Consider the following 57,671-nt stretch of genomic DNA (forward strand, 5'->3'; position numbering starts at 1 on the left):
TACCGCGAGCAGTTCCGCAACGGCGCGCGGGACCGCAGGGAGCTGCTCTACTCCCACGAGGCGTCGGGGCGCTACGTCTGCACTCGGGTCCTGACCCACCTCGAGCCTAGGCCGTTCATGAGCTGCGTAAACAGGTGGACCGTCGGGGAGAGGTACGGCTATATGTCAATGGTGGTTTAACAGCGGATCGGATCTCCGCCGTTAAACCCACACTTCGGCATGCCCGTTCGCCTCTGCGGAGCGCCAGGTCGCCATCGGGCGCCATGCGGCTCGAAAGGGCTTACGTCAACGGCGGTTTAACGGCGGATTCCGTCTCCGATGCACAAAAAGTGCCGACGTATGATGGTCGAGCGTCCTAGATAAGATCCGAGGGTGTCGGCTGGGAAGACCTCACTCCGCTGAACTGGCGATTCGCTTTGGCGGGCTTCGAGCCTGCTATCGAATGGGCTGGGAAGGCGTCAAACGTCGCGGGTTTTTGTGCAAAATCGCCCCGCTTACGTGCAAGGTCATTCAACGTGGTTTCCATCTGACTTCCGCCCACATGCGAGTTCGCGCGGGTGACGCCGTCTCGCCGCACGGCGGGTGGGGGAGGGAGTATACTGCTACAGCAGGCTAAAGCGGCTCGGCTTCCACGCAACGACGACGCGGTTCCTCCTGCGCGACGGCAGCCCTCGGCCTCACCTTATACACGAGAAGGAGAAGAACCATGCGCTACGTCCACTGCTTGAACAACATTTCCTCGCACGGCACCGATCTGCTCACCGACTCATACGAGCTCACCGACGACCCGGCGAAGGCGTCCGCCATCCTGGTGCGCAGCGCCGCCATGCACGACATGGAATTCGGCGAGGAGCTGCTGGCCATCGCGCGCGCGGGGGCGGGCGTGAACAACATCCCCCTCGACCGCTGCGCCGAGGAGGGCGTCGTCGTGTTCAACACGCCGGGCGCCAACGCCAACGCCGTGAAGGAGATCGTGCTGTGCGCGCTTCTGCTGGGAAGCCGCGGCATCGTTGACGGCATCGCATGGTGCCGCGAGCACGCCGACGACGAGAACATCGCCAAGGCGGTCGAGAAGGCGAAGAAGGCGTTCGCCGGGCGCGAGATACTGGGCAAGAAGCTGGGCGTCATCGGTCTGGGCGCCATCGGCGCCGAGGTGTCCAACGCGGCCGTCGGGCTGGGCATGGACGTGTACGGCTACGACCCCTACGTGTCGGTGGGCGCGGCCTGGCGCCTCTCGAGCGCCGTCCACCACGTCACGAACCTGGACGACCTGTTCCGCACCTGCGACTACCTCACCATCCACGTGCCGGCCGTCGAGGGCACCATCGGCATGATCGGCGGGCGCGCCTGCTCGCTCATGAAGGACGGCGCCGTGGTGCTGAACTTCTCGCGCGACACGCTCGTGGACAACGCCGCCATGGCCTCGGCGCTGGCGTCGGGCAAGGTGGGCACCTACATCACCGACTTCGCCACGCCCGAGGTCATGAAGATGGAGCACGCCATCGTGCTGCCGCACCTGGGCGCGTCGACCGCCGAGGCCGAGGACAACTGCGCCGCCATGGCCGCGCAGGAGATGATGGACTACCTGGAGAACGGCAACATCAGGAATTCCGTGAACTTCCCGGCGTGCGACATGGGGGCTTGCCCCGAGGGCATGAGCCGCGCCGCCGTCATGCACGAGAACATCCCGAGCATGATCAGCCGCGTCACCGACGTGTTCGGCGAGGAGGGCGTCAACATCGAGAACATGACCAACAAGTCCCGCGGAAACACCTCCTACACCATGCTCGACCTCGATCAGCCCGTCCCGGACACCGCTGTGGCGAAGCTTGAGGCCCTCGAAGGCGTCCGCCGCGTGAGGGTGGTGTGCTAGCGTTTCGGAAGGCGTCGGGTTGATCCGATGCCGGTTTTGATGGAAGGGAGAAGCATATGAACGGTATTGCAAAGAAAGCGGCGACGTTCGGATGCGCTGCGGTTTTGGCCGTCGCGCTCGCGGGCTGCTCCTCTGGCGGGGAGCAATCGCAGGGCGCGGGCGATCAGCCGGCGCAGGAGCAGAAGCAACCGCTCGATCTGACGGGTACGTGGAAGCAGGTCAACTCGAATTCCGAGGACAGCTACCAGGAAGCCGTCATCGAGGGGGACACCATCACTATCGACTGGGTCGGCGACGACGGCGACACGAAGTCGCTCTACTGGGCCGGGAGCTACGAGGCGCCGAAAGACGCTGCGGACAGCTACACATGGGACTCCGTGAACGACAAGGAGCAAACCGGCAAGGCGATGCTCGCATCGGGGGACGACACGAAGAAGTTCTCCTACGACAACGGCGTGCTCAGTTACGAAGCCTCCGCGTTGGGCACCACCACCACGGTGAAGCTGGAACGCTCGCAGGCGTAGTCTGGCAAACAAAAAAAGGCCAGCCGGTTTCGCCGGCTGGCCTGCAAGTTTTCGATGGTGGACCGTCGGGGACTCGAACCCCGGACCTTGGGATTAAGAGTCCCCTGCTCTACCAACTAAGCTAACGGTCCAAAGAAAAGATATGTCAAAGTGCTCAAAGCGCTGGGCTATCTTAAAGCATGCAACTTGCGATTGCAAGCCCTAATTTCAAAAAGCGCGCTGGGGTGGCTAATCGGACTCGAACCGACGACCTCCAGAGCCACAATCTGGCGTTCTAGCCAACTGAACTATAGCCACCAAGGCGCAAGGTGGAAGTATACGGATTTTCTCCGCCGAGCGCAAGAGGATTATGGACAAATTGTATCAGCCTTGAAGCAATTAGGCGTTGATCGGCCTATTTCGAGTAGTATAGACACCCGGAACGTCGTGTTTTCACGGTCGGACGCAGGATCGCGCTGCGGCCCCGTCCGCAGCGCGACGCAGGCCCCGGCGTCGCGCAAGCGAGCGCGATCGCCATCACCACCATCATCGAGGAGCGGCACCACGTGGAAAAGCAATCATCTGAAAAACGATTCGCCCTCTTGATCGACGCCGACAACGTGTCGGCGAAGTACATCAAGCCCATCACCGACGAGCTGTCGAAGTACGGCACCGTCACCTACAAGCGCATCTACGGCGACTGGACGCTCACGCTCCACGCCAAATGGAAGGACGCGCTGCTGGAGAACTCCATCACGCCCATCCAGCAGTTCGGCTACACCCAAGGCAAGAACGCCACCGACTCGGCCATGATCATCGACGCCATGGACATCTTGTACACGCGTTCGGTGGAGGGCTTCTGCATCGTGTCGAGCGACAGCGACTTCACACGCCTGGCCAGCCGCATCCGCGAGAGCGGCCTCACGGTCATCGGCATGGGCGAGAAGAAGACGCCCGTGCCGTTCAGGAAGGCGTGCGACATCTTCACCACGCTCGAGCTTTTGCTGGGCGAGTCCGGCTCGAAGACGGGCGCCCGCGTCAAGGGGCGCGGCGACCAGGTCGGCGCGGTCAGCGCCCAGACGGCCAGCACCACGAACATCGGCAAGGACGAGATCGAGCAGGCCGTGGTGAACATCATCACCGACAACCAGAACAACGGCAAGTCCACGGGCCTCGGCGAGGTGGGCAGCCGCCTGCTGAAGCGCTATCCGGACTTCGACGTGCGCAGCTACGGCACGAACCTGCTGTCGAAGCTGCTCGACGAGTTCCAAAGCGTCCAGATCACGAAGGACGGCAGCTCGGTCACGGTGGAGCTGGCCGGCGACGATCGCGAGCGCAAGAACGGCCGCGGCAAGGACGCCGCGCACGGCAGCGAGGCCGGGCGTGCGGACGCCCCGGTCGAGGAGCCGCAGGCGCCGAAGGGGGAGGCGTCCGACGCGCAGCCCGTCGAGGACGCGTCTGCGACGCCGGTCGACTCCGCGCCTTCCGACGTCGAGGCGACCGAATCCGAAAGCGCATCCGACAAGAAGGACGCTCCCGCCGCCGACGCGGAAGCGTCGGAGAAGAAGCCGCGCCGCTCGACGCGCATGGCCGCTCGCCGCGCCGCGCAGAAAGACTCCTCGAAGGCTTCTGCAGAGCAGGAGCCCGTCGCGAAGGAGGCCCCTGACGCTTCCGCCTCCGAGGAGCGGCAACCTGCCGCCGCGCAGGTCGAGCCCGCCGAGTCCGAGCCCGTCGAGGAGGCTCCCGTCGACAACCGGCCCGGCCGCGCCGCCCGCAAGCGCGCGGCGGCCGCCTGGGCCGACGCGCTGAAGAGCCGCAAGCCCGCCAAGGTCGCCTCGGTTGAGAAGGCGCCGGAGAAGCAGGAAAATCCCGCCGCCGACCAGGCTGCGGAAACGCCGGTCGAGCAGAAGCCCGCCGCGCCGGCGAAGCGCAAGCCGGCGGCCAAGACCGCGAAGGCCAAGGCCGCGCGGACCGCTCCGAAGGTGGCCGAGGCCCCTGCCGAGGAACCCGCGCAGGTCCCCGAGGCTCCGTCCGCTCCCGCGAAGGCGGCGGGGAAGGCGTCGTCGAAGCGCCCCTCCTCGAAGGCGGCTTCCAAGCCGTCATCCCCGAAGGCCTCGTCGAAGCAGTCCGCGGCAGCGTCGAAGGCCCCTTCGAAGGCGGAGCCCGCTTCGTCCGACCCCGAGGCGTTCATCCGCCAGACGGTGGCCGACGCTGAGCCCGACGGCATTGCGCTGGCCACGCTCGGCAAGCGCGTTCGCGGCAAGTTCCGCACGTTCAAGCTACGCGATTTGGGATACGCCCAGTTCCGCCCGTATCTGGCCGACATGGCGGGCATCGACGTGGAAGAGCGCGACGGCCAGTTCTACGCCCGCTTGTCCAAATAAGGGTTTCTCCGCGCCGCGCGCTGACGGAATCCTGAACTGCGCGAGCACCGTCGACGAAGCATCGGTGCTCGCGCGGCGCCCATCCGGGACGGTCCGCGCGCAGCGTCGAGGCTCGTCGCGGCGCTGCGAGGATGGGCCTCGGAAGGTCGCGTATCGTCGGCATATCGGCCTCGTCGGGGCTTCTCGGACGGTTTTCGACCTAACCTTTCGGTCTCGCGCGGCCGCGAAACCTTAACCGCTCGTTGACGGGCGGCAGGCGTCCGTCCTTCCATGGTATCCTGCCGTCGAGACACCCGTTCCATCGAGAAGGATGCATCCATGAAGAAGATACTCATGCTCGTCGCGGCCGTGGCGCTCGTCGCCGTCGGCGTCGTGGGCACGCTCGCGTTCCAGCGCGCCTTCGAGCCCAGCGTCAAGCTCACCACCACGTCCATCCAAGAGCAGCTGTCGAACTCGAGCGAGCTGGCCACCGCCAAGCTCGAGTACCGGGGCCTCGTGCGCTACGAGAACGGCGACATAGACTTCATCAACAAGAAGGGCTTCACCATGGTTTACGACGCCGAGGTGCGCGCGGGCGTCGACTTGGCGCAGGCGTCCGTCGACGTGAGCGGCCGCACCGTCACCGTGCGCCTGCCGCAGGCGCAGCTTCTGGGCATCGAGATCGACCCGAACTCCATCGAGTTCTACGATTCGGCGTTCGCGCTGTTCAACTGGGAGAACAAGCAGGACACGGCCGAGGCCCTCAAAACGGCCCAGACCGACGCCGAGGAGCGGGTCAACCAAACCGGCATGATCGAGCAGGCCAACGAGCAGGCGCGCACCCTCGTGGAGAACCTGCTGCACCCGTTCACCGTGGGCGACAACGCCTACACGCTGCAGATCGTGGACGCGTAAGGCGGCTCCAGGCGGTCGCTACGCCAGCTCGTCCTCGCTGAACGCGTCGCGGCCCAACCTGAAGTCCCGGCCCTCGCGCCGCCATGCGCGGTACTCCGCCGTTGCGGTGAACAGCACGTCGGACGACGAGTTCAGCGCCGTCTCGCACGAGTCCTGCACCACGCCGATGATGAAGCCGATGGCCACCACCTGCATGGCCACGTCGTTGCCGATGCCGAACAGCGAGCATGCCAGCGGTATGAGCAGGAGCGATCCCCCCGCCACCCCCGAGGCCCCGCACGCGGACGCGGCGGCGAGCGCGCTCAGAATCACGGCGGTTACCGGGTTCACCGCCACGCCGAGCGTGTGGGCGGCCGCCATGGCCATGACGGTGATGGTGACGGCCGCGCCCGCCATGTTGATGGTGGCGCCCAGCGGGATGGACACCGAGTAGTTGTCCTTGTCCAGGCCGAGCTTGCGGCAAAGCTCCATGTTCACGGGGATGTTCGCCGCAGAGCTGCGTGTGAAGAACGCCGTGATGCCGCTGTCCTTCAGGCAGCGCAGCACGAGCGGGTAGGGGTTCCTGCGCACGCTCGCGAACACGATGAGCGGGTTCGAGACGAACGCGATGAACAGCATGCAGCCCACGAGCACGAGGATGAGCCGACCGTACTCGGCGAAGATGTCCAGCCCGTTCTCGGACACGGTGGTGTACACGAGGCCCAGAACGCCGAAGGGAGCGAGCGCGATGACCCAGCGCACCACGGTGGACACCGCGTTCGACACGCTGGTGAACACGTCTTTCACGGTGCCGCTCGCCGCGCGCAGCGCGATGCCCAGCACCACGGCCCACACGAGTATGCCCAGATAGTTCGCGTTCGCGAGCGCGTCCACCGGATTCGCCACCATGTTCATGACCAACGTGCCCAGCACCTCGCCGATGCCCGAGGGCGAGCTTTGCTCGGCTGCGGGTGCCGCAAGCGTCAGCTCGGTGGGGAACAGGTAGCTGGCTACCACGGCCACGAGCGCCGCTACGAACGTGCTCACCACGTACAGCACCACGACGGTTTTCATGGATCCGGCGGCCTTCGCGTTCGTGAGCGCGCTGATGACGAGGAAGAACACCAAGACGGGCGCCACAGCCTTCAGCGCCGACACGAACAGCGTGCCCAGAAGGCCCACGACCTCTACTCCGGGCAGGGCGATGCCCAGCACCGCGCCCACGACGAGGCCCGCCACGATGCGCTTGATGAGGCTAATGTCGTTGTACTTGCGCGCAAGCGTCTTGAAGTTCACGTTCGCTCCTTGGTTTGGTTCCGTCCGGTTCGGGCGCCTATGATAGCAGAGCTTTCGGTCTCGGCCGCAAGCCGTCAACTTCTGCTATCATGTTCGCTGCGCGAAATCGGCGCACGGCGTGCGGGCGTGGCGGAATTGGCAGACGCGCCAGATTTAGGTTCTGGTACCGAAAGGTGTGAAGGTTCAAGTCCTTTCGCCCGCACCACATAGCGATTCTTCAAAGGACCCGGAAGGGTCCTTTGATATTTCAGTGCAACCCCTCTTTTGCGAGCCACCTCGCTTCGGTTTCACGCTTCGAGCGTGCTCAGGGCTCGGTACCGCTTGCATGATTGAAAGACGTTGGGTTTCTGCTTCCCGTATCGCTTCACGAATCGATCCCTGGTAAGAATTAGATGAATATGATATTGTTTCCAATATTAGAAATATATCTAATATTGGAGGAACCATGCTAGCTTTGTTCAAGAACCACAAGCCCCTTTTCGCAGCGGCCGTAACCCTGAACGTCCTTTTGTCGGCGCTCACCATCGGCGTGGCGTTCGTGCTCGAGCGCATACTGAACGCCGCGATAGGCGGCGATTGGGCGCTCTTCAACGAAATGATCGCGGTGACGATCGGGTACGTCGCCCTGGTGACGGTGGCGATGACCGCGAGCAGCCTTGCAGACAAGAAACTGACCGTGCGCACGGTTCAAGACGTCAGAGCCGGTTTGCATCGAGGCATCTTCTCTCGCGACACGGAGCGCTACCGGCAAACCAATACCGCCGATTACCTCTCGGCGCTCACGAACGACGTGAAGATCGTCGAGGAGAACGTCATCGTGCCGTTCCTGCAGGCGATTCAAAGCTTTCTCGTCTTCGCGATGGCCATGGTCGCTTTGTTCGTCTACAATCCCCTGATCGGTGGACTGATGATCGTGAGCCTGGCGGCGATGTACCTGCTGCCTTCGAGTCTGGGCAGGCCTCTCGGAGCGCGGCAAGACGCCTACTCGAAGGGTCTTTCCCTGTTCACTTCGAAACTCAAGGACCAATTCGCGGGCTACGAGGTCATCCGCTCGTTTCGCTTGTCCGATCGGACGAAGAAGGATTTCGCGCGCCAAAACGACGAGCTTGCTGATCGCAAGTACGAAGTGGAGCGCCTGGTGGCCTGCAGCGAGGGCCTTTCCCAGATGCTCGGCGTGGGCTCACAGCTCGGCATCATGCTGGTGACGGCCTATTTCGTGCTGCAAGGGCAGATGGCGGCGGGCGCGCTTTTGGCGATCCTCCAGCTTTCGGGCTGCCTTGTCCAGCCAGTCGCCGTCATCATGCAGAACGCCCCGAAGATCCAAGGAGCGAAGCCGGTGCTCGATCGCATACGCGAATTGAGCACCGACCAGCCTTCCGCGTTCCAGGGGTCCGTCGAGCCCGTTTTCGAGCATCGGATCGAATTCGAGGGCGTCGGGTTCGGCTATCTGCCCGGTCGTTCGGTGCTGGACGATTGCAACGTGGTGTTCGAGAAGGGGAAGAAGTACGCCCTCGTCGGAGGCAGCGGCTGCGGAAAGACCACTCTCATCAAGCTTTTGAGCGCCGGATACGGTTCCTATGCCGGATCCATCAGCGTCGACGGAAAAGAGCTGCGGTCGCTGGACGTCGACAAGCTGCTCGCCTTGGTGTCCGTCATCCATCAAGACGTGTACATGTTCGACGAAACGATCAAGGAGAACATCGACCTCCATCGCGACTACCGCGAAGACGAGTGGGAGAGGGCTTTGAGCATCAGCGGGGTCGACCGCTTTCTCGCCCAAACCGAGAGCGGCCTTGAGACTCGTGTCGGCGAGAACGGCATCGGCCTTTCGGGCGGCCAGCGCCAGCGAGTCGCGGTTGCGCGGGCGCTTATAGAACGCAAGCCGATCCTCGTTCTCGACGAAGGCACGAGCGCCGTCGACTCTCGCACCGCCTACGACATCGAAACGGCCTTGCTGGGCATAGACGATTTGAGCATCATCACCATCACGCATAATCTGGCGCCGGATCTTTTGAGGCGCTACGATGCTGTGTTATATATGGAGCAGGGGAGGATCGAAGAGGTCGGAAGCTATGATCTCCTTATCGAGAAACAGGGCGGTTTCGCATCTTTCCAGCATATCGAGGGCGCGTAAAAAAGGCGAGACCGCGAGCGTCTGAGCCCAAGGGGCAACCGCGCGAAGGCGCTTGCGAACCGAGCGCGTGCAAAGGAGAAGGAAACCCGGCATGGACTATCGCGTGAACCCCAACTTCGAAACGCTGTTCCTTCTTGCGAACAAGGACTGGGACGTACAGGATGAGAAGCGGGCAATCGAGGCGTTGGACGGCTTCGGGGTCGAGGGCGCCGCGTTCTACCGTGCGAACTTTCAGGTGATCGAGCGGTATTACGCAGCGTTCCAAAAGAAGATCGTCCCGTCGGCCGGGGTGAAGTTGTTTGACGGCTGCGACGAAACGACGCTGCTCTTGTACGCAGCTGTTTTCCTGCGCCATCCCGAATGGCTCGATCCCGCCGACGAGATAGATGACGAAACGGCATCCCAGACGGTCAGGGACGTTCTCAGCGAAGAAGATGGGCACGACGGGAAGAGCATCGTCGATATGCTGGAATCCGGAGATTTCTCCGACCGGGCGAAGTGGCAGATCATGGCGCTGCTCCAGCAGCCGAAACAGCGCATCGAGCTGGTAGCCCAAGCGGTGCAGGACAACCTCCCCGCCTTCGAGCACGCCTATGCGAAAGTCAAACCCGAAGCGGACATCCTTTTGGACCGGTTCGATATGCGTTCGAAGGAAGAGCAGCCGACAAGCTTCATGAAGCTGTCGCGGAAGATCGATGCGGAAACCGAGATAGTGCCGACTCTGGCCGAGCCGCTCGTCGTCTTCATTGCGGAGAGGACGTGCCTCTACGGCTTGCTCGTCGACCGCCTGACGAACGAGGAGGAGCCGGGTTTCACGAAGGCCGAGCTGCTGATCGGGGCAAAGGCGTTGAGCGATTCGAGCAAGATATCGATCCTCCTAGCGCTCAAGGAGGGGAGCCTTTACAACCTCGAGATTGCCGAGCGAGTCGCGCTGACCCCTGCCACGACCTCCCACCACATGAACAACCTGCTCGCCGCGGGCTTCGTTGATATCGAGAAACGCGACGGAAAAGTGTATTACCATCTTGCGAAAGACGGAATAGGGAGATTTCTCGAAGGCGCGAGCGATTTGCTGGTTCATTAGGCCGTTCGTCCGATGCGATCCGTTGAAGTTGTCCACGCTCGCATCCGGGGTGTTTGAGCGCATGCTGCCTTTCGCGCGCCGCGCGCTGTGCAAAATGCGCGTCCTTGCCTGATTCTCGCCTCGTTCAAGGCGCATTGCGCTAAACTGGACGGCGGATCAGAGGGGGGAGCCCGCATGCAGACGAGACCGGAAAAGCTTTCGAAGGAAGACCTGGCGCAGATAGCCGGCTTGGATTCGGCCAAGCTCGACATGCTGGCCGCGTGGGCGAACAAGAAGCTCACCTGCTCCCATTGCAAGCGCTGCACGCTGCGCTGCGAGGTGCTGAAAGAGCCGGCGCTCGACATGGGCCTCGTGGAGGAGGGCTACCGCGCCGTTGTCGCGCTGCCCTTCGACGACCAGCCCGACGCGGTGCTGCGCGTCGTGCAAGAGCGCCCCGAACTCTACCACGCGCTGCGCCGCTGCTGCTTCTGCGGGTACTGCACGGCCACCTGCCAGCATCACCTGCTGGCGCCCGAGCGCATGCGCGACTGGCGCGTGCTGTTCATGCGCGCCGGGCTCATGCCGCCGGACGACTCGAAGCTCGTGATGGTGGACAACGAATGGAACATCTTCAGCGCCTACCGCGCCATCTATGGCATCGGCTACCCGGAGTTCACCTCGCTCGCTCAGGCGGCCGAGCTGGGCCCCGGCACGGTGGACACGCTCTTCTTCCCCGGCTGCTCGCTCGTGAGCTACGCGCCCGAGCTTACCCGCGCGGTGGGCCGCTGGCTCACCGACGCCGGGGTGGCCTGGGCGCTCTCCGACGACTGCTGCGGCAGCCCGCTCATGAGCGCGGGGCTGTTCGACCGCGCGGCGGCGCTGCGCCAGCGCATCCTCGGCCAGATCCGCGCGGCGGGTATCACGCGCGTGGTGACGGTCTGCCCCGGTTGCGGCGAGGAGTTCGCGGAGCTCATGGGCGACGAGGTGGACATCGTGCCCCTGCCGGAGCTGCTGCTGAAGAAGAGCCGCGCGCTCGAGCGGGCAGGAAAGCCCGCGGGCTTCTCGCCGCTTCCCGAGGCCAGCGTCACGTTCTTCGACTCGTGCCACGACCGCGCGGACGGCCGCCACGGCGCCGCCATACGCGCGCTCGTGGCATGCAATCTGCCCGAAACGGAGCGCTTGGAGCTGGACCACCACCGCAAGGGCACGCTCTGCTGCGGCGCGGGCGGGGCCGTGGCGTCCTACGACGACGACGTCACGCAGCGGCGCGTGTGGCGCGTGATAGACGAGGCGCGCAAAACCGGCGCCGCGACGCTCGTAACCGCATGCCCCACCTGCACCTACACGGTCGCGCAAGCTTGCTTGGGCGCGGATCCCGAGCGCGGCATCGGCAACCGCCATTACCTCGAGCTGCTGTTCGGCCAGACCATCGACTGGCCCCAGGTGTTCGCCCAGCTGGGCGGCATGTGGGAAGGCGAGTACGGCCCCTGGCTCACCCAGACGTTCTTCGCATAGCGAAGAACGCGACATGCGGCAAATTGCACGCACTTGGCTTCCAGATGCACGAAAATCACCGCTGTGAAGCTGTACGGGCAAAGCTGGCGTAAGAAACGCCTGATGGCGCATTCGGGAGTATTCCGAAAGAAGCGCACACGCCCTCGAAATGCACGAGGAACGCTTCACAGCGGTGATTTTCGTGCTTTCAAAGTCGTTTCCGCGTCGACAAAATCGCGATCGACGCATGCCCGTTCGCCTCTGCGGGCGCCAGGCCGCCATCAGGTGCGACGCGGGGTACGCCGATGGCGGTTCGACAGTGGAAGATCGTTTTCGCCGATCAAACCAGAATTGAATTTGGCCGCTCGGGTTCGCGGAGCGCCAGAACGCGGTTAATAGCTGTGCGAGGGCATGTCATTCTTGGTATGCGTCGGAGGGGCCGCATGCGTGAAGGGACGGCCGTTTCATGGGCCGGTTGTGCGCTCGCTCACGCGCCTTCGGCGATGACGGCACGCAGCTTCTCGATCGCGTCCGGCCGCACGCTGTAGTCGCGCACGGCTCCGGCCGCGATGCCGGCCATGCTGCGCGGGTCGGCCAGCAGGCGCGCCAGCACCACGGCGAGCGGCACCAGGCTCGGCGGGTCGGCGCGCACGGGCGTCAGCACCTCGGCCCCGCCCTTGCCGCCCGCGTAGCGGCGCAGCGTCCGCAGCACGGCGCGCCTCGTGCCCGACGACTCCGCCGCGCCCAGCAGCAGCGCCTGCAGGCTGCGCGTTTCGACGCCGGCCGCGCCCACGCGCAAACCGCCGTTCAGGCGGCCTTTCGACGACAGCTCGACGAGCAGGGCGGGGAAGTTCACGCCGGCGGCCGCCGCGTTGCCGGGCTCCACCATGCGCGGGTTGCATTCCAGGTAGCGCGGATGCCCGTCTACGTGCAGGAAGTCCAGCGTGAGGGGTCCGTGCCAGCGCAGGCGCTCGCCCACGGCCTCGATATGCCGGCGGGTTTCGGGGAAGTCGACGCTTCTGCGGGCGGCGGCCGAGTTCCCGGCGCCCACGCCCGTCTGCACGGTCGTGTGCACGGCTGCGAGGCGGCCGTGGTCGAACAATCCCGCGACCTGGCCGTAGCTCCCCGGAGCCTCTTCCTGCGCCATCAGACGGCCGCCGCCCGACGAGAGCTCGGCCGCGGCGGCCCGTATCTGCGCCTCGTCGGCCACGCGGCGCGTCGACCGGCCGGCAGTGCCGAACTCGGCCTTCACCCAGAAGGGGAAGAGAAGGCGGGCGCCCTCCTCGTCAAGAAGCCGCCAAGCGGGTTGGGGCAGGCCAAGCTCGTCCGAAAGCTCCGCGAAGCCCACCTTGCTCTGAGCGCGGCGGAAGGCCTCGGCCGATGCGATCGCGACGGGCGCTTCCGCGGGCAGCAGGCTCGCTCCCTCGGCCAAGAGCCAAGCCTGCTCGTGGGTGGGCAGCACGGCCGCATAGCCCTCGTCCTCCACGAGGCGCGCGACGTGCCGCAGATAGGCGAGGGGCTGCTCGTTCGCGTCGACCGTGCGCACGGTCTTGCTTCTCCACCGGCTGAATCGGCAAAGGGGGAGCCGGGCGCAGGTGAGCACGTGCACCTCGTAGCCGCACGACGCGAGCGCGGTGAGCGTTTCGCGCGCGGTGAGGCTGGAGCCCTCGGTCAAAAGGATTTTCTTGCGCGGCATGTTCCCGACCGCCGCCGGCATTTACGCCGCGAACCTGCCCAGCAAGAACCCGACGACCACGCAGAGGGCGGCGAAGAAGGCCGAAAGGCCGATGAGGCGGGCGTCGCGCTTCTCGCGGCGCTTGCGCTCGCGTTCGGCGCGGTTTCGCTCGAGGAAGAAGGAGTAGCCGTCCGACGTGATGACCACGATGGTCCCGCGCTTGCCCTCGGCCTTCGCGGCCAACGCGCCGCAGTCGATGAGCTCGGCCTGCAGCTCGTCGTCGGGGCGGTAGGGGAAGGCGCAGCGGTACACGAGTTCGCCGTCGACGCTGCACGTCGCCCGCTCGTAGTCGATGAGCCGCGCCAGCTCGCGTTCCTGGGGTATGTTCAAAACGATGGACACGCGCCGCCTCTCGATCGATGATACTTCATGTAAGCTTCCATGATACTCGTTCGGCACGGATGCGCGGTATGGAGAATACCCGGAGATCAGTCAACGCTGCGTTACAGGGCCCGCCTGCGGCTTGACTCGGCTTGACTCGTCCGCGCGTTTCGTCGGTTCTTCGTGAACCTGCTTCCTCAACCGTTCCATATGTGCGATAATTCCGTTTCGGTGTGCTCAGAGCGCGAATCGGATCGCTTGCGAAAACCGATGCGGATGAGCGCCCCAAGGGGGCACCCGCCGGGCGCGCCGCACGCCGCCGCGAGGCGATTGACAGGAAATGATGGAGGATAGTTACGTGGAAACAAAAGTTGAGGCATTGCAGGATAACCGCGTCAAAGTGACCGTTACCGTCGATGCCAAGGATATCGACGCCCGCATCAAGAAGACCTACAAGGACTTCGCGCACAAGTACAACTTCCCCGGGTTCCGTGCCGGCAAGGCCCCGCGCCCGATCATCGACAACGCGCTGGGCGCCGCCGCGGTTCCCGCTGCGGTGACCGACGACGTGGTGAACGAAACCTATCCCCTCGCCATCGACGGCAGCAACCTGTACCCCGTCGCGAAGCCGGCGTTCGACGAGAACATGGGCCTCGTGGAGGCCGGCAAGCCCTTCGAGTACTCGCTCGAGGTCGAGGTGAAGCCGGAGCTGGAGCTTTCGAGCTACGAGCCGGTGGAGATCGAGATGCCCGCCGAAGGCGTGAGCGACGCGGAGATCGACGACCAGATCGACCAGCTGCGCGAGCACTACTACGACTACGAGGACGCCGCGGCGGCCACGAAGGTCAAAGAGGACAGCTACCTGGACCTCTCCATCAAGGCCACCGACGACGCCGGCGAGGACATCGCCTCCATGAACACGCCGTCGCGCCTGTACGGCTTGGGCACGGGCCTGTTCCCGGCCGAGTTCGACGCCGAGCTCGTGGGCATGAAGAAGGGCCAGAAGAAGGAGTTCTCCATCGACGTGCCGGCCGAGCCGACCGTCATGACGCAGCCCCTCATGGGCAAGACGACCAAGATCAACTTCGAGGTCGAGGTCGTCTCCGTCAAGAACAAGGCGCTGCCCGAGGTCACCGACGAGTGGGCCAAGGACACGCTCGGCTTCGAGGACGTGGCCGACCTGCGCAACCGCGTGGCCGAGTCCATCGCGGAGCAGAAGGCCGACGTGCTGCCCCGCATCAAGGAGAACCAGTGCCTGTCCCAGCTGGCCGACCGCCTGCAGGGCGAAGCGCCCGAGGCCATGTGCGAAGAGGCCGAGACCAGCCTTCTGCAGGACTTCTTCCAGCAGCTGCAGCGCCAGGGCATGAGCTTCGACGCCTACCTCGCGCAGCAGGGCATCAAACCCGACCAGTTCAAGGACGACGTTAAGGCCCAGGCGGCCGACATGACGAAGCAGGACCTCGCGCTCGACGCGTGGGCCCGCCACTTCGGCATGGAGGTCACCGACGAGGACGTGGCCGAGGAGTTCGTGAAGAGCGGCGTGGAGGATCCGAAGAAGCTCCAGGAGGAGTGGCGCAAGAACGGCCAGCTCCACATGGTGAAGAACGGCATCGCCCGCACGAGGGCCGCTCAGGACGTCATGGAGAAGGCCGTCGTGACCGAGATCGAGCCGGGCAAGGCGTCCGACGAGAAGAAGAAGCCCGCCAAGAAGGCCGCGGCCAAGAAGACCGCGAAGAAGGACGAGGCCAAGGCGGACGCCGCGGCCGAGCCCGAGGCAACCGAGAAGAAGCCGGCCAAGAAGGCCGCCCCGAAGAAGGCCAAGAAGGACGAGGCCGCCGAAGCCGAGAAGGCCGCGGACGCCGAATAGCGCCGCGCGCGGCAGGCGGGACGCGCCCCTCGGGGCGCGTCCCGTTCGTCTCGCCGAAGGGTAACGAAACGGTAGCCTGGCCTTGCATGGCGGCGAAGCGTACATCACTATGGCATAAGACGATTCTGTGCGGCCCCGATGGGCCGCGAGCGAAAGCGAGGCAACAAGCTATGAGTTACGATACCAAAGCAGCATTGATCCCCTACGTCATCGAGCAGTCCCCCCGCGGCGAGCGCAGCTACGACATCTACTCGCGCCTGTTGAACGACCGCGTGATCTTCCTGGGCGAGCAGATCGACGACAACGTGGCGAACTCCGTGGTGGCGCAGCTGCTGCACCTGGAGAGCGCCGACCCCGAGAAGGACATCTCCCTCTACATCAACTCGCCGGGCGGCTCCGTCACGGCGGGCCTGGCCATCCTCGACACGATGGACTTCATCAAGTGCGACGTGTCGACCATCTGCCTGGGCGAGTGCGCCTCCATGGCCGCCGTGCTGCTGTCCAACGGCGCCAAGGGCAAGCGCATGTGCCTGCCGAACTCCATGGTGCTCATCCACCAGCCGTCCGGCGGCGCGCAGGGCCAGCAGACCGAGATCGCCATCGTGGCCGACTTCATGCTGAAGACCCGCAACCGCCTGAACAAGATCCTGGCGGACAACACGGGCCAAACGCTCGAGACCATCCAGGCCGACACCGAGCGCGACAACTACATGACCGCCGAGGAGGCGCTGGCGTACGGTCTGGTCGACCGCATCACCACGTCGCGCGCGACCGCCGCGGGCACCGAAGAGAAGAAGAGCGAATAACCCGCTATGACGAACGACATTCACGAGGAATTCTCGGGCCGGGACGACATCTCGTGCGCCTTCTGCGGCAAGCATCCGCACGAGGTGGCCGCGATGATCTCCGGTCCCAACGGCATCTACATCTGCGACGAGTGCATCTCCGTGTGCGCCGACGCCATGATGCGCGACCTGGGGCTCTCCGTGCCGCCCGAGGCGGCGGCGCAGATGGAGCCCGAGCCTCAGGGCCGCCATGCCAAGCGCGCCGGCGAGCCCTACGTGGCCGAAGCCGAGCCCGCGCCCGAGGACGTGCTGGCCGACCTGCCCACGCCCCACGAGCTCTACGGCGAGCTGTCCGAGCACGTGGTGGGCCAGGAGGCGGCCAAGCGCGCGCTGTCCGTGGCCGTGTACAACCACTACAAGCGCATCAGCCTGGGGGCCGACGCCGCCGAGGGCGACGTCGAGCTGGCCAAGAGCAACATCATGCTCTTGGGCCCCACGGGCTCCGGCAAGACGCTTTTGGCGCAGACGCTCGCGCGCACGCTGAAGGTGCCCTTCGCCATCGCCGACGCCACCACGCTCACCGAGGCGGGCTACGTGGGCGAGGACGTGGAGAACATCCTGCTCAAGCTCATGACGGCGGCCGACTTCGACATCCCGCGCGCCGAGATCGGCATCATCTACATCGACGAGATCGACAAGGTGGCCCGCAAGGCCGAGAACCTGTCCATCACGCGCGACGTGTCGGGCGAGGGCGTGCAGCAGGCGCTGCTGAAGATCGTCGAGGGCACGGAGGCGAGCGTTCCGCCGCAGGGCGGCCGCAAGCACCCGCAGCAGGAGCTTCTGCACATCGACACCACGAACATCCTGTTCATCCTGGGCGGCGCGTTCGTCGGGCTCTCCGACATCGTCGCCGAGCGCGTGGGCAAGAGCGGCCTGGGCTTCAACGCCGAGATGCCCGAGAGCAAGAAGCACGCCGAGGCCGAGCTTCTGGCCCAGGTGCTGCCGGAGGACCTGAACAAGTACGGCATGATCCCCGAGTTCGTGGGCCGCATCCCCGTGGTCACGTCGCTCAACGAGCTTTCGGAGGAAGACCTCGTGCGCATCCTCACCGAGCCGAAGAACGCGCTGGTGAAGCAGTACACGAAGATGTTCGACTTCGAGGACTCCGCGCTCGCGTTCGAGCCCGAGGCGCTCACGGCCATCGCCCACGAGGCCGTGGAGCACGGCACGGGCGCGCGCGGTTTGCGCTCCATCTGCGAGCGCGTGCTCATGGACGTGATGTACGACCTGCCCGAGCACGAGGGCGCCACCACCGTGACGGTGCGCGCGAGCGACATCACGGGCGAGACGAAGCCGGCCATCGAGCCGGTGGCGGAAGCGGTGGAGAAGAGCGCGTAGGATAGGCCGTCGCCTGAGGCGAGCGGGTAAGGTTGTCGCCTCAAGCGAGGGAATAGGTTGTCAATCCTGAGCGAGAAGCGATGCGAGATAGGTTGTCATCCTGAGCGGAGGCCGAAGGCCGGAGTCGAAGGATCCCGTGCGGCGATAGCAGGAAGATTCACGGCTGACGCCATTCGGGATCCTTCGTCCCCGCTTCGCGGGGCCTCCCTGCGCCCGCTCCGCGTGCTCGGGAGTTCGACAGTCCGCCGGACTGTCGAATGCTCCGCTCGCTCAGGATGACAGTGGTGAGGAGAGGGAGCGGGCAGGTGCGAGAGGCGCCGCGCCCGCTTTTCGGTTCGACACGAAAGAGCAGACCATGGCCGAGAACACGAACGAGAGCACCGGGGCGAAGAAGATCGACTACGACTTCGCGGCGCACGAGCGCCCGCTTTTCCAGGCGTGGAAGGACGCCGGCTACTTCCAGCGCGGCGAGGGCTTCGGCGCCAAGAAGGGCGAGCCCTACACCATCGTCATCCCGCCGCCGAACATCACGGGCGTGCTGCACATGGGCCATGCCCTCAACGACACCATCCAGGACACCTGCATCCGCCGCGCGCGCATGCAGGGGCGTCCCACGCGCTGGATCCTGGGCACCGACCACGCCGGCATCTCCACGCAGACCAAGGTTGACAAGAAGCTGGCCGACCAGGGCATCAGCCGCTTGGAGATCGGCCGCGAGGCGTTCGTCGAGGCGTGCTACGACTGGTACAAGGAGTACGGCACCACCATCGTGAACCAGATCAAGGGCATGGGCTGCTCGTGCGACTACGACGACGAGCACTTCACGCTGGAGCCGGCGTACGTGAAGGCCGTGCGCAAGCTGTTCGTGGACTGGTACCACGACGACCTTATCTACAAGGGCAAGCGCATCGTTAACTGGTGCCCGCACTGCACCACGTCCATCTCCGACGACGAGGCCGAGTACGTGGACGAGACGGGCCACCTATGGCACCTGCGCTACCCGCTGACCGAGCCCGAGGGCGATTTGGAGTACCTCGTGGTGGCCACGACGCGCCCCGAGACGATGCTGGGCGACACGGGCGTGGCGGTGAACCCGAAGGACGAGCGCTTCAAGCACCTCGTGGGCAAGACGGTGAAGCTGCCGCTGGTGAACCGCGAGATCCCCATCTTCGCCGACTGGCACGTGGACATGGAGTTCGGCACCGGTTGCGTGAAGGTGACGCCGTCGCACGACCCGAACGACTGGGCCATGGGCGAGCGCAACGGGCTTGAGCGCATCAACATCTTCGACGAGACGGCGCACGTGGTGGACGGCTACGGGCGCTTCAGCGGCATGGACCGCGACGAGGCCCGCGAGGCCGTCGTGGCCGCGTTCGAGGAACTGGGGCTGCTGGACAAGGTGGAGGACCACGACCACTCCGTCATGACCTGCTACCGCTGCCACACGAAGCTGGAGCCCTGGGAGTCCGAGCAGTGGTTCGTGGCCGTGGACGGCCTCAAGCAGAACGCGGCGCGCGTGGTGGAGGACGGTTCCATCCAGTTCCACCCCGAGCGCTGGAAGCAGGTCTACCTGGACTGGCTGGGCAACCTGAAGGACTGGTGCATCTCGCGCCAGCTGTGGTGGGGTCATCGCATTCCCATGTTCTACTGCGACGAGTGCGGCTGGGAAGACGCCAGCGTGGAGGATATCGACGTGTGCCCCGTGTGCGGCAAGCCCGTGCGCCAGGACGAGGACGTGCTGGACACGTGGTTCTCGTCGCAGCTGTGGCCCTTCGCCACGATGGGCTGGACGGAGGAGGGGGTCGACGCGCCCGAGATGAAGGCCGCGTACCCCACGCAGGTGCTCTCCACCGCCCGCGACATCATGGGGCTGTGGGTGGCGCGCATGGTGATGGCGTCCATGTACTGCACCGACCAGATTCCCTTCGAGCACGTCATCATCCACCCCACGGTCATGGCGGCCGACGGCAAGCCCATGTCCAAGAGCCGCGGCAACGGCGTGGACCCGCTGCGCCTCATGGAGGACTACGGCGCCGACGGCATGCGCTTCGGCCTGCTCATGCAGGTGACGGGCGCGCAGGACCTCAAGTTCAACGAGGCGAAGCTGGAAAGCTCGCGCAACTTCGCGAACAAGATCCGCAACGCCGCCCGCTTCGTCATGATGAACCTGGACGGCTACGAGCCCGGCGAGCCCGAGCCCACGACGCCCGCGGACCGCTGGATATTCTCGCGGCTGGCCGGCTTAGTGGCGCGCCTCGACGCGGCGTTCGACTCCTTCGAGTTCGGCGAGGCCACGCGCGAGCTGTACGCGTTCTTCTGGAACGAGTTCTGCGACTGGTACATCGAGTTCTCGAAGGCGCGGCTCGGAGCGCAGGCCGACCCGGCCGACCGCGCGGCGTGCCAGCGCAACCTCGTGTTCGTGCTCGACCAGGCGCTGCGCCTGCTGCATCCCATCATGCCGTTCGTGACCGAGGAGATTTACCGGGAGCTGCCCCTGGACCGTGCGGGCGTCCCGTACCTCATCGGGGCGGCGTGGCCGGACGCCGCGGCGCTCGCAGCCTACGTGGACGAAGAGGCCGAGCGCGCCATCGAGATGGTGTGCGAGTGCGTGTCGGCCATCCGCAGCACGCGCGCCCGCTACGGCATCTCGCCGAAGGCCGAGCTTGCCGTCACGGTGAAGGCGGGGGAGGCCGACGTCGCGCTGCTGGAGGCGCAGCGCGGGCTCATCGAGGGCATGGGCAACACGTCGTCGCTCGCCGTGGCCGCCGATGCCGAGAAGCCGGCCGAGTCGAGCGCGGTGCTGGGCGCGGGGCTCGAGGTGTACATCGTGCTGTCGGGCCTGGTGGACTTCGCTGCCGAGCGCGCCCGCTTGGAGAAGGAGCGCGCGAAGCTGGCCGCCGACGCGGGCAAGCTCGAGAAGAAGCTGTCCAACCCGGGCTTTTTGGCGAAGGCCGCGCCCGAGATCGTGGAAAAGGACCGTGCCAAGCACGCCGAGCTCGCCGACAAGCTGGCGCGCGTGGAGGCCCAGCTTGCGGAAATTGCCTGAACAGGCGTGCGCCCTTGGGCAACTTTGCTATAATGACTGTTCGTGTCGGAGCTTCGGCGGCCGGCACGGCAGTCGAATGCCGGCGCTGGGCGCGGGCAAACGTAAGAAAACGAGGTTGAAATGAACGAACTGCTGTCCCAGCTGTGGACGCCTGAGCTGCAAGCCGCGTTCACCGTGGTCGTGGTGTTGCTCGTCATTCTGTACGTGTTGTCCATCGTCTGGGTCGTCCGCGACGCCTACCTGCGCGGCTCCTACTGGTACGTGTGGGCCATCGTGGCGCTCATCCCGCTGCTCGGCATCATCGCCTACTGCCTGCTGCGCCCGCCGCTGCTGCAGATCGACCGCGACGAGCAGGAGCTGGAGATCGCGCTCAAGCAACGCGAGCTCATGAAGTACGGCGAGTGCGCGAACTGCGGTTACCCGGTGGAGGCCGATTTCGTGCTGTGCCCCAACTGCCATCAGCGCCTGAAGAACCTGTGCGGAACCTGCAACCACGCGCTCGATCCCTCGTGGACCGTGTGCCCGTACTGCGCCACCCCCGTGGGCGGCGCGGCCCCGGCGGCGCGTCGCAGCGCCCCGCGCGCCCGCGCGCAGCAGCCGCAGCAGGCGGCTCCCCAGCAGCGGCAGGCCCGCTCGCGCGCTCCGCAGGGCGAGCATCCCGTCCAGTAACCAGCGACGCCGAAAAGAAAACCGCCCGCGTGCCTTGAAGGCACCGGGCGGTTTCCCGTTGACGCGCTTGCACGCCCCCGACCGCGGTTCGCGGGCGGGGGCGTGCGTTTTTCCTTACTGCACGGCCGAGGGCGGTTCCGCGGCGAAGCTGAACACCAGGCTGTACTTCGGCTGGTGAGGCGCGTCGCTGGGATAGCTGAAGCCCTCGGGCAGCTGGCCGCTCATGCTGAAGACGGCGGTCTGCGGCGCGGATTCCGATCCCGCCCCGATGACGATCGAGCCCGGGCTCGTCAAACCGGCGCCCAGAAACGCGTCGTCGGCGCTTCTCAACGGCACGGTCAAGCTGTTCGGAGACGCGAAGCTCAGGTTCAGCGTCATTCCCGCAAGCTCGGCGGGCTCCGAAACCTTGGTGAAGCCGGTCGGCGTCACGGACACTCCGCGCGACGAGTGGTTGTAGATGCGGTAAACGGGGGAGTACACCGCTCCCTCGTCGCTTGCGAGCGATCCGAAAAGCGCGGTCGTGGGGATCTTGACGTTCACCCACGATTCGGTCGGGGGGTCGGGTCGGTTCGGATTCTCTTCGCCGTCGAAGGTGCCTATCCAGCCCTCGACGGCGGTCTTTCCATCCGATGTGCCCTGTATGCCGGTGCTGTTGTCGTTCTCGCTGTTGCCTTCGGATCCGCTGTCCCATGCGTATGCGGCGAGGGGGGTCATGGCGATGACCGCGACCAAGCCGAGCATTAAGAAAGCGGACAAGAGTTTTCTGTTCGTAGTCATGTCGACTCCTCTGGTTGTCGTTGTTGCCGATGGATGCCTTATTCGACATGCAAGGTTATCTTTACTTTGGTCTCACCTTCCTTTTCCTGCGTCTCCCGGTCGTATATCGAAACATTGACGGTCGCCCGATAGGAGCCGGGATCCGGCGTCGAATCGAGCGCGATGCCCCTGATCTGCTTGCCGGGCATCACCGCCCCCGATTGGTAAACTTTTTGCCCGCTCTCGTCGAGGGTGATGTCGAACGAGATCGGAAACACGTTGTCGAGCGGGTTGACCAGCTCGAACCTGCCCTCGCCCGTCTGCGAGGAGAAGGAGGCGTCGGGGTTGACCTGCAGCGTGAAGTAGTTCGCGTCGGCTGCGCTCTGCATGGCGCTTTCCATGCCTTCGCGGTCTGAGATGTCCTCGGCGTTCGCGTCGAGCCCGGGCATGACGGCGACGGCGGCCGGCGCGTCTTCCTGCTTGTCGCCCAGGAGGTTCACGGCCGTGCACGTGCCCAGGGCGAGCAGAAGCAGAAGGAGGAGGAGCACGAGCAGGATCTTCTTCCTCTTCCGACGCTTTTCCTGCGCGCCTTCCGACGTGTCGGGCGTTCCCGTTTGGATGGGCGCTTGCTTCGCGTCCCTGTTGTTCGTTTCGTTATCGAGCATAGGTTTCTCCTTCGAACACCGGTGCGAACGACCACACCAGGGAATAAGAGGGGCGGTGCACCACCCCGGGCGAGAAGGCGCCGAGGTAAGTGCCGGAAAAGGCAAGGTGGCGGCGTGCGGACGGGGCGAGCGTCACCCGCAGTCCGTCCGACGGGTTCTCGGGGGCGAAGGGGTGCAGGTATTCGAGGGCCGTCGTCCCGTCGAGGTCGAGGTCGAGCTTGAGGTCGTTGCCGCTCGTTGCCCCTTCGGGGCCGCTCATCAGGTTGATCCCGTCGCTTTCCAGAACCTCGAAGCCGGCGAGGGACACGTCGACGGGGAGGTCGGAGCCGTTCTCCATCTCGTACACCGGAGAGACGATCCTGCCGTCCCCGTACACGTCGATCGTTCCGAAGAGCATCTTCGTGGGAATGCGGACGTCGACCCACTGCGCCTCGTCGACGATGGTGACCGTGACGACGCGCTCGACGCCCTTGGCCGTCAGCGCGACGGTTTGGACCTCCAGCGCTTCCGTCAAGGGGTCGTGGGGCGGGACGATCTCCGAGGACAGGTCATCGCCGGTCATGAGGTCCCATGCCTGGGCGCGGCTCCGGTCCAAAACGAATTTCCCTGCATCGTCGCGAGGGAACTCGCTTTTGCGGAACGAGAAGTCCTCCGCCCGCAGCGCGACGCGGCGATCGGCGTCCACGACGGTGCTCTCGTCGGTCACGAACACGGGCACCGTCACCACGGCGCTTTTCCCCGTGGCGTTGGTGAGGACGACCTTGGCGACGGCCGGTCCGACGACGTCGGTGCCGGGCGCCTCGGCTATCGCGGCCTGCAAGGGGCCTTCGTCGCCGGCTTCGGCGTTGGCGACAAGGGCCCAAGCGTCCGTGGGGAACGGATCGCCCCGGCGGACGATTTGGAGGACGGGGTCGGCCGAAGGGTCGCCGGCCTCGAGGATCGCGGACCTTTTCTTCAGAGCGAGGAAGTCGTGCACCGCGGTCACCTCGAGCTTGGTCCGGGAGTCGACCACCGTGTTGTCTATCGCGATGGAGTAGCGCCCGGCGCCGTCGCTGGCCCCCGAGAAGCTTTGCGCCGAACCGTCGTTGCCCGCGTAGTCGACGTAAACCTGCGCGGCGGGCTCCGTCGAGCCGGCTGCGGCCGTGGAGTGGATCCATTGCCGTTCGGGAGCCAGGAGCATGGGCTCGGTTCCCACCTGGATGACGCGGGCGTTTTTGGGATCGAACCCGGCGGCGAGATCGCCGTTGTTCGAGACGATGGACTTCAGAACGTCTTGGCCCGCGGCCAGGTCGAGGGTTGCAAGGAGGCCGTTGGCGCTGTCGGACGACCACATGCGGGCGGGTTTCTCCTGCGCGGCGGCCGCCGCGTAGGTCGGCCAGTAGTTGAAGTCCGTCGTGGCGAACTGCAGGGAATTCGCCTGCGCCAAGCCGAAGATGGGCCTGTTCGAGGGCTGCACCGCGAAGACCACCGCCTTCGCTTTGTCCACCTGGACGACGGGGGCGCCTCCGGCCGGGCTCAGGAAGCGGAACAGCGGATACGCGTACGCGGAGCCGCTCGTTCCCGGCTTGTTGAGGTAGTTCATCCGCAAGACCGCGCCCTCCTCGACGACGAGCGCGTTGGAAAGGGCGATTCCCCCTGCGAAGTTGAACACCGCCGTTGCGTTTTTCCCGATGCGGATCGAGTCGACGCGATGGTCCTCCGCCGTGCTCAGCGGGTTGTAACCCGTTATGTCGACAAGGAGGGACGCGCCGTCCCCGACGTCCAGGACGACGTTGTAGGTTGTGCCCTCGACCCAGAAGAACCCCCGGCCAGTGTTGGCCGAGGTCTTGAAGGAGGCTTGCGCCCCGCTTGCGATGGTGAGGAACGGCTTTTCGGCTCCTGCGCCGAACATCCAGAAGAAGGCGCTGCCGACCGAGGTCGATTCGACGGCGAGCTCGCCGTGCACGGAAACGCCGTGCACCTCCCCGATCTCCTCGGCCGTGTTCGAGTTGCTTCCGTTCGACTTGACGAGCACGTTGTTCTCGCCGACGAACGACACGTTGCCGTATCGGTTGTAGATAAGCTGGGGACCTGTGTAGGACACGTTTTCAAGGACGATGGTCGGCGCGCCGGATGCCGCGGTGCACCAGACCACGCCGTAGTAGGTCCGCCCGACGATCGCCATGTTCCTCAGCGTGTACACGGGGCTCGCGGTCGAGGACGAGGTGAACGTGGTCGCGCCCTGCTGCTCGAGCGTGTACAGGCCCTGGCCGTCTATCGTGAGCTCGGTCTTGGCAGCGGGGATGGGGATGTGTCCCGTCATGACGATGTCGCCGCCAAGGACGATCGTGTCGATGTCCTGCGCGGCGACCGCCGAGTAAAGCTCTTGGAACGTGGTCACCAGGGAGCTTGCGCGCGCCTCGCCGCTTTCGTCGATGGGGGAGGCGGTCGAAGCTTCCCCTTCGGCATCCGAAGATACCGAGGGGAACGGGGGCTCATCTTCGGTTTCCACGTTCGCATCGCCGCCTGCCGGGGCACCCGTTTCGGATTCCGCTTCGGATCCGTCCGAAGCGCCGTTCGCTTCGCCGTCGCCGAGCTCGTCCTGTTCGGGCACGTTGTCCCGCGCCTCGTCCTGCGACGTCGCGCTTTCGGATGCGATCTGCGCGTCGGCGAACGCGCGCTCGAAAGAGGGCGCGGAAGTCCCGGCCAGCAGCACGGCTGCCAGCAGGGCGAGAAGGCCATGGCGCATGGTTTTTCTCAAGTTGCCTATGATTGGATCCGTTCTATCTCGAGCGCCTTCGCGCGCTTTACTTAATCTCTAGTAAATCGCTTTAGTATTTCGCGAGGCCCTATGGTAACGGGAAGAAGGCGCCAGCGCCGTTCCTGTCACCTATCTGTTGCTTTTCCTATAGCATTTATTCGCAAAGCAGGAGCATGGCCCCCCGCCCTCGCGTCTGACAAGGGGCCATGCAGGCTCGGTGCACCCCGTTTCGCCCGATCCGGCGTTTGTTGAAATCGTGTGCGCGGCTGGTCGCCACGCCGTTCGTGGCATACTGGACACGGCCGCGCACTCAAGACGCGACCGCAATCGATGCAGGTGCTTTGTATGCACCCGGCAGGAAAGGAACCATCATGAACATCGTACTTCCCGACGGCTCGAAGAAGGAGCTCGCCGACGGCGCCACCGTCGCCGACGTGGCCTCGTCCATCGGCGCGGGCCTGGCGAAGGCCGCGCTCGCGGGCATCGTGAACGACCAACCGGTCGACCTCTCGTCTCCTGTGGCCGAAGGCGACGCCGTGGCCATCGTCACGAGCAAGAGCGACGAGGGGCTCGAGCTTCTGCGCCACTCCACCGCGCACGTCATGGCCGCCGCGCTCGTCGACCTTTACGGCGACGTGCAGTTCGGCGTGGGGCCGGCCATCGAGGACGGCTTCTACTACGACGTGAAGCTCGACCGTGCGCTGTCGCCGGACGACTTCGCCGCGATCGAGGCCCGCATGGCCGAGATCGTGAAAGCCGACGAGCCCTTCGAACGCCGCGTGGTCACGCGCGCCGAGGCCGAGGAGATCTTCGCGGACCAGCCGTTCAAGCTGGAGCTCATCGCCGAGCTGCCCGAGGACGCCGTCATCACCACCTATCGCATAGGCAAGTTCACCGACCTGTGCCGCGGGCCGCACCTGCCCTCCACCGGCAAGATCGGCGCTTACAAGCTCACGAAGCTGGCCGGCGCGTACTGGCGCGGCGACGCGGAGCGCGAGATGCTCACCCGCATCTACGGCACCGCGTTCTTCAAGCAGAAGGAGCTTGACGAGCATGTGCGCAACCTGGAGGAGGCCGAGAAGCGCGACCACCGCAAGCTGGGCCGCGAACTGGGCATCTACACCATGGACCAACTGGCCGGCGTGGGCCTGCCGCTGTACCTTCCCAAGGGCGCGCGCATCATCCGCACCATGCAGGAGTGGTTGCGCCGCGACTTGTACGAGCGCGGCTACGAAGAGGTCATCACCCCGCACATCTACAACGCCGACGTGTGGAAGACCTCGGGCCACTACGGCTTCTACAAAGAGAACATGTACTTCTTCAACATCAACGAGGGCACCGACGAGGACCCGCGCCTGACCGAGTACGCCGTGAAGCCCATGAACTGCCCGGGCCACGTGATGCTGTACAAGAGCGAGCTGCACTCCTACCGCGACCTGCCTTTGCGCTACTTCGAGTTCGGCACCGTGTACCGCCACGAGATGAGCGGCGTCGTGCACGGCCTGCTGCGCGCCCGCGGCTTCACCCAGGACGACGCGCACGTGTTCTGCACGCGCGACCAGGTGGTGGACGAGGTGGTGGCCATCCTCGACCTCGTGGACCATATCATGTCCACGTTCGGGTTCGAGTACGAGGCCGAGATCTCCACGCGCCCCGAGAAGAGCATCGGCACCGACGACATGTGGGAGCACGCCACGAACGCCCTCAAGGAGGCCTGCGCGCGCCACGATCTGGCCTACGACATCAACGAGGGCGACGGCGCGTTCTACGGCCCGAAGATCGACATCAAGGTGAAGGACGCCATCGGCCGCACCTGGCAGTGCTCCACCGTGCAGGTGGACTTCAACATGCCCGAGCGCTTCGAGCTGACCTACCGCACCGAGGACAACACCGAGGAGCGCCCCTGGATGCTCCACCGCGCCATCTTCGGCTCCATCGAGCGCTTCCTCGGCATCCTCATCGAGCACTACGCCGGCGCGCTGCCGCTGTGGCTGGCTCCCGTGCAGGTGGCCGTGCTGCCGCTGGCCGACCGTCACAACGACGCGGCGGCCGAGCTGGCGAAGCAGTTGAAGGCTGCGGGCGGGCGCGTGGAGGTGTACGACCAGAACGAACCCATGCGCGTGAAGATCGCGAAGGCCCAGAGCCAGAAGATCCCGTACATGGTGGTGCTTGGCGACAAGGAGATCGAGAACGGCACCGTGAGCGTTCGCGAGCGCCACGAGGGCGATCTGGGCGCGTGGGACGTGGAGAAGCTGGTGCAGACCATCAAGGATGCCGCGCTGTAAAGCGTTTTCCGGTGTCGCCGGTTTGCCAAGGGGTCGCGTCCGCGTCTCGAAAACTATATACTTATGCAATGATGCGAATGCCGACGGACCTTATGATCGCCGGCATTCGTGACTATGGGGGCTGTATTCGAGCAGGGGACGCTTTATCAACGCTTTCTATACAGCCTCTTGCGTTTTGCCGTCGCGTGTGCCGAGACCGTTATACTGTGCGGGCTCGTCATAGGTAACGGGTCGTTGTCATTAAAAGGAGAGGATAAGGTATGAGGAAGAGGAGAATAGTCGTCGCATGCATCGCCGCGCTCATGACGGTGTGCTTGGGGATGCTGGCGGGCTGCGGCCCGAGCAACGAGGAGGTCATCCGCACCGGCGTGACCCAAGAGCTGGACGGGTTGAAGAACCAGGACGACGCGGCCATGGCCGAGATCGTCTCCGGCGCGAACATGTCGGGCTTGTCCGCATACGGCCTCGATGCGAACGAGTTCATGAAGGCGTACCTGAACGGCTTCGACTACCGCATCGACGACGTCACGGTGGACGGCGACAAGGCGCAGGTCACCGTGGTGCTCACGTGCAAGAGCTTCTCCGCCTACGAGAAGGCGCTGCAGGATGCGGCCGACCAGCTCATGGCCGACGAGTCCTTCGCGGAGCTCGACCGGAGCGCCATGAACCAGAAGATCGGCGAGACCGTCGTGACCGCCCTTGCGGGCATCGAGCCCACCGAGACCGAACCGATCGTGCTCGATTACGAGCTGGCGAACAACACCTGGTCGCCCACCGCCTCGGCCGAGCGGAACATAGCCGGCGCCCTTCTGGGGTAGCGCTTCCGCACGATTCCCGAATGCTTCACGTTGGGTCCCGGTTCGCGCAGGGGGTGCGCGGACCGGGACCTGTGCGTTCGGCGCGTAAGCGCCGCGCTTGCTAAGAGCGAGGGCCTTCCTCGTCTTCGTCGTCGCGGCGGTGCTCCTCGTGCAGTTCGCGCAGAAGGGACGCCCGCGCGTCTCGTGCGCCCTCGAACATGCGGCGGGCTTCCTCGCGGTCGATGCCCATGCGCTCGGCCGCGTTGCCCATCTCCTTCATGCGGCGATGGTACTCGCGCACGGCGCGCTCGGCCATGCGGCGCCGCAGCTCCTCGCGCTGCTGCGTCCGGCGCTCCGCCAGGGGCGCCACGTGCTCGTTCACGGCCTCATCGGCGGCGGCCTTCTTGGCGGACACCTCCTGGGCGGCGACGTCCAGCGCCTCGTCCAGCGCCCGCTTGCGCGCCGAGGTGCGCTGCAGGCCGAACGCGAGGTCCTCCCACGGCGTCTCTCGGCCTTCGCGACGGTCGCGGCGCGCGGCCAGGCGGGTGGCCGCCTCTTGGCGCGCCAAGAGGCGTTCCAGTTCCCAGTGCTCGCGCAGGATGTCGCCGATGTCGCGCGGGTTGCGCGCGATCTCGCGCACGGCCTCGATGGGCTTCGCGTCGGCCACGCGGTAGGTGAGCGATCCCAGCAGCGGCATGAGGAACACGGTGATGGCCCCGGCGGCCACCAGCACGCTGGCCGTCTCCTGCGGCATGGCTCCCGCGCTCACGGCAACCGACGTCACGGCCACGATGATGGGAAGCGCCGTGGTGCAGTACAGGGCGATGGTCAGGCGGTTGTGCGACGAGATGTCGCGCGTGTCCTTGCCGGTGGAAAGCGCCGCGAAGATGGGAACGGCGCGTATGAGCAGCAGCAGCACGATGAAGCCCACGAGCATCGCCGGCTGCTGGAACACGGCCAGAAGGTCGATCTTCGCGCCGGACACCACGAAGAAGATGGGTATGAGGAAGCCGTACGCGACGCCGTCGAGCTTGTGCTCGAGCGCGTGGTCGCCCTCGGGGATGATGTAGCGCAGCACGAAGCCCGACGCGAACGCCCCCAGCACGATGTCGAGGTCGAACACGGCCGAAAGCGCCACCAGCCCCACGAGCAGGAGCACGGTCACGCGCATCATGGTCTGCGACGTGCCCTCGGCGTTGGCGGTGAGGAAGTTGAACAGCTTGTGACCGGCCTTCTTCGCCTTGGCGGGCACCACGGCCACGAGCACGCAGAGCGCCGCGAACGCCAGCAGGATGAGGATGGTCTTCCACTCGGCGCGCGTGGACAGCAGCAACGCCATGGCCAGAATCGGGCAAAGCTCGCCCCAGGTGCCGTAGGCCAGGATGGACTCGCCCACGCGCGTGCCCATGAGCTCTCGCTCCTTCAGGATGGGCATGAGCGTGCCCAGCGCCGTCGTGGTGAGCGCGATGGCCACGGCAACGGACTCCAGCTCGTTGTCGAACAACCGGCCGGCGAAGTGAACGAACAAGAAGGCCAGCACGATGGAGACGGCCCAGGTTGCCAGCCCCCGCTTGCCTTGGGAACCGGTGAGGCTCTTCGGGTTGATCTCGTAGCCCGCCAGCAGGAACAGGAAGGCCAGACCCAGATCGGACAGCAGCCCGACCGACTCGGTGAGCTCGATGGCGCCTACGAGGTTCGGCCCGAGAACCGCGCCGGCGATAAGCAGAAACACCGTCTCAGGGACGAGCTTGCCGGGTATGAGCCTTGCGAGGATGGGGCACGCCGCCGCGACGAGCGCGATGATGGCGAGCGATATGAGGTCGACGGGCATGGATCGGAGCCTTTCGGGCACGGGTGCGAAACCGGTAAACCCCGCCATTGTACACCTTCGCCCTGCGGGACGAGTTTCCTTCGCGAAGTTACCGTCCGCGCGAGCGCTCCCGATTCGCCGACCGCCCGAGCGATTTGATACACTGCAACCATGAGCATTTTCCTGAGCCATAGATCGGCCTTCGAGTACTGGCGGGCGAACGATCCCCCGCCGGGCTTCGAGGCGGCGCTCGCTCGTCCCTTGTCGGGCGAGCGCGTGAGCAAGCTTGAGGTCGACGGTTTCGACGTGCGACGTTTCGGCGTTTCAACGCCCGTGCACGTCGCCGTGGCCGACGCCAACGACCGCAGCCAAGCGAAGGGGCTCGCGTGCCACGTGCAACCCGGAAACGCAGGGCCGGGTGTGTTCGTGCGCGTGGAGGAGGGCCTCTACGTCGATTCCCCCGAGCAGGCGTTCGTGCATGCGGCCGCCCTGCTGTCCCTCGTCGAACTCGTCCGCTTCGGCTACCTGCTGTGCGGGACGTACGTGTTCAACTGCGGCGGCGACGGGTTTCGAAGCGCCTTCACGGTTCTCCGACCACGGTTGAAGCGTTGCGCGAGCGCGTTGAAGGTGCGGGCGGGGAGCGCGGCGTGAACCGGGCGGCCCGCGCGCTGCGCTTCGTCGCGAACGGATCGGCTTCGCCCATGGAGACGAACCTCGCCATGGCTTTGTGCCTGCCGCGCATGCTGGGCGGCTACGGGTTCGAGCTGCCGCAGCTCAACGCCCGCATAGAAGTCCGTGCCGGTGGGGGCTTGATGGGACGGTCCTACTTCGAATGCGATTTGTACTGGGACGGGTGCAAAACCGCCATCGAGTACGACAGCGCCCAGTTCCACTCGGGCACCGAGGCGGAAACCCGCGACTCCTCCCGGCGCAGCGGACTGCTCGTCCGCGACGTGCTGGTCATCACGGTGACGACCGACCAGTTCTTCGACGCAAGGAAGCTGGACGAGGTGGCCCGCGCGCTGGCGAAGCGCATGGGCAAGCGCCTGCCCGCCAACAATGCGAGCTGGATGATGAAACGCCACGAGTTGCGGGCCGGGTTCTTGCACGACCTGCCCGGCAATCGTTAGAGCGCGGATGCGGCCGTTGCGCCCGGTCTTTACGCGACGGGGATCCGCATGCATGGCCGAACCGGCTCCCGTTGCCTTCGGACGAGGGTTTCGCGTATCTGGCCGAACCTGATCCGCGCTTGCGGCTAGTCTCGAGCCGCGATTGTAAATATAACCAAGACCATCATGTAAAAAAATCGAAGCTGTGATGGCTCGTAAGGGTTTTTGCCGAGCATGCAAAAAACGTGAACTGGGAAAACGCCAGCGCATGCAGCTTGAAAAGCCGGTCCCAAGGCCTTCAAGCCATCATAACCTCGAAAAAGTTGCAACGATGGGCGAAAAATCCATTACGCGCTTTCCGAGAGGGCGGAGTTGCGGTTGACGGCGGGGCGGGAGAGGGTTCGCGCGGTTTTTGGAGGCCGGCATCTGCCGCGTGCGCCGTGCGTGGCAGAACGCGCTCTGCAGTGCTGGTCGACTTGCCGCGTTTCGACTCCGGCCCGTGCAGCGGGCGGGGCTGGCGGGCTTTGAACGGGCGAGGAGATCGGCATGAAAAGGCGCGAGCGCCGCGGCGTGGTAAACTAGGGTCGTGCGCGCGCTCCCGATCGGGGAAGCGACGCGCGCTCAGCGAACGAGGACAGGAGCGAACCCCATGATCGTCACCACCACGCCCTCCGTCGAGGGCTACCGCGTAACCGGCTACTACGGCATCGTGTTCGGCGAGGTCATCACCGGCATCAACTTCCTGCGCGATTTCGGCGCGGGCATCCGCAACATCGTGGGCGGGCGCAGCGAAGGCTACGAGCAGGAGCTTTTGCAGGCGCGCACCGAGGCGCTGCAGGAGCTGGAGCAACGCGCGACGGCGCTCGGCGCGCACGCCGTCGTGGGCGTGGACATGGACTACGAGGTGCTCGGCCAGGGCAACATGCTCATGGTCACCGCCTCCGGCACGGCCGTGACCCTCGCGCAGGCGTAGACGGGCTCCGGCGCTCGGATCCGCATTCGACCAGGGACGGCGCACGAGTATCCGCTATACTGGCTTCATGACTGACGACAGGGAAAAGCAAGGCGAGTCCGCCCGCTGGGCGCAGGCGTCCGCGTTCAAGCGGCAGACGTTCTTCGCCCTCGAGGACGTGCGACGGGCCCACGGGGCGGCGCGGGCGCTCGGCGTCGCGCTGTTCGCGCTCATCGCGGCGAATGCCTTGCTCGTGTTCGTCGAGCCCCAGGTCGACGTGTCGACGGGCGTGTCGCAGGTTCTGCTTGCGTTCGGATTCGCGTCGAGCGTGTGCTTCGCGGTGGAGTACGCGGCCCGCCTGTGGGTGGCAGACCTCGTGCGGCCGGGCAGACCTCCCGCGCGGGCCCGGCTGCGCTACGCGCTCTCGCCCATGGGGCTCGTCGACTTGCTGGCGTTCCTCCCGGGCCTGCTGGTGCTTGCGGTGCCGGTGTCGGCCTCCATGCTCAACGCCGCTCGCATCATCCGCCTGCTGCGCCTTATCAAGCTCTCGCGCTACATGCGCGGCCTGCGCTCCATCTCGCGCGTGTTCGAAAAGCGCCGCCACGAGATAATCGCGGCGTTCATGGTGTTGGCGCTGCTCACCGTCACGGCGAGCGTGCTCATGTACGAGGTGGAGCATCCCGTGCAGCCCGAGAAGTTCGACAGCGTGCTCACGGGCATGTACTGGGCCATGACCACCATCACCACCACGGGGTACGGAGACCTCGTGCCCGTGACGGCGGCGGGGCGCCTCATCGGGTTCCTCACCATGGTGCTCTCCATCGGCGTGGTGGCCATTCCCGCCGGCATCTTCTCGGCCGGGTTCGTGTCGGAGTTCCGCGCCCAGGACGCGCGGAGCCGCAGGCGCGAGCGGCAGGAGGGGTGCGAGGACGGCGCCCGTGCGGAAAGGGACGCCGAAGAAGTCGCTGAAGACGCACAGGGGAGGGACGCCGAGGACGAGGGCTGAGGCCGCCCGAATCGAGCGACTGGGCGCGTGGTCTTTCGATTATGACAGCCGACGGCGCACCGCAACCGCGCGGCTTTTCGGTTGGAGCAACGGTTGAAGCTCGCCGCCTGCTACGAGATGACGGGGTCGGGAGCGTTCTCGCCGTTGGTGTAGGACAGCGTGACGTTCTTGTCGTCGCCCACTTTGAACACGTACTGGACGGTCTGCGTCCCCTCGTCCTCCTCGGCGCTCAGCCAGGGGCGCTCCAGCAGGAAGGTTATCGAGGCGTCGTCGCTTCCGGTGCCCTTCTGCGCCTGGAACGTGAAGGTGTCCGTGACGGTGCCGCCCGCTTTGCTGTTGTCGGCCTTCGTCTCGTGGCCCGTCTCCTTGAACACGTCGTCGGGGCTCGCCACGTAGGTCCACTGATAGCCGGTGCCGGCCTGGCTCTCCAGCGTCACCGCCACGGTGGACTTCGCCTGGCCGCCGCACGAGCTCAAAGCCGCTGCCGCGACCAGCGCGAGGGCGCACAGCGCCGCAGCCATGAGCAGGCGGGGAAGGGCGGCGGCCCTCTCGATTCCGTTCGTTTTGACGCTCATGGGAAACCTCCTATTGTCGTTGTTCCTTTGGCCCGCGCGGCGCGGGTCAAAGGGACGTGCTTCCTTCTCGTTTACGACGGGAAGCGCGTCCCCGCCATGGTAGGCGAGGCAGCACACCAACACTACACCACGCGCGGCGAGAGGGTCTCGACCGGGCCGGGCGTCCGCGGCGCCTCAGCTCGCTAGGTACCGTTCGAGGGCGGGCCAGGCGCGCATCGCCTCGGCGTAGCCCTGCTCGTAGAGCGCCATGAGCTTGGCCGGGTCCTTTTCCATGCTGGCCACGGTGACGGGCTCGGGGGGCCTGATGAGGAAGATGCGCCCCTCGTCGTGCAGGCACGGCAGCGCCCGGTACAGGCGGTTGTACTCGTAGTGGCGGTGCTGGAGCCTGTCGAGGTAGAAGGGGAAGTCGCTATAGCGCTGGCGCAGGAGCGCCATGAGCTTGTTCGGCCCCTTCACGTAGTCGGAGTCCTGCGTGAGCACGACGATACGCTTTGCGGGACCGGTGAGCAGCGAGTAGAGCACGGGCACGCTGTCGCACGTGCCGCCGTCGAGCAGGTGCTTGCCGTCCACCTCCACGATCTGGCTCACGAGCGGCATGGACGACGAGGCTATGAGGTAGGGCGCATCGGTCAGGGCGTCGTGGAACTCGTGGTAGTCGGCCTCGCCGGAGTCCAGGTCGCTCGACACGGCCACGAGGCGCATGGGGGAGTCGTTGAACGCGTCGTAGTCGAAGGGCTCCAGCTGGTTGGGTATCACGTTGAAGGCGAAGTCGCGACCGCAGGCGTTCCCCGTGCGCACGAAGCTCTTCATGGACAGGTAGCGCCAGTCGTTCGCGTACTTCACGTTGAGGTAGCACGAGCGGCCCACGTCGCCGGCCACGTAGTTGTAGCCGCAAAGCGCACCTGCCGACACGCCCACGACGCGTTCGCAGAACAGCTCGCGGTCCATGAAGGCGTCCAACACGCCGGCCGTGAACTGCCCGCGCATGGCGCCGCCCTCGAGCACGAGGTCGACGGGTGCGGTGGCGTGCCCGCGCCAAGCGGGATCGTGGGCTTCGGTGGCTCTGGAAGGTGAGGTGCGGGGGTTCGTTTCGCTCATGCGGGGCGTCCTTTCTGCGTGTCGCGCCCATTATAGCGCAGCGAGGATGCGACGGCGTCCTTCGTAGCGGAACCGCAAGGCCGCCTCTCCGATGGGAGGGCGGCGGATCTGTGGAGTAACGGTGGAGCGCCGATCGGCGCGCGAGCCGTTCGCGGCGCGAAAATGTCGGGAAATCCAAGATTTATGCCCCAAACCGTAACAATTAGATGCACAGTTGAGCGAAGGCGTTTACAATACGAGGAGAACAGAAGGAATCGCGCGCCCGCCGGGCGTCGCGAGGCGGCGCCGCCGAGCGCCGCGACGAGGCCGCGCAGGCGGCTCGAACACATAAGGAGGCTTTTTCATGAGCGAGGTTGTTTCTTCTTCCGATTTCCAGTCCAAGGTGCTCGACGCGCAGGGTCCCGTGCTCGTGGACTTCTTCGCCACGTGGTGCGGCCCGTGCAAGATGCTGGCGCCCACGGTCGACGAGATCGCCGCCGAGCAGGCCGGCAAGGCGTCCGTGTACAAGCTGGACATCGACCAGAGCCCGGACATCGCGCAGAAGTACGGCGTCATGAGCGTGCCCACGCTCATCGTGTTCGAGAACGGCCAGGTGAAGAAGCAGGCCGTGGGCGTGCAGCCCAAGCAGAACATCCTGTCGATGCTGAGCTAGCTTTCGGTTCGCAGGCTTTCCGAGGGGGCGCCGGTCGCGATCGCGGCCGGCGCCCCCTCGCGTCTCGCGACTCGAAACCAGCTGCGCGACGGTGTGCGGCGGATCCGAACCGGCTCAGGCGATGACCCATGCCCGGTAGTAGTCCCAGCGCGGGCCTTCGTCGTCGTCGTCTTCAGTGGCGGCGAGCAGGTAGCTTCCGATGATCAACCGCGCGCGCAACCCGTATCGAACGGCTTCTGCGAACAGATCGGGGGCGTTCGTCTCGTTCGTTTCCGGGTCGATTCGCAGCAGGCATTCGAGCGATCGGGTGGCCTTGCCCCCTTCTTGGCGGTTCCCCGCCTCGACGTTTTCCGGCCAGATGGTCTCGCCTTCGGAAGCGGGCAGGTCCACTGCGGCTTCGCGATAGACGTCGGGCCGCGCGGCTTCGACGATGATGCCGTAGCGCCACGGCTCGTCCACGAACAGCTTCCATTGCCGTTCGGAATCGTAATCGAGCGGGGAGAGCCGTTTGATGGCGGGAATGCCCGGTCTCATGCCCCCGCGCGCAAGGCGCTTGGCGCACGCGTTGAGGTTGCGCTGCCGGGCGAGGCGGGCGCCCACGGCCTCGAGCTCGGCGATGCGCCGCTCGATGCTCGACTGCGTGTCGGCGAGCGCCTCGTCGAGCGTCGCGAGCGAGAGGGAGCGATAGCCGTGCAGCTCCTTCACCGGCACTCCGAGCTTGCGGTAGAACACCACCTCGCCCGCGTCGATGAGGTCGTGCACGGAATAGCGGCGGTAGTCGTTCGCGCCGTCGCGCTCCGCGCTCACCAGCCCCTCGCGCTCCCAGTAGCGCAGCGCCGACGGCGCCACGCCCAGGTAGCGCGCCGCGTCTTTGATGTCGTATCGCTTAGGGTATTCCATGCCTTTCCTTTCGAGACGCACCATCTTGTCGCCTCCCGCGGGCCGCTTCGCGCGTGCGAGCTTGCTCGCGCCCGCTCACCGGCTCACGCCCTTGCGTCTGCTCGCGTCCGTCCGCCGCTTCGTCGCGCTTGCGTGGCTCCCTGCTTCCTTGCGCCGTTGCGCTCGCGTGCTCTCTACGCCGTCGTTGCTGATGGAGCGCGCAGTTTGAAGATTGTGCGATTCATCTCTTCTTGCGTCTTTACTTTAAAGCCACTTTAAGGTTTAGAGTAGCATGCGGTCAATACATGAAGCAAGAGACTCATCGGAGCGAATCGTCATGATCAAGAAAAGCATGTTGAAAGAGTACCTGCGCTACATCCTGCCCACGATGCTCACGTTCACGCTGGCGAGCGTGTACAGCATCGTGGACGGCATGTTCGTGGGGCATGCGGTGGGCGACGCGGGCGTGGCCGGCATCAACGTGGCGTTCCCGCTCGTGGCGTTCGTCATGGCCGTGGGCACGGGCATCGGCATGGGCGGCGGTGTGATCTCGTCCATCGCGCGGGGCGCGGGCGACGAGGCGAAGTCGCGGCGCGCCGTGGGCACGACGTTCGTCATGCTGCTTGCGGCGGCGCTGCCCGTCATGGCGCTGCTGCTGTTCGCCGCCGAGCCTATCTGCCGGCTTCTGGGCGGGCAGGGCGAGACGCTCGCGCAGGCGGTTGCGTACACGAGCGTCATCGCGTGGGGCGTTCCGTTCCAGATATTCGTCACGGGCTGCACGCCGCTCATCCGCAACCAGGGCCGGGTGGGCTTCGCCATGGCCGTGCAGGTGCTCGCGGGCCTTATGAACGTGGCGTTGGACTACGTGTTCGTCATGCTGATGGGCTGGGGGACGGCCGGCGCCGCTGCTGCCACGGCGGTGTCGCAGGCGGCGGCGTTCGTGCCGGTGCTCGTGTTCTTCCTGATGAAGAGGAACCGCATCGCGCGGGCCGACCTGCGTCCCGACGGCAAGATCGTCGCGCACGCGCTCAAGCTGGGCATGGCGCCGTTCGGGTTGACGCTTCTGCCCGAGGCCACCGTGGTCGCCATCAACGTGAACCTGTCGGCCTACGGCGGCGAGACGGCGCTTGCCGCCTACGCCGTGGTGTCGTACACCGCCTGCGTCATCCAGATGCTCATCCAGGGTGTGGGAGACGGAAGCCAGCCGCTCATCTCGAAGCACTACGGCATGGGCGACGCCGACGGCGTGCGGAGGTTCAGGAACACGAACTACGTCATAACCATCAGCCTGGGCGCCGTCGGTCTTCTGGCCATGTACCTGCTGCGCGACCAGGTGCCCCTGCTGTTCGGCTCGTCGGCCGAGACGGCGGCCATCGTGGCGTACGCGCTGCCCATCTTCTCGATGGCCTACGTGTTCTACGGGTTCACGCACGCGTCCACGTCGTACTTCTACGCGGTGGACGACGCGAAGGCGTCGAACGCCATCGTGTACGGCGAGGCGGTGCTCGTGGTGCTGGTGGTGTTCGGCATCGCGCGCGTCGCCGGCGTGGACGGCATCTGGTTCTCGGTGACCATCGTGCAGATGGTGCTGGCGTGCGCGGCGGGCGCCCTCCTGCGCCTCCGCCACCGGCGCCGCGCCGAGCAAGCGGCGGTGGCGGCGCAGCCTGCGGGCGAGGCTTGCTAGCGAGATTGCGGGCCTCCCTTCGCAGGAGCGCTCTGGAGAGCGCCCCTGCGGGGTCGGCGGCGGGGCGCGCCGGCGGTCGGCGAGCATTTCGGCTTCCCTGCCGTTTTCCATCGATTCCTGCATATTCAGCGTATAGTGGTGCCGTTTCGGTGACAATTGGCCGACGACCCCTATACTGGGGAGCAAACGCATACGTTCCGCGATAGGAGGCTTCCCCATGACAGAGGAACCCGTCAACAACGCAACATCCACGGAGTGCAAGGCAGCCGCGGCTCAAAATCAGGTCATCGACGTCGCCGTGGTCGGCGCGGGCCCCGCCGGGCTCACCGCCGGGCTCTACGCCGCGCGCGCCGGGCTCGAAACCGCGCTGTTCGAGCGCATCGCGCCGGGCGGCCAGCTCGCGCAGACCGAGCATATGGAGAACTACCCGGGCTTCCCCGACGGCACGAACGGCTTCGAGCTGGCCTTCGCCATGAAGCAGCAGGCCGACCGCTTCGGCGTGCGCCATGTGGGCGAGGAGGTTCTGGGCGTGGACTTCACCCAGAACCCCAAGGTGCTCAAGACCGCTTTCAACGAGTACCGCGCCAACAGCGTCATCATCGCCACCGGCGCCCGTCCGCGCAAGCTGGGGTTGGAGCTTGAGGACGACCTGCAGGGCCGCGGCGTGTCGTACTGCGCCACGTGCGACGGCAACTTCTTCCGCGACAAGGACGTCATGGTGGTGGGCGGCGGCAACACGGCCGCGGCCGATGCCATCTACCTGTCGCGTATCTGCAAGAAGGTGTACCTGGTGCACCGCCGCGACAAGCTGCGCGCCACCGCCATCTACCACAAGCGCTTGGAGGACCTGCCGAACCTCGAGTTCGTGTGGAACGCCGTGCCGCGCAAGCTCGTGGCCGACGAGGGCAAGCTCGCGGGCGTGCGCGTGGAGCTGCTCGATTCCGGCGAGGAGCGCGACATCGCCGTGGACGGCCTGTTCGTGGCCGTGGGAACCGAGCCCAACACCGAGTTTCTCGACGGCGCGCTGACGACGGACGAGACGGGCTACATCGTGGCCGACGAGACGGGCGCGACCGAGGTGCCCGGCGTCTACGTGGCCGGCGACGTGCGCACGAAGGGCCTGCGCCAGGTGGTCACCGCCGTGGCCGATGGCGCCCTGTGCGCCGAGGAGGCCGCGGAGTACCTGGCCATTTAGGTTCCGGCGGCCTGCCGGCCGCCGGAACCCCCTCGACGCTGCGGCCCGCCCTCGCACCCGATCTCGCGGCGATGCCGGGGGCTCGCGTACCGAAGTACGCTTCGCCCCCGCCATCCCCACGATCTCGGGCACGAGGGCGGGCCTCGCTGACTTACTAGCGCCAACCTGGGCGGTAGTTTTCGCGCTTGCGCGCGAACGGGCGCTCTGGAGAGCGCCCCTACGGTCTACCTGCGCGGGTTGTTTTCGCGCTTCGCGCGAATAAGCTGCGCTTTGCGGCGCTCTCTGATATCATGGACAGTTGCGAAAAGAGGCGCGGGCGCGGGGCGATACCCGCGCCCGCGCATACACCGGAACCACGTCACGAAGGACACCCACGCACATGCAGGAAACGGATATGCGAGAGAAGCTCGAGAAGATCATCGAGGCCTACAAGGATCTGCAGGCCCGTATGGGCGACCCGGCCGTGCTCTCCGACCAAAAGGAATACAACCGCCTGGCCAAGGAGTACGCCAGCCAGGGGCCGCTCGCGAACAAGGCGCGCGAGTACGTGCAGGCCGCCGACGACTTGGCGGCGGCGAAGGAGATGCTCTCCGACGCGGACATGAAGGAGTTCGCGCAGGAGGAGATCGCCGGCATCGAGGCGCGTCTGCCCGCGCTGGAAGAGGACATCAAGTTCATGCTCATCCCGGCCGACCCGGCCGACGACAAGGACATCATCGTGGAGATCCGCGCCGGCGCCGGCGGCGACGAGGCGGCCATCTTCGCGGGCGACCTGTACAAGATGTACGAGCGCTTCGCCTCCGAGCAGGGGTGGAAGACCGAGACGCTGGACGTGTCGCCCTCCGAGGCAGGCGGCTTCAAGGAGATTCAGTTCAAAGTCAAGGGCGACAAGGTGTACTCCCTCATGAAGTTCGAGAGCGGCGTGCACCGCGTGCAGCGCGTCCCCAAGACCGAGAGCCAGGGGCGCATCCACACGTCCACGGCCACCGTGGCCGTGCTGCCCGAGGCCGACGAGGTGGAGGTCGACATCAACCAGAACGACCTGCGCATCGACGTGTACCGCGCCGGCGGCCCCGGCGGCCAGTGCGTGAACACCACCGACTCGGCCGTGCGCATCACGCACATCCCGTCGGGCTTGGTGGTGCAGTCGCAGGACCAGAAGTCCCAGCTGCAGAACAAGATAGCCGCCATGGCCGTGCTGCGAGCGCGCCTGTACGACAAGATGCTGGCCGAGCAGCAGGCCGCCGAGGGCGCCGAGCGCCGCAGCCAGATAGGCACCGGCGACCGAAGCGAGAAGATCCGCACGTACAACGGCCCGCAGGACCGCGTGACCGACCATCGCATCGGCTACAACGGCACGTACAACGGCGTGCTGCTGGGCGCCGGCGGCGCGAGCCTGGGCGAGCTCATCACCGCGCTGCAGGCCGCCGACCGCGCGAAAAGGCTGGAAGCGGCGGTCTAAGGTTCCGCCGGCCTGCCGCCGGGCGAGCCTGGAGGCGGCGGCAGGGCCCTCGTCGGGTTCACCCGTAGGGGCGCTCTTTAGAGCGCCCGCTCGCGCGGAGCGCGAGAATGCGGACGCGGGCGGTTTTCGCTGATGCCCGTTTCCCGTTCGCAGCGGAACGGGCACCTTTGAGAGCGCTCCTACGAACGGCATCCAACATAGAGGGATTCGATTTGACTGACAACGACATCTGGACCGTCAAGGCGGCGCTCGAATGGACCGAGGGCTACCTTGCGCGCAAGGGCGACGAGAACCCGCGGCTGTCGGCAGAATGGCTCTTGGGCGAAGCCTGCGGGATGCGCCGCATCGAGCTGTACACGTGCTTCGAGCGCCCGCTGTCGATGGACGAGCGCGACGTGCTGCGCGATTACGTGGCGCGCCGCGGCAAGGGAGAGCCCCTGCAGTACATCACCGGCGAGGTGGCCTTCCGCCATATCGCGGTGAAGGTGCGCCCCGGCGTGCTGATTCCCCGTCCCGAAACCGAGGTGCTGGTGAGCGAGGCGCTGGCCTTGCTGCCGGGCGCGGACCGGCCGCGCGCGCTCGACTCGCGCATGACCGAGGCCGAGACGCAGGAGCTGCTTGCGGCCATGGCGGCGGAGGGGGAGGACGGGGAAGCCTCGTCCCTTGAGCCTGGCGGCGCGACGCCGGCCGGCGTCGCCGCCGATGGCGCTTCGCCGGCTGACGAAGCGCCTGCGCCCGCCCGCCCGTCTCCACTGTTCGTGGCCGACTTGTGCACGGGGTCGGGCTGCATTGCCTGTTCCATCGCCTACGAGCATCCGCGCGCCCGCGTCATCGCCACCGACATCGCGCCCGAGGCCGTTGCGCTTGCGCGAGAGAACGCCGAGGCGCTCGAGGTAGCCGACCGCGTGAGCGTTGTGCAGTGCGACCTGGGCGAGGGCGTTCCCGCAAGCGCTTTGGGCCGGCTCGACCTCGTGGTGTCCAACCCGCCTTACGTGCCCATGCACGTGCTGGCGGACGTCCCGCGCGAGGTGGCCGCCTTCGAGCCTGCGCTCGCGCTCGACGGCGGCGCGGACGGCCTCGACGTGTTCCGGCGCCTGCTGGAGTTCTGCGCCCGCGCGCTCAAACCGGACGGCGGCTTCGCCTTCGAACTGCACGAGACGTCGTTGGACGACGCGGCTCGGCTGGCCGCCGGTGCGGGCTTCAAGGACGTGCGCTCCGTCACCGACCTCGCCGGCCGCCCGCGCGTGCTGACAGGTCGCCGCGCTTAGGGGCCTTCAAGCGGGTGCGCGCTGCACGGGTTCGCGCTCCGAGCCGTGCCACGTGCCGCACGATGCGCCTTGGGCTCCGGCTTTCGGGCTCCGTGCAAGAGAGTGGTGCTTTTTCCGAGCAAAAATCACGGTAGGGAACGCGAGCCGGACGGGGGAGCAGCGCATCAAGCCGTGTTTGCCCAGATCGCAAAAACCATGCAAGGGCGATGCGGGCGAAAAGGCGGTCGACGACGTCATTCGGGAGGGTTCGGACCTGGGGAATCTGTACCCAACCGTCAATTCTGCTCGGGAATGGGCGCCGGATTCGCACGGCGTTGTTTCGTCGGGTTGCGTCCGCGTCGCCTCGGGTCCTTTTGGCAGCGCGCGCCGCCGGCGGCCTGTTCGGCTTACGCCCGCACGGCCCCTGTGCTTCGGGCGGCCCCGATGCGCCATGCCGTATAATGAACCTTACGTTAAAAGTCGACGAGGGGGAGGGGTCTTATGAGCGCCATCGTGAACGAGCCCAAGAACACGTTTCCGCTGTTCGTGAAAGTGCGCGAGCAGTTGGAGCACCGGGCGCTGTGGCTGTACCTGCTGGTGGACGAGGCGCGCAAGCACGGGCTGCCCGACGACTCCTTCGCGGCCGACGCCGTGAAGCGCTGCGGGCTGTACCAGGGCGGCGAGATCGTGAAGCAGAGCTCCACGTTGAGCCTCAAGGGCCTGAAGAAGGTGCTGTTCACGAAGAGCGCGCAGATCGTGTTCGAGATGAAGGTGGTGGAGTGCACCGACGACAAGCTCTCCATCGACTTCCACTACTGCCCGCTCGTGAAGGCGTGGCAGAAGCAGGGATGCACGGACGAGGAGATATCCCGCCTGTGCGACCTGGCCATGTGCGGAGATCGCGGCATCGGCGAGGCGCACGGCGTGGAGCTGGACCTGCCCAAGACCATCGCGCGCGGCGACGACTGCTGCGCCATCCGCTACGTGCGCCGCGGCGGGCCCGCGGCGAGCTAGACACGCCGCGCTCGTGCTTTTGTCGTCCTGGGCATCATGCGTTAGAATACGTCCAACAGTAGCTATCGTCTCATAGTTCAAGGAGCGCCTCCATGTCCCAGCCCAACGTGTTGAAAGAGAACCTGGCCGAGTCCGCGCGCGTCGTGGCCGAGCGCATCGGCGAACGCAAGCCCGAAGCGGGCATGATATTGGGATCGGGGCTGGGTCCCTTGGCCGAGCAGATAGAGGACGCCGTATACGTGCCCTTCGGCGAGGTGCCCCACATGAAGACGAGCACGGCCACGAGCCACGTGGGCCGCTTCGTGTGCGGAAACCTGGGCGGGAAATGCGTGCTGGCCATGCAGGGCCGCCTGCACGGCTACGAGGGCAACACCGCACAGGAGGTGGCGTACCCCGTGTGGCTCATGCACGGGCTGGGCATCGGCACGCTCGTCACCACGAACGCCGCCGGCGCCATCAACGAGGGCTACCGGGTGGGCGACTTCTGCATCATGGAGGACCACATCAACCTCACCGGACGCAACCCCGTGGCGGGCCTCGAGCCCGACGGCATAGCGTTCCGGTTCTTCTCCATGCTCGACGCCTACGACCCCGAGCTGCGCCGGCTGGCGCATGAAGTGGCCGACGATCTGCGCATCCGCGTGCAGGAGGGCGTGTACCTGGGCCTTCTGGGGCCGAGCTTCGAGACGCCGGCCGAGATCCGCGCCTTCCGCTCTTGGGGGGCCGACACGGTGGCCATGAGCGTGTGCGAGGAGGTCATCGCCGCGCGGCACGTGGGCATGCGCGTGCTGGGCATGTCGCTCGTGTCGAACATGGCGTGCGGAATCGAGGGAGCCTCGCCCACCGACGAGGAGGTGCTCGACGTGGCGAAGGATCGAGAAGCCGACTTCGCCCGCCTGGTCACGGGCATCGTGGAGCGGCTGTAGAAAAGGCGATCAGTCCTCCAGCTTGAGGTCGCCCTCGGCGATGAGGCCGGCCTTGCGCATGGCGGCGCACACGGCCCAGCTGATGGCGGCGGGCAGCACCAGGCACACCAGCGCCAGGCCTATCCACTCGAACGCGCCCGGTGCGGCCGCGCCGGCCTCCATGCCCGCCACCCAGCCGGTGTACACGCCGATGGGGCCCACGAGCCCGCACGTGCCCATGCCCGAGGCCACGGCCGGCCCGTTCTGCTGGAGGGCGAACACGCAGGTGGCCAGCGGCCCGGTGACGGCGGACGCCACGATGGGCGGTACCCATACGAGCGGTTTCTTCATGATGTTGCCCATCTGCAGCATCGACGTGCCCAGACCCTGCGAGAGCAGGCCGCCCCAGCGGTTCTCGCGAAAGCTCATGACGGCGAAGCCCACCATCTGCGCGCAGCAGCCCGCGAGCGCCGCGCCCCCGGCAAGCCCCGTGAGCCCCAAAGCCGCGCAGATGGCGGCCGACGAGATGGGCAGCGTGAGCGCGATGCCGATGACCACGGACACGATGATGCCCATGAACAGGGGCTGCAGCTCCGTGGCCCACATGATGAACCCGCCCACCGACGAGGCCAGCGCGCCTATCCACGGGGCCACGGCCAGCGCCAGCCCGCAGCCGGCGAGGATGGTGACGGCGGGTGTGACGATGATGTCCACCTTCGTCTCCTTCGACACCGCCTTGCCCAGCTCCGCGGCCACGATGGCGATGACGAGCACGGCCAAGGGTCCGCCGGCGCCTCCCGCCGCGTTGGCGGCGTATCCCACGGCCGCGAGCGAGAACAGCACGAGCGCGGGCGCGCGGAGCGCGTAGCCGATGGCGATGGCCATGGCCGGCCCCGCCACGCTCTTGGCGAACGCGCCGATCTCGTTCAGGAAGGCGAGGCCCGCTAGGTCGCCTACGGTGGAGAGAATGGTGCCGATGAGCAGCGAGGCGAACAGCCCCTGGGCCATGGCCGACAGCGCGTCGATGGCGTAGCGCTGAAACGACACCTCGATGTCCTTGCGTGCAAGGAATGCTGCGATGGAGTGCTTGGGCATGCCGTTCCCCTTCGGATGCAGACGCGGTTATGCGGTTCTGGTTGGGATTGCTCGTGCATCCATGGTAGGCGAAGCGCGCGAAGCGCGGCGCGTGCGGGCGGCAGGCGTGCGTCTTGGGCGGGTGTTCGGCATGCTTTCGCGCCCTTCGCTCCTACATGGTCCTCTGCGCGCGGGCGATGAACACGAGATAGGCTGCGAACACCACCACCTCCAGGGTGATGATGGCGAGCACGCCCGCGAGGGTCACCTGGCCCAGAACCCACAGCACGAGGGCGACCACGGGCACGAGCACGGTGAAGAGGTTGAACGCCTTGGTGGCGGCCAGGTTGCCGATGGCGACGTTGCGCTCGTCGGTTTGCTCGATGATCTGGGCCTTCGTGGGCTTCTGCACCAGCGCGGCGATGCCGCAGACCACGAGCGCGAACGCGCAGCCGCCCAGGCCGAAGGCCGCCTGCGCCCCCAGCGGAAGCGCGTCGGACACGCCGGCCACGTTGAAGGCGAACGCGACGGTGGCGAGGGTGAACAGGATCCCCAAAGACAGGGTGATGACGGCGGGCTGGTTCTTCATCGGTCTTCCTCTCGGTAGATGAACACGTCTTCTATGCTCAGGTCGAAGCGGCGGGCTATCTTGAACGCCAGCAGGATGGAGGGGTTGTAGCGCCCCTTCTCGAGTGAGCTGATGGTTTGGCGCGACACGCCCAGCTCCAGCGCGAGGTCTTCCTGCTTGATGCCGCGCTCCTTGCGGATCTCCTCCAGGCGGTTCTCCATACGCGGTCCTTTCGAATGCACATATGTAAAGCTAGCTTTCCATACAGTATAAGCGCATCGATCTCAAATGTAAAGCTAACTTTCCATTTGAGAATATGGGGGAGAGCGCGCGTTTGCTCGCGAACGCGCGCTGATCCGGGGTACAATCGGATGCGAGACAAGCGCGGGAGACGGACGGGGAGAGAAGCGGATGGAACGTCGTTTGGCATTGCACGTGCTGGCCAGCGGAAGCCGCGGTAACGCGGCCATCGTGGAGGACACGGCGACGGGCGCCGGCGTGCTGGTGGACTGCGGGATATGCAAGCGCGATTTCTTCGCGCGCTCGGCCGAGGCGGGCTTCGATCCGGCGAACCTGGCCGCCATAGTTGTAACCCACGAGCACACCGACCACACGAAGGGCCTCGGCGTGGTGCTGCGGGGCCTGGCGAAGCAGGGCGTCGCGCCCGCGGTGTACGTGGACGACGCCGTGCGCGCCGCCAGCAACGAGGTGGGTTCGCTCGGGGGCGCGCACGACGTGCGCGCGCTTCGCGCGGGCGACGCGCTGTCGCTCGCGGGCATGTCCGTGCACGTGTTCCGCACGTCGCACGACGCCGCCGCCTCGTGCGGGTTCCGCTTCGAAGCGGCGGGCGGCGACGTCGCGGGGTTCATGACCGACACCGGCATGGTGACGGGGGAGGCCGACGAGGCGCTTTCGGGCGTGCGGCTGCTGGCGTTGGAAAGCAACCACGACGTGCAGATGCTCGCCGACGGCCCGTACCCCTACCCGGTGAAGCGCCGCGTGGGGTCCGAAGTGGGACACCTCTCGAACGTGCAGGCGGCCGAGGAACTGGAACGGCTTCTGTGCGGCGAGCTGGAGCAGGTGGTGGCCATGCACATCTCCCAGAACAACAACACCTACCGGCTGCCCGCCGAGGCGCTGGCGTCCGTCGTCGCGCGTGCCGGCCACCCGGCCCGGGTGCAGGCGGCGTTCCAGGACCTGCTGGTGAGCGTGCGGTAGCGCCGGGGGCGGGCGCGCGGAACGAAGAGGGATGCGCACTGATCGCCAGTCGCACGGGGCATCCCTGGTTCGGCTGCCTATTGGAAGCCCGTGATGCCGGCGTAGGCGCCGATGATGCCGGGGCACTCGAACACGCGGTTTCGCTTGCCCTCGGTGATCTGCTCGACGACGCCTGCCTCCATCAGTTCGTCAACGGCCGACGTGGCCCGTTTGAAGCTGCGGTCGATGTAGGCGGCGGCGCTGGCGGCGGTGAACACGGGAATGCCCGGCAGCGCGCGCACGAGCAACGTGGTGGCCGAATCGGAGCGCGTTCCCAGGTGGGAGAGCCAAGCGTTCTGCAGCGTCGCCGCCTTCCGCTCGAAAGCGACGGCCTCGTCGACGGCGCGCGTGCAGCAGGTGCAGAAATAGCGCAGCCAGGCGTTCAGCTCCTGCACGTCGGGCCGGTCCGCCAGGAGGTTCTGCATGGTGGACATGACGCCCTTCTGGTAGTCGTGCGACGAGATGACCATGGACAGCGACAGCGGCGCGATGGCCTTCGAAATGAGCCCGCGGTGTTGGAAAACCAGCTGGATGATGGCCCGCGCCGTTTTGCCGTTGGCGCGCTCGAAGGGATGGATGGCGATGAACTGCACGTGCGCGAGCGCCGCCTGCGCGACGGCTGGCAGCTCGGCATGGTCGCAGAAGACGGCCAAGTCGCCCAGCAACGGGGGTATATCGGCCGGATCGGGCGTGCGGTAGGGCGACCCGAACGAGTGGTAGCGGCTGCCGCCCACTTGCTTGGCGTTGGTGCGGAGCAGCCCTTTGAAGGATTCGCGCGTCGTGCCCGTGAGCAGGTGACGATGGATCTCGCCGAAGGTGTCCTTGCGGATGGGGCCGTTTCCCAGCTCGCAGGCCGTCAAAAGGGCGTCGGTGTTCCTGAGCGATTCCGATTTCGCCTGCTCGCCCTTGCTGTCCTTCTGCTGGGGTTGCATGACGGCGGTGCGGAACACGTGCTGCGCGCTGGCCTGCTTGCCGGTCATCTTGATGTTGGCAATGGACTCGATGTGCAGGCAGGCGTCGGCGAACGCCTGCTCGGCGAGGGCGTCGCCCCGACGGCGGTCGAGCGAGCGCACGGCCAGCTCGGCGTCGCCCAGCATGCGCGCGGTCTCGTTGTCCAGCTGCAGCTCGATGCGGGACAAGGGGCGAACGGTGTCGTGCTGGCTCGATGGCGCGCTCGCTTTTTCCAGAGCCATGCAGCAAACCTCCCTTGCTTCGATAACGAATTATGCTTGGACGCCTATAGTATACAAGTGCTAAGTGACAATATGGACTAAGTTAACGGCCAGTTTCTTCGTAACAGTCAATACGCACGATTCTCCTCGGGATTATTTATTCAATCAATAGAATAGTTTCATCAAGGAATATTCGACCCTTTGTGTCCGCGCGTCTCAAGCGCGCACGGCAAGAAAGTCGGTATGGCTGATTTGCGAATAATACCACAATGGATATAATATAAAATTATCCATAAATAAGAATAATATAACCGATGGGATGACGACGCGGCGAGCAGGGGAATCCGAAGGAGGTTTCGGAGCATCGTCTTCGCGAATGCATGGTAGAGCTATATAGGAGGTGGGCTTCGAAATGGGTTTGACGGGAACTATAGAAGCAACCAGGCGGAGCGCCTCGGCGCCCTCTCGGATGCACGGGGCTGCGGCGCGCGTGGCGTTGAGCGTCGCGCTCGCCTTGAGCATGCTGGTGGCGGCTCCGGCAACCGCGCTGGCATTCGACGGACCCCAGCAGGACGCCTACAACGCCGCGACGGCCAGCGGCCTGGCGGACGATCCCTACCGGATACTCGTCACCAAGATAGGCGATCCGGAGCAAACCCGGCCCTCCGCGTTCTGGAGCGGGATGGGCAACAATGCGGCGAGCGGCGAAGACTCCTTCGTCCCGTTCGCCGTCGTGTTCGAGCAGCGCGCGGGGAACGTCGTTGACGGCGCGCTCGCAAGCTCTATGACATTCGACATGCACGACGGCGCCGGACGGCACGAGGGCGCGGCCGCCATCGGCCCCGTTCTCGCCAGCGCGAGCGGCGCCGCCGCCAACGTCTGGAGCGGATTGGAGTCGAGCCAGCAGGCCGATTGGACGTACGCGTTCCGCCTGTCGCCGTATTCCGCGCAGGACGTCTCGACGGGAGATCTGCGCATCGCGTTCGCGTGGCACGGTTGCTTCGCCACCTATTTCGACAGCTGGGAGTACGCATTCGATGCGGTGGGCGCCACATCCGGCCTTTCCGAAGACAAGCAGATCAAGGTCGGCGACACCGTCGCGATGTCCTATTACGGGGGCTACGACGTCGGGCAGACCTCCCGCGGCTCCTCCTACGGCGTCGATTTCTCCGTCACGTCGACGACGAACGTTTCCGCCTCCGCCCTGTCGATCCTGGGCGATCCGTCGGGCGCCGTGTACGAAGCAGTGGTCGGCGAAGACGGGTTCGCCCGGTTCAGCGGCCCGAATTCCATCCAGTACGGCGGCAATTACGCGGTTTCCATCAAGGAGCGAGCCGGTGGGGAAGATCCCGGCGAGCCCGATTCTTGGGACGCCTCTGCGGCGCAGGACGGCTCGATAACGGCGACGGTCGAGGCGAACTCCGACGGGGCGACGTATACGTTGGGGTTCGAAGGCTCCGGCGCGATGCGGGACTATGCCGCCGCAAACGAAGCCCCCTGGCACGCCGCCTACGCCGACACGATCACCGACGCGGTCGTCGGCGACGGCGTCACGAGTATCGGCGCGTACGCCCTGGGGCTGGAGAACCTCGCCACGGTCAAGGGCGGAAACGTGCTTGCGACGGTGGGGGACAACGCCTTCGCCGGCGCGTTCAACCTGACCGGCGTCGACCTTTCGGCGTGCACGCTCGCCAGCGTGTCGGAAAACTCGTTCGGCGACCAGAAGGACCAGATCAAAACGCAACGCACGGTGTACGTGAAGGACGCCGCCAGCGCGAAGGCCATGGAAGGCTTCACCTCGAGCGCCGCATCGCTGACGGCGGTGGCCGTCATGAACGGCGGCGCCTTCGCGGCGGACACGGCGTTCGAGAGCGGCAAGCTGGCGAAGCCCGCACGGGAAGGCTACACGTTCTCCACGTGGACGTCGGATGCGAGCCTCATGCACCCGGCGAACGAGTGGAAGCCCGTGACGGACTACGTGCTGTACGCGAGGTTCTCACAGAACTCCGTTGTGGACGAACCGGAGGAATACAAGGGCTATCAGGGCCTCGACCAGCAAATCAGGCTGCTCGACCCGAGCGCCTTGCCCGGCTCCAGCCTTCCCAACCCCGACATCATGTTCTACGGCGAGGACGATGATCGCTTCGACAACCGCTTCACCACTCCTTTCAGCGGTTACGACGACATCGTGTTCGCCTTCGGCATGGCCCGCGGCAACAACGCGAACGGCGGCGACGGAACCTATCAGATGAGCTTCTGCCTGCCCTACGTCAGCATCGTCGACGCTGACGGCAACACGGTGGCGACGTACGACGACGGCAACGGCCTTCTGAAGAAGTTCAGCATCGTGTTCGACGGTCAGGACGGCAAGCCCCAGGGCAACGGCATCACGGCCGTCCGCGTGGGCGTCGAGGCGGGATCGTTGCCTGCGGGCACGTACACGCTGCGCTTCGGCAAGGATTTCGGCGCCAACAACGGCATATCGTTCTTGGGCAAGGACGTCGACTTCCAGTTCGTCGTCGACTACCCGGAGCGGTACCGCCTGTCCTACCGCTGCAACGCGACCATGGGCACGGCCGAGGTCGTGGGCATCGACCTTCTGAGCGGAGCGCCGGTGGACGTGGAGATTCCGGAGACGGTGGAAGATCCGGCGACCGGCACCGCATGCAAGGTCACAGGCATCGCCGCGCAGGCGTTCGCCTCGAAGGCGACTGTCGCCACGGTATCGGTTCCGGCGTCGGTCGCCTCGATCGGCGACGGATCGTTCTCCAGCATGGGCTCGCTCGCATCGGTGACGGTGCGGTCGAAGGGCGATGGGGCCCTTCCGGTGTGGGGCGAGGGCGTGTTCACAGGATCTTCCGCCTGCGTGCTGTACGGCTACCCGACGAGCACGACGCCGACGGTCGCCGCCGGCTACGCCAACGTGACCTTCGCCTCGCTCGAGGACGGCATCTACGTGAACAATGTGGCCGCGAACGACGGCGACGTTGTGGAGCTGACGAGAGACGACCCCCGGGCGACCGTGACCGTCGTGCGCGACGGCGAGTTCGTCACGACCGGCTTCGTCGGCCTTGTCACGAACACGAACGTGGCGACGCACCCCGGCACGGGCCCCTACGATTGGAACGAGCTCACCGGGCGGGCGAACGGCGAGGCCCGCCTCGTCATTCGCATGGTGGGCGGCGGCGATTTCGCCACGCTCGCGGTACGCTGCACGGGTTTCGACGAGCAGGCCTCGACCGACAGGACCCCCGTCTACGGATACCAGGGCAACGGGGCGACGGTGTCCCTTCAGAACGCGGGCGCCCTGGAAGGCGTCTTCTACGACGAGACGAGCGATTACTACGACAACTACCTGCTTTCCCCGGTTGCGGCCGAAGGCGCCCTGTTCTCCCTGGCGTTCGGAGGCCCGGGATCCGGCTGGCAGCCCAGCCATTCCGGATGGCAGTGGGGCAAGTACCGCGAAGGCATCGACCAGGCGTTCTCGATAGTTGATTCGGACGGTGCCACCGTGGCCACCGTCGGCGACGGGCTCTACTGGAAGACGCTCTCCACGTCCCCGACCATCGTGCTCGGCGTCGGCGAAGGCGTGCTCGTTCCGGGCAAGACCTACACGCTCGTCGCCAGCAAGGACACGACCGGGCACAACGTGGCCGCTTCCCTGCAAAAGGAAGTGCGCTGGACCTTCGCCGTCGAGGCGACCGATTTGGACGTCTGCACCGTTTCCGATATCGAGGCTCAGCAATGGACGGGCTCGGAGGTGGAGCCCGGCGTTTCCGTGGCCATCGCGGTTCCCGAGATCCGCATTTGGGACGAAGCGGCGAAGGCGGATGTGGTGACGCCCGCCGAGACGCGCAGTTTGGAGCCTGGCAGGGACTACGAGGTGTCCTATACCGACAACGTCGACCCCGGCACGGCGACGCTGATGGCGACCGGCGCGGGCAGCTTCTGCGGAACCGTGTCGAAAACGTTCGTCATCGAGGAGCCGCCGACCGATTTCACGAAGCTGCGCGAAGCCGCGGCCTCGGTCCAGGCCTACAAGGACGGCTTGGCTTCCAGCGCCGACGGCAAGGACGTCGCACCGGGAACGGATTGGGCGACGCCCGAGAACCTGGCCGTCCTGCAAGCCGCCATCGACAAGGCGCAAGCCCTGGCAGACGGCGCCGAGGCCACCCAGAAAGAGGCCGACGCGGCCCTCGCCGAGCTCACCGCCGCCCAAGAAGAGTTCGACCGCACGAGCAAGAACACGGCGGCGCCCACCAAGATCGCGCTGAACGCCGCCATCGCGCAGGCGTCTTCCGAGCTGGGGGGCGTGGCGGAGTCGCTCGACGGAAGGGACGTCGCCGACGGCAAGGTGTGGGCCACTGCGGCCGAGAAGGCCGTTTTGCAAGCCGCCATCGACAAGGCGCGGGGCGTCGTCGACGACGCGGGCGCGACGCAGAACGAGATCGACGCCGCACAGAGCGAGCTCGCTTCGGCGAAGGAGGACTTCTTCGCCAACGTGGCGCATCGCGCCAGCGTGGACACGACGCGCCTGTCGCAGGCGTGCGAGGCGGCCGCCGCCGACCAAGCGGCGACGAAGGTGAGCGCGGACGGCTCGGAGGTGTATTGCACCGAGCAGTGGGCGAGCGAGGCGGACGCGGCGGTCTTCGCCGAGGCCATCGGGCGGGCAAGGGCCGCACTTGCGGCATCGGGCAAGACGCAGAACGCCGTCGACGCGGCGCTGGTGGCGCTGTCCGAGGCGACGGCGGCGTTCGACGCCGCCAAGAAAGACGGGTTGAGGCCCGATCCGCGCCCCTTGGCCGCTGCCGCCGAGCGGGCCGCGGAAAACCTCGATTCCGCCGTGGTCGCCTCCGATGCGTCGAGCGTGCCGACGGGCACGACGTGGGTGACCCAGGAAACGCACGACGCCCTGTCCAAAGCCCTTGCCGACGCCCGTGCGACGCTGCAGGACCCGAATGCCACGCAGGACGATTTCGACGCGGCGCGCACGGCCCTTGCCGAGGCGGCCGCCGCCTTCGACGCGGCCAAGCAACAGGGGGCGCACGAGCAGGGAGGGCCTGTCGGCGACGGATCGGGATCGACGCCCGGCGAAAGCGGGGCGGTGAGCGGCTCCGGCACCGTGCTTCTCAAGACGGGAGACGGCGTCGCCGCCGCGTCCGTCGTATCGCTCACCCTGCTCGCCTCAGCGGGCCTGGGGTGCGCGGTGCTCGCGCGCAGGCGAGGGCGGAACGAGGCGTAACCCGGGATACGGGAATCGGGTCGCGGCTACCGAGTCGGGGCCCGCTCGGCCCGGTTCCGAAAGCTCTACGAAAGACGGTCGAAACCGACAGGAAGGACCTCTATGCTTGCACGACAACGCACTATCGACAAGCGGCAGACCCGGTTCAAGCTCGAAAGCGCCTTGATGGCGCTCGCGCTCGCGCTCGGCATGTGCTTCACGGCAGGGCGGGCCTACGCCTCGCCGACCGCCGACAACAACTGGGAGGGAGCGTCCTACTACCAGGGCTTCCAGGGCGCCTCCACCTACGTTCCCGACAACGCGGGCCGCGCGGCTTACGAGACCTACGGCATCTGGATGGATGAGCCGGCCAACGACGGCACGTTCATCGACGACGTCATCGTCACCGACACGAGCAAGTACGTCGCCGAGACCGTCGACTTGAGCGCGCTCGACAGCGGCCTGACGGGCGACGTCCTGTGGAAGGCCGTGAACAAGTCGCCGGCGTACTACTACAACATCATCACGCGCCCCTACGACGCGACCGGGCCGATAGCGTTCCAATGGGAGCGCCAGGGTCCCGGCGGCAACAACGGCGCCTACAGCGGCATGGGCGCGTACGTGAAGATATACAGCTCGCTCGATGAGAACGGCTTGGGCAAGGACCTCGTCGCCCCGTGCGTCGAGAACCAGTTCCAATACAACAAGGACTTCGCCCAGCACTACTCGAACTGGGTGACCGGGTTCAGGTGGACGCTGCCCGCGAACGCGCTGGAGGCCGGGAAGACCTACTACCTCGTGTTCGAGCAGGGCAGCACCATGGGCAACGGCGGCACCCTGGGGCGCAGCCTGAGCGCCAACATCGTGTTCGAGTTCACCACCGACACGTCGCAGCAGGCTATCAGCTATCCCGAGGGCCAGGACATCGTGACGCCCTACTACGCCAAGCAGGGAGGCTCCGCCATCGTCGACCTCACCGAGCCGAGCCCCCGGCACATCGCGACGAACCTGACCGTTTCCCGCAACACGAAGAGCTTCTGCAACGACATCGCAAGCTACGTGGACGCGGCGAAACCGAAGTTCACGTTCGTCCTCTCGGGCTCGAACTCGCAGCAGTTCAGCGAGACCATGGCGAAGCAGGTGGCCTATCCCAACATCCACATCTACGACGCCGACGGCGTCGGCGTGGGAAGCGACGCGGTCTCGCTCGATCCCGGCAAGATCGTGGCGAGCTGGTCGGACGACGACCAGAGCGACATGGACTTCGTGTTCACCGACAAGATCGCGCCCACTTACCTGACGGTGAAGGACGGCGTGCTGGAGTCCGGCAAAGACTATTACCTGGTGTTCGAGAGCACCTGCGGGGTCTCGACGAATTCGAAGCTCGAGAAACCGGTGCTGTTCAGGTTCACCACCGGCGACGTCGCCGATACCTCCGCGCTCGACAGCGCGCTCGAGGAGGCGAACGGCGATCTCGATGCAACTAAGGTCAGCGTCGACGGGACCGATGTCCCTCTCGGTTCGAAGTGGGTCGCACCCGAGGCGTACGAAGCCTTCAAGGCCGCTGTCGCCGCCGCGCAGGAGGTGCGCGACAGCCTGAACCCGACCCAGTCCGCCATCGACGGCGCGCTGTCCGCTCTGGCGGACGCCCAGGCGGTCTTCACGGCCGTGCAGCAAGACGGCACCTACCTCGACACAGCGCAGCTGGCGTCATCCCTCGAGGCCGCGAATGCGGCCAAGGACGGGGTTGCGGCCAGCGCCGACGGTGCCGACGTGTCGCGTGGAACCTACTGGGTCACGGCCGATGCGCTGAGCGCCCTCCAGTCAGCCATCGACGCCGCCCAGGCCGTGCTCGACAACGAAAACGCCACGCAGGACGAGGTGGACGCCGCCGTCGCGCCGCTCGAGGGAGCGACGAGCGCGTTCAACGCCGCGAAGGCGTACGGCTCCAAGGCCCGCGAGGCGGGCGAGACGTTCTCGTTCACCGACGAGATAGGCACCTGGACCTGCCGCATCGACAACGTGGAGGCGGGCGAGGCCGCCATTACGGCCATGAGCCGCCCCTCGCAGGCCGGCAAGGACGTTGCCATCCCGTCAAGCGTGACAAGCGGCCCCGACACCTTCACGGTCACCGCCTTGGGCGATGGCGCGAGAATGAGCGGCGGGCAGGCGGCGAGCAAGATCCTCACCGCTTGCAACACCCTGACCATTCCCTCTACCGTGAAGGCCGTCAACGGATACGCGTTCTACGCGCTCAAAGCCAATCAACTCATATTTCCGGACGACAGCCAACTGGAAAGCATCGGGGACTACGGGTTCTCCCGCCTGTGCACGAGCAACTCGATGGACGTCATCGCTTTTCCTGCGGCCTTGAAGAGCATCGGAGACTACGCGTTCGATCGGCTCGATTACTGCAAGAAGCTCGATTTCTCGCGCTGCTCCCAGCTGGATAGCATCGGCAGGTCGGCGTTTTCGAGCCAAGGCCCTAATGCCAATACGGGCGTTCTCATCAACTCGCTCGAGGAGATAGACCTTTCCGGATGCTCGTCCTTGACGACTCTTGGCAATTACGCCTTCGCCTATGCCAGCGTGCCCGAACTTGATCTGACTCCCTGCTCGTCGCTTGAGACCATCGGAGACGCCGCGTTCGACGGCATGCAGAACTGCACGAAGGTCACGCTGCCCGCGAACGTGACCGAACTGGTGGACGATCCCTTCCAGTACGGCAAGGTGCTCGAAACCGTGGACTTCACCAAATGCACGAAGCTGACGGAGTTCTCAGGCTTCAACGATTGTCAGCAGTTGAAGAACATCCTGCTTCATGATGGGGTCGAAACGGTCTCGTTCTCATCGACGCGCAGCTTTTTCGTCGCATCGGGCTTCCCTAACGCCGCGCTTGAGGGCATCGACCTCCCGGCATCGGTGAAAACGGCATCGTTCACGGGGTGTTTGAACCTCACTCTGGACGGTCTCAGGTTCGCCTCTCCGGAAAAGGTCGAGTCTTTGAAGGTCGGAGGAAGCACGGTTCTGACTTCCGTCGACCTGTCCAAGTTTGCGTCGCTCGCCCATTTCGAATTCTCGAACTGCACCGCGCTCGCCGAAGCGAAGGGCATTCCCCTTGCGGCGACGAATTGGGAGAACGCGTTCAACGGTTGCAGCTCTTTGGCGGAGGCCCCTGTCGTGTTCGACGGCGTGACGAACCTGAACGGCGCTTTCGCCGGTTGCGCGTCTTTGACCGAGGCGCCGGCCCTTCCGGAAAGCGTCACGTCTTTGGAGCGCACGTTCAGCGACTGCCCGGGCATCAAGGTTGCCCCGAAGATACCCTCCGGCGTGACGAGCCTGTCGTCGACGTTCGCCCGCACCGGCATCGCGGAGGCGCCCGTCATTCCCGACAGCGTGGCGAACATGTACTCGGCTTTCGACGGATGCGTCTCGCTAGCCAAAGCGCCTAAAATTCCCGAAAATGTGACGCAGTTGAGCTGCGCTTTCAGCCGTACGGCCATCGTCGATCCGCCGACGATACCATCCAGCGTGACGAGCATGTACGCTACGTTCGAAGGTTGCGCCTCTTTGGTTACGGCGCCGCTTCTTCCCGCCGGATTGGACAACGTCGACGCTGCGTTCAAAGACTGCCCCTCGCTCACCTCGCTGCCCCAGGGATTCGTGCTGCCCGCAAGCGACTGGGGTTATTGGGAGACGTTCTCCGTAGGGGACCCCTACTCTCCGGATAATCCTCTCGAGACGTTCGTGACGGGTCCGGTGGACGAATCGATCGCGAACTACGATTGGGCCGGTGACAACCGCAAGCTCACGGCGGTCGATCCCGTCGCGGTCGAGAGCGTGACGCTCGACCAGGTCGAGCTCTCCTTGGCTCCCGGTCAAACGGTGACGCTGCATGCGCAGGTTGCGCCCGACGATGCGTTTGACAAGGAAGTCGTTTGGGAGTCTTCCGATTCCGAAGTGGCCACCGTCGACGATGAAGGGGCTGTCGTAGCCGTCGATGGCGGAGAGGCCCTCGTAACGGCCACGGCAGGTGGCGTGACAGCCGGCTGCCGGGTTGTCGTCGCGGCCGATACCACTGCGCTTGAGTCTGCTCTCGCGGCGGCG

At 65.9% G+C, this 57,671-nt stretch carries 43 protein-coding genes and 3 tRNA genes (1 of these 46 running past the window's edge); 30 read left to right on the top strand and 16 right to left on the bottom strand.

Going from position 1 to position 57,671, the window contains the following annotated elements; all coding sequences use genetic code 11:
• The 3 genes from C1878_RS16770 to C1878_RS12540 form a co-directional block, all read left to right on the top strand.
• The coding region (locus tag C1878_RS16770; RefSeq protein ID WP_206749707.1) for a hypothetical protein at window positions 1-180 on the top strand (180 nt) is incomplete at its 5' end.
• A 526-nt stretch (window positions 181-706) separates the two neighbouring features.
• A complete protein-coding gene (locus C1878_RS12535; RefSeq protein ID WP_114601966.1) occupies window positions 707-1,873 on the top strand; it encodes a phosphoglycerate dehydrogenase in 1,167 nt (388 codons plus the stop codon).
• A 56-nt stretch (window positions 1,874-1,929) separates the two neighbouring features.
• Window positions 1,930-2,397 carry a hypothetical protein gene (locus C1878_RS12540; protein ID WP_114601967.1) on the top strand — a complete coding sequence of 156 codons (468 nt, stop codon included), beginning with the start codon at window positions 1,930-1,932 and terminating at the stop codon, window positions 2,395-2,397.
• A gap of 55 nt (window positions 2,398-2,452) precedes the next feature.
• Here C1878_RS12540 and C1878_RS12545 read toward each other — a convergent pair.
• Both C1878_RS12545 and C1878_RS12550 read right to left on the bottom strand, forming a co-directional pair.
• A tRNA-Lys gene (locus C1878_RS12545) sits at window positions 2,453-2,528 on the bottom strand.
• An 89-nt stretch (window positions 2,529-2,617) separates the two neighbouring features.
• Window positions 2,618-2,694 (bottom strand) — tRNA-His (locus C1878_RS12550).
• Between the two features lie 248 nt (window positions 2,695-2,942).
• Here C1878_RS12550 and C1878_RS12555 point away from each other — a divergent pair.
• Window positions 2,943-4,760 (top strand): NYN domain-containing protein, encoded by a 1,818-nt coding sequence (locus tag C1878_RS12555; RefSeq protein ID WP_114601968.1) that lies wholly within the window; start codon window positions 2,943-2,945, stop codon window positions 4,758-4,760.
• A gap of 318 nt (window positions 4,761-5,078) precedes the next feature.
• Complete coding sequence (locus C1878_RS12560; RefSeq protein WP_114601969.1) at window positions 5,079-5,654, top strand: DUF4230 domain-containing protein; 576 nt, start codon at window positions 5,079-5,081, stop codon at window positions 5,652-5,654.
• A gap of 18 nt (window positions 5,655-5,672) precedes the next feature.
• Here C1878_RS12560 and sstT read toward each other — a convergent pair whose 3' ends face one another.
• A complete protein-coding gene (gene sstT / locus C1878_RS12565) occupies window positions 5,673-6,929 on the bottom strand; it encodes a serine/threonine transporter SstT (protein ID WP_114601970.1) in 1,257 nt (418 codons plus the stop codon).
• Window positions 6,930-7,049: 120 nt separating this feature from the next.
• Here sstT and C1878_RS12570 point away from each other — a divergent pair.
• The 4 genes from C1878_RS12570 (at window position 7,050) to C1878_RS12585 (ending at window position 11,641) form a co-directional block, all read left to right on the top strand.
• Window positions 7,050-7,134: transfer RNA gene (locus tag C1878_RS12570), tRNA-Leu, on the top strand.
• A gap of 240 nt (window positions 7,135-7,374) precedes the next feature.
• Window positions 7,375-9,063: an ABC transporter ATP-binding protein gene (locus C1878_RS12575; RefSeq protein WP_114601971.1), complete on the top strand. Its 1,689-nt coding sequence runs from the start codon at window positions 7,375-7,377 to the stop codon at window positions 9,061-9,063.
• A 91-nt stretch (window positions 9,064-9,154) separates the two neighbouring features.
• Window positions 9,155-10,147, top strand: coding sequence for a helix-turn-helix transcriptional regulator (locus tag C1878_RS12580; protein ID WP_114601972.1), 993 nt, complete (start codon window positions 9,155-9,157; stop codon window positions 10,145-10,147).
• 174 nt (window positions 10,148-10,321) lie between these two features.
• Complete coding sequence (locus C1878_RS12585) at window positions 10,322-11,641, top strand: (Fe-S)-binding protein (protein WP_114601973.1); 1,320 nt, start codon at window positions 10,322-10,324, stop codon at window positions 11,639-11,641.
• 466 nt (window positions 11,642-12,107) lie between these two features.
• Here C1878_RS12585 and C1878_RS12590 read toward each other — a convergent pair whose 3' ends face one another.
• Together C1878_RS12590 and C1878_RS12595 are read right to left on the bottom strand one after the other, a co-directional pair.
• A complete protein-coding gene (locus C1878_RS12590) occupies window positions 12,108-13,316 on the bottom strand; it encodes a carboxylate--amine ligase (RefSeq protein ID WP_147272944.1) in 1,209 nt (402 codons plus the stop codon).
• Window positions 13,317-13,337: 21 nt separating this feature from the next.
• Window positions 13,338-13,697 (bottom strand): hypothetical protein, encoded by a 360-nt coding sequence (locus tag C1878_RS12595; RefSeq protein ID WP_114601975.1) that lies wholly within the window; start codon window positions 13,695-13,697, stop codon window positions 13,338-13,340.
• A gap of 337 nt (window positions 13,698-14,034) precedes the next feature.
• Between C1878_RS12595 and tig the strand changes: the two genes are divergently transcribed.
• From tig to C1878_RS12620, 5 genes are all read left to right on the top strand, one after another.
• Window positions 14,035-15,543, top strand: coding sequence for a trigger factor (gene tig, locus C1878_RS12600; RefSeq protein WP_241963733.1), 1,509 nt, complete (start codon window positions 14,035-14,037; stop codon window positions 15,541-15,543).
• Between the two features lie 170 nt (window positions 15,544-15,713).
• Entirely contained in the window at window positions 15,714-16,349 is a 636-nt protein-coding gene (locus C1878_RS12605; protein WP_080143346.1) for an ATP-dependent Clp protease proteolytic subunit, read from the top strand.
• A gap of 6 nt (window positions 16,350-16,355) precedes the next feature.
• The gene (clpX, locus tag C1878_RS12610) at window positions 16,356-17,726 is read left to right on the top strand and encodes an ATP-dependent Clp protease ATP-binding subunit ClpX (protein ID WP_114601977.1); all 1,371 of its coding nucleotides are present in this window, start codon (window positions 16,356-16,358) and stop codon (window positions 17,724-17,726) included.
• A 355-nt stretch (window positions 17,727-18,081) separates the two neighbouring features.
• Window positions 18,082-20,772: a valine--tRNA ligase gene (locus C1878_RS12615; protein WP_114601978.1), complete on the top strand. Its 2,691-nt coding sequence runs from the start codon at window positions 18,082-18,084 to the stop codon at window positions 20,770-20,772.
• A 120-nt stretch (window positions 20,773-20,892) separates the two neighbouring features.
• Window positions 20,893-21,441 (top strand): zinc ribbon domain-containing protein, encoded by a 549-nt coding sequence (locus C1878_RS12620; RefSeq protein WP_114601979.1) that lies wholly within the window; start codon window positions 20,893-20,895, stop codon window positions 21,439-21,441.
• A gap of 114 nt (window positions 21,442-21,555) precedes the next feature.
• On the opposite strand, the gene C1878_RS12625 is transcribed toward C1878_RS12620, so the two are convergent.
• Genes C1878_RS12625 through C1878_RS12635 form a run of 3 tightly spaced genes read right to left on the bottom strand, consistent with a single transcriptional unit; the run spans window position 21,556 to window position 25,590 of the window.
• Window positions 21,556-22,218, bottom strand: coding sequence for a hypothetical protein (locus C1878_RS12625; protein WP_147272945.1), 663 nt, complete (start codon window positions 22,216-22,218; stop codon window positions 21,556-21,558).
• A gap of 38 nt (window positions 22,219-22,256) precedes the next feature.
• Window positions 22,257-22,862, bottom strand: a complete 606-nt coding sequence (locus C1878_RS12630) for a hypothetical protein (protein WP_114601981.1) — start codon at window positions 22,860-22,862, stop codon at window positions 22,257-22,259.
• The gene (locus C1878_RS12635) at window positions 22,852-25,590 is read right to left on the bottom strand and encodes a pectate lyase-like adhesive domain-containing protein (RefSeq protein WP_114601982.1); all 2,739 of its coding nucleotides are present in this window, start codon (window positions 25,588-25,590) and stop codon (window positions 22,852-22,854) included. Before C1878_RS12635 ends, C1878_RS12630 begins: the two co-directional genes overlap by 11 nt.
• A gap of 383 nt (window positions 25,591-25,973) precedes the next feature.
• On the opposite strand from C1878_RS12635, the gene thrS reads away from it, so the two are divergent.
• Entirely contained in the window at window positions 25,974-27,887 is a 1,914-nt protein-coding gene (thrS, locus tag C1878_RS12640; protein ID WP_114601983.1) for a threonine--tRNA ligase, read from the top strand.
• Between the two features lie 260 nt (window positions 27,888-28,147).
• On the top strand, window positions 28,148-28,705 hold the full coding sequence (locus C1878_RS12645) for a hypothetical protein (RefSeq protein WP_114601984.1): 558 nt from the start codon (window positions 28,148-28,150) through the stop codon (window positions 28,703-28,705).
• A gap of 100 nt (window positions 28,706-28,805) precedes the next feature.
• On the opposite strand, the gene C1878_RS12650 is transcribed toward C1878_RS12645, so the two are convergent.
• Window positions 28,806-30,563, bottom strand: a complete 1,758-nt coding sequence (locus C1878_RS12650) for a cation:proton antiporter (protein WP_241963734.1) — start codon at window positions 30,561-30,563, stop codon at window positions 28,806-28,808.
• A gap of 102 nt (window positions 30,564-30,665) precedes the next feature.
• On the opposite strand from C1878_RS12650, the gene C1878_RS16930 reads away from it, so the two are divergent.
• The 4 genes from C1878_RS16930 (at window position 30,666) to C1878_RS12665 (ending at window position 33,561) form a co-directional block, all read left to right on the top strand.
• Window positions 30,666-31,145: a hypothetical protein gene (locus tag C1878_RS16930; RefSeq protein WP_241963735.1), complete on the top strand. Its 480-nt coding sequence runs from the start codon at window positions 30,666-30,668 to the stop codon at window positions 31,143-31,145.
• Window positions 31,142-31,624, top strand: coding sequence for a hypothetical protein (locus C1878_RS16935; RefSeq protein ID WP_241963736.1), 483 nt, complete (start codon window positions 31,142-31,144; stop codon window positions 31,622-31,624). Before C1878_RS16930 ends, C1878_RS16935 begins: the two co-directional genes overlap by 4 nt.
• A gap of 628 nt (window positions 31,625-32,252) precedes the next feature.
• On the top strand, window positions 32,253-32,576 hold the full coding sequence (locus tag C1878_RS12660; protein WP_080143336.1) for a heavy metal-binding domain-containing protein: 324 nt from the start codon (window positions 32,253-32,255) through the stop codon (window positions 32,574-32,576).
• 67 nt (window positions 32,577-32,643) lie between these two features.
• A complete protein-coding gene (locus tag C1878_RS12665; protein ID WP_114601986.1) occupies window positions 32,644-33,561 on the top strand; it encodes an ion transporter in 918 nt (305 codons plus the stop codon).
• 110 nt (window positions 33,562-33,671) lie between these two features.
• On the opposite strand, the gene C1878_RS12670 is transcribed toward C1878_RS12665, so the two are convergent.
• A complete protein-coding gene (locus tag C1878_RS12670; RefSeq protein WP_114601987.1) occupies window positions 33,672-34,136 on the bottom strand; it encodes a protease inhibitor I42 family protein in 465 nt (154 codons plus the stop codon).
• A 174-nt stretch (window positions 34,137-34,310) separates the two neighbouring features.
• On the bottom strand, window positions 34,311-35,234 hold the full coding sequence (locus C1878_RS12675; protein ID WP_114601988.1) for a patatin family protein: 924 nt from the start codon (window positions 35,232-35,234) through the stop codon (window positions 34,311-34,313).
• Window positions 35,235-35,577: 343 nt separating this feature from the next.
• Between C1878_RS12675 and trxA the strand changes: the two genes are divergently transcribed.
• On the top strand, window positions 35,578-35,886 hold the full coding sequence (gene trxA / locus C1878_RS12680) for a thioredoxin (protein WP_114601989.1): 309 nt from the start codon (window positions 35,578-35,580) through the stop codon (window positions 35,884-35,886).
• A gap of 114 nt (window positions 35,887-36,000) precedes the next feature.
• On the opposite strand, the gene C1878_RS12685 is transcribed toward trxA, so the two are convergent.
• Complete coding sequence (locus tag C1878_RS12685) at window positions 36,001-36,786, bottom strand: MerR family transcriptional regulator (protein WP_114601990.1); 786 nt, start codon at window positions 36,784-36,786, stop codon at window positions 36,001-36,003.
• Between the two features lie 316 nt (window positions 36,787-37,102).
• On the opposite strand from C1878_RS12685, the gene C1878_RS12690 reads away from it, so the two are divergent.
• The 6 genes from C1878_RS12690 to C1878_RS12720 all read left to right on the top strand — a co-directional run bounded on the left by C1878_RS12690 (window position 37,103) and on the right by C1878_RS12720 (window position 44,293).
• The gene (locus tag C1878_RS12690; RefSeq protein WP_114601991.1) at window positions 37,103-38,449 is read left to right on the top strand and encodes an MATE family efflux transporter; all 1,347 of its coding nucleotides are present in this window, start codon (window positions 37,103-37,105) and stop codon (window positions 38,447-38,449) included.
• A gap of 217 nt (window positions 38,450-38,666) precedes the next feature.
• A complete protein-coding gene (trxB, locus tag C1878_RS12695) occupies window positions 38,667-39,644 on the top strand; it encodes a thioredoxin-disulfide reductase (RefSeq protein ID WP_114601992.1) in 978 nt (325 codons plus the stop codon).
• Window positions 39,645-40,023: 379 nt separating this feature from the next.
• A complete protein-coding gene (prfA, locus tag C1878_RS12705) occupies window positions 40,024-41,106 on the top strand; it encodes a peptide chain release factor 1 (RefSeq protein WP_241963737.1) in 1,083 nt (360 codons plus the stop codon).
• Between the two features lie 212 nt (window positions 41,107-41,318).
• On the top strand, window positions 41,319-42,374 hold the full coding sequence (locus tag C1878_RS12710; protein WP_241963738.1) for a HemK/PrmC family methyltransferase: 1,056 nt from the start codon (window positions 41,319-41,321) through the stop codon (window positions 42,372-42,374).
• A 480-nt stretch (window positions 42,375-42,854) separates the two neighbouring features.
• Complete coding sequence (locus C1878_RS12715) at window positions 42,855-43,367, top strand: L-2-amino-thiazoline-4-carboxylic acid hydrolase (protein WP_114601994.1); 513 nt, start codon at window positions 42,855-42,857, stop codon at window positions 43,365-43,367.
• A gap of 92 nt (window positions 43,368-43,459) precedes the next feature.
• Window positions 43,460-44,293, top strand: a complete 834-nt coding sequence (locus tag C1878_RS12720; protein ID WP_114601995.1) for a purine-nucleoside phosphorylase — start codon at window positions 43,460-43,462, stop codon at window positions 44,291-44,293.
• 9 nt (window positions 44,294-44,302) lie between these two features.
• Here the strand turns inward: C1878_RS12720 and C1878_RS12725 are convergent, their stop codons facing one another.
• The 3 genes from C1878_RS12725 to C1878_RS12735 all read right to left on the bottom strand — a co-directional run bounded on the left by C1878_RS12725 (window position 44,303) and on the right by C1878_RS12735 (window position 46,135).
• Window positions 44,303-45,367 carry a PTS transporter subunit IIC gene (locus C1878_RS12725; RefSeq protein WP_114601996.1) on the bottom strand — a complete coding sequence of 355 codons (1,065 nt, stop codon included), beginning with the start codon at window positions 45,365-45,367 and terminating at the stop codon, window positions 44,303-44,305.
• Between the two features lie 151 nt (window positions 45,368-45,518).
• Window positions 45,519-45,935: a hypothetical protein gene (locus C1878_RS12730; RefSeq protein WP_114601997.1), complete on the bottom strand. Its 417-nt coding sequence runs from the start codon at window positions 45,933-45,935 to the stop codon at window positions 45,519-45,521.
• Window positions 45,932-46,135, bottom strand: a complete 204-nt coding sequence (locus C1878_RS12735; protein ID WP_114601998.1) for a helix-turn-helix transcriptional regulator — start codon at window positions 46,133-46,135, stop codon at window positions 45,932-45,934. Before C1878_RS12735 ends, C1878_RS12730 begins: the two co-directional genes overlap by 4 nt.
• Window positions 46,136-46,325: 190 nt before the next feature.
• On the opposite strand from C1878_RS12735, the gene C1878_RS12740 reads away from it, so the two are divergent.
• Window positions 46,326-47,132, top strand: coding sequence for an MBL fold metallo-hydrolase (locus C1878_RS12740; protein ID WP_114601999.1), 807 nt, complete (start codon window positions 46,326-46,328; stop codon window positions 47,130-47,132).
• A gap of 77 nt (window positions 47,133-47,209) precedes the next feature.
• Here the strand turns inward: C1878_RS12740 and C1878_RS12745 are convergent, their stop codons facing one another.
• A complete protein-coding gene (locus C1878_RS12745; RefSeq protein WP_114602000.1) occupies window positions 47,210-48,364 on the bottom strand; it encodes a Fic family protein in 1,155 nt (384 codons plus the stop codon).
• A gap of 469 nt (window positions 48,365-48,833) precedes the next feature.
• On the opposite strand from C1878_RS12745, the gene C1878_RS12750 reads away from it, so the two are divergent.
• Both C1878_RS12750 and C1878_RS12755 read left to right on the top strand, forming a co-directional pair.
• Complete coding sequence (locus C1878_RS12750) at window positions 48,834-53,585, top strand: leucine-rich repeat protein (protein ID WP_158539808.1); 4,752 nt, start codon at window positions 48,834-48,836, stop codon at window positions 53,583-53,585.
• A 102-nt stretch (window positions 53,586-53,687) separates the two neighbouring features.
• Window positions 53,688-57,671, top strand: the 5' portion of a protein-coding gene (locus C1878_RS12755) for a leucine-rich repeat protein (protein WP_114602002.1). Its footprint extends 1,245 nt past the window's final position; the window shows 3,984 of its 5,229 coding nt (coding positions 1-3,984); its start codon is at window positions 53,688-53,690; its stop codon lies off the right edge, out of view.

The organism is Gordonibacter sp. 28C, from assembly GCF_003339845.1.
Taxonomy (GTDB): Bacteria; Actinomycetota; Coriobacteriia; order Coriobacteriales; family Eggerthellaceae; genus Gordonibacter.

What these genes read in the sequence shown, in the direction of transcription:
- C1878_RS12535 (WP_114601966.1), top strand. Translation starts at nt 707, where the DNA reads ATGCGCTACGTCCACTGCTTGAACAACATTTCCTCGCACGGCACCGAT.
- C1878_RS12540 (WP_114601967.1), top strand. Translation starts at nt 1,930, where the DNA reads ATGAACGGTATTGCAAAGAAAGCGGCGACGTTCGGATGCGCTGCGGTT.
- C1878_RS12560 (WP_114601969.1), top strand. Translation starts at nt 5,079, where the DNA reads ATGAAGAAGATACTCATGCTCGTCGCGGCCGTGGCGCTCGTCGCCGTC.
- C1878_RS12575 (WP_114601971.1), top strand. Translation starts at nt 7,375, where the DNA reads ATGCTAGCTTTGTTCAAGAACCACAAGCCCCTTTTCGCAGCGGCCGTA.
- C1878_RS12580 (WP_114601972.1), top strand. Translation starts at nt 9,155, where the DNA reads ATGGACTATCGCGTGAACCCCAACTTCGAAACGCTGTTCCTTCTTGCG.
- C1878_RS12585 (WP_114601973.1), top strand. Translation starts at nt 10,322, where the DNA reads ATGCAGACGAGACCGGAAAAGCTTTCGAAGGAAGACCTGGCGCAGATA.
- C1878_RS12590 (WP_147272944.1), bottom strand. Translation starts at nt 13,316, where the DNA reads ATGCCGCGCAAGAAAATCCTTTTGACCGAGGGCTCCAGCCTCACCGCG.
- C1878_RS12605 (WP_080143346.1), top strand. Translation starts at nt 15,714, where the DNA reads ATGAGTTACGATACCAAAGCAGCATTGATCCCCTACGTCATCGAGCAG.
- clpX (WP_114601977.1), top strand. Translation starts at nt 16,356, where the DNA reads ATGACGAACGACATTCACGAGGAATTCTCGGGCCGGGACGACATCTCG.
- C1878_RS12615 (WP_114601978.1), top strand. Translation starts at nt 18,082, where the DNA reads ATGGCCGAGAACACGAACGAGAGCACCGGGGCGAAGAAGATCGACTAC.
- C1878_RS12620 (WP_114601979.1), top strand. Translation starts at nt 20,893, where the DNA reads ATGAACGAACTGCTGTCCCAGCTGTGGACGCCTGAGCTGCAAGCCGCG.
- C1878_RS12625 (WP_147272945.1), bottom strand. Translation starts at nt 22,218, where the DNA reads ATGACTACGAACAGAAAACTCTTGTCCGCTTTCTTAATGCTCGGCTTG.
- C1878_RS12630 (WP_114601981.1), bottom strand. Translation starts at nt 22,862, where the DNA reads ATGCTCGATAACGAAACGAACAACAGGGACGCGAAGCAAGCGCCCATC.
- C1878_RS12635 (WP_114601982.1), bottom strand. Translation starts at nt 25,590, where the DNA reads ATGCGCCATGGCCTTCTCGCCCTGCTGGCAGCCGTGCTGCTGGCCGGG.
- thrS (WP_114601983.1), top strand. Translation starts at nt 25,974, where the DNA reads ATGAACATCGTACTTCCCGACGGCTCGAAGAAGGAGCTCGCCGACGGC.
- C1878_RS12645 (WP_114601984.1), top strand. Translation starts at nt 28,148, where the DNA reads ATGAGGAAGAGGAGAATAGTCGTCGCATGCATCGCCGCGCTCATGACG.
- C1878_RS12650 (WP_241963734.1), bottom strand. Translation starts at nt 30,563, where the DNA reads ATGGCGGGGTTTACCGGTTTCGCACCCGTGCCCGAAAGGCTCCGATCC.
- C1878_RS16930 (WP_241963735.1), top strand. Translation starts at nt 30,666, where the DNA reads ATGAGCATTTTCCTGAGCCATAGATCGGCCTTCGAGTACTGGCGGGCG.
- C1878_RS12660 (WP_080143336.1), top strand. Translation starts at nt 32,253, where the DNA reads ATGATCGTCACCACCACGCCCTCCGTCGAGGGCTACCGCGTAACCGGC.
- C1878_RS12665 (WP_114601986.1), top strand. Translation starts at nt 32,644, where the DNA reads ATGACTGACGACAGGGAAAAGCAAGGCGAGTCCGCCCGCTGGGCGCAG.
- C1878_RS12670 (WP_114601987.1), bottom strand. Translation starts at nt 34,136, where the DNA reads ATGAGCGTCAAAACGAACGGAATCGAGAGGGCCGCCGCCCTTCCCCGC.
- C1878_RS12675 (WP_114601988.1), bottom strand. Translation starts at nt 35,234, where the DNA reads ATGAGCGAAACGAACCCCCGCACCTCACCTTCCAGAGCCACCGAAGCC.
- trxA (WP_114601989.1), top strand. Translation starts at nt 35,578, where the DNA reads ATGAGCGAGGTTGTTTCTTCTTCCGATTTCCAGTCCAAGGTGCTCGAC.
- C1878_RS12685 (WP_114601990.1), bottom strand. Translation starts at nt 36,786, where the DNA reads ATGGAATACCCTAAGCGATACGACATCAAAGACGCGGCGCGCTACCTG.
- C1878_RS12690 (WP_114601991.1), top strand. Translation starts at nt 37,103, where the DNA reads ATGATCAAGAAAAGCATGTTGAAAGAGTACCTGCGCTACATCCTGCCC.
- trxB (WP_114601992.1), top strand. Translation starts at nt 38,667, where the DNA reads ATGACAGAGGAACCCGTCAACAACGCAACATCCACGGAGTGCAAGGCA.
- prfA (WP_241963737.1), top strand. Translation starts at nt 40,024, where the DNA reads ATGCAGGAAACGGATATGCGAGAGAAGCTCGAGAAGATCATCGAGGCC.
- C1878_RS12715 (WP_114601994.1), top strand. Translation starts at nt 42,855, where the DNA reads ATGAGCGCCATCGTGAACGAGCCCAAGAACACGTTTCCGCTGTTCGTG.
- C1878_RS12720 (WP_114601995.1), top strand. Translation starts at nt 43,460, where the DNA reads ATGTCCCAGCCCAACGTGTTGAAAGAGAACCTGGCCGAGTCCGCGCGC.
- C1878_RS12725 (WP_114601996.1), bottom strand. Translation starts at nt 45,367, where the DNA reads ATGCCCAAGCACTCCATCGCAGCATTCCTTGCACGCAAGGACATCGAG.
- C1878_RS12730 (WP_114601997.1), bottom strand. Translation starts at nt 45,935, where the DNA reads ATGAAGAACCAGCCCGCCGTCATCACCCTGTCTTTGGGGATCCTGTTC.
- C1878_RS12735 (WP_114601998.1), bottom strand. Translation starts at nt 46,135, where the DNA reads ATGGAGAACCGCCTGGAGGAGATCCGCAAGGAGCGCGGCATCAAGCAG.
- C1878_RS12740 (WP_114601999.1), top strand. Translation starts at nt 46,326, where the DNA reads ATGGAACGTCGTTTGGCATTGCACGTGCTGGCCAGCGGAAGCCGCGGT.
- C1878_RS12745 (WP_114602000.1), bottom strand. Translation starts at nt 48,364, where the DNA reads ATGGCTCTGGAAAAAGCGAGCGCGCCATCGAGCCAGCACGACACCGTT.